At 73.0% G+C, this 55,751-nt stretch carries 52 protein-coding genes (1 of these 52 cut by a window edge); 29 read left to right on the forward strand and 23 right to left on the reverse strand.

The genetic code is table 11. The features are described 5' to 3' along the window. Positions 1 to 612 precede the first annotated feature (612 nt). Positions 613 to 2,313 carry a threonine/serine exporter ThrE family protein gene (locus ACFWEG_RS04360; RefSeq protein WP_387209031.1) on the reverse strand — a complete coding sequence of 567 codons (1,701 nt, stop codon included), beginning with the start codon at positions 2,311 to 2,313 and terminating at the stop codon, positions 613 to 615. Between the two features lie 139 nt (positions 2,314 to 2,452). Beyond that, entirely contained in the window at positions 2,453 to 2,947 is a 495-nt protein-coding gene (locus tag ACFWEG_RS04365; RefSeq protein WP_387209140.1) for an inorganic diphosphatase, read from the reverse strand. Between the two features lie 86 nt (positions 2,948 to 3,033). Between ACFWEG_RS04365 and dacB the strand changes: the two genes are divergently transcribed. The 6 genes from dacB to folE all read left to right on the forward strand — a co-directional run bounded on the left by dacB (position 3,034) and on the right by folE (position 10,668). After that, positions 3,034 to 4,428, forward strand: coding sequence for a D-alanyl-D-alanine carboxypeptidase/D-alanyl-D-alanine-endopeptidase (gene dacB / locus ACFWEG_RS04370; RefSeq protein ID WP_387209033.1), 1,395 nt, complete (start codon positions 3,034 to 3,036; stop codon positions 4,426 to 4,428). A 264-nt stretch (positions 4,429 to 4,692) separates the two neighbouring features. Next, the gene (locus ACFWEG_RS04375) at positions 4,693 to 5,844 is read left to right on the forward strand and encodes a zinc-dependent metalloprotease (RefSeq protein ID WP_387209035.1); all 1,152 of its coding nucleotides are present in this window, start codon (positions 4,693 to 4,695) and stop codon (positions 5,842 to 5,844) included. A gap of 235 nt (positions 5,845 to 6,079) precedes the next feature. Next, positions 6,080 to 7,105, forward strand: coding sequence for a tRNA lysidine(34) synthetase TilS (gene tilS, locus ACFWEG_RS04380; protein ID WP_387209037.1), 1,026 nt, complete (start codon positions 6,080 to 6,082; stop codon positions 7,103 to 7,105). 53 nt (positions 7,106 to 7,158) lie between these two features. Then, on the forward strand, positions 7,159 to 7,698 hold the full coding sequence (hpt, locus tag ACFWEG_RS04385) for a hypoxanthine phosphoribosyltransferase (RefSeq protein ID WP_387209142.1): 540 nt from the start codon (positions 7,159 to 7,161) through the stop codon (positions 7,696 to 7,698). Positions 7,699 to 7,898: 200 nt separating this feature from the next. Then, entirely contained in the window at positions 7,899 to 9,938 is a 2,040-nt protein-coding gene (gene ftsH / locus ACFWEG_RS04390; RefSeq protein WP_387209039.1) for an ATP-dependent zinc metalloprotease FtsH, read from the forward strand. Between the two features lie 121 nt (positions 9,939 to 10,059). Further along, entirely contained in the window at positions 10,060 to 10,668 is a 609-nt protein-coding gene (folE, locus tag ACFWEG_RS04395; RefSeq protein WP_387209041.1) for a GTP cyclohydrolase I FolE, read from the forward strand. Between the two features lie 162 nt (positions 10,669 to 10,830). Here the strand turns inward: folE and ACFWEG_RS04400 are convergent, their stop codons facing one another. The 8 genes from ACFWEG_RS04400 to ACFWEG_RS04435 form a co-directional block, all read right to left on the reverse strand. After that, on the reverse strand, positions 10,831 to 11,316 hold the full coding sequence (locus ACFWEG_RS04400; protein WP_387209043.1) for a DUF3180 domain-containing protein: 486 nt from the start codon (positions 11,314 to 11,316) through the stop codon (positions 10,831 to 10,833). Between the two features lie 30 nt (positions 11,317 to 11,346). Beyond that, positions 11,347 to 11,949 carry a 2-amino-4-hydroxy-6-hydroxymethyldihydropteridine diphosphokinase gene (gene folK, locus ACFWEG_RS04405; RefSeq protein WP_387209045.1) on the reverse strand — a complete coding sequence of 201 codons (603 nt, stop codon included), beginning with the start codon at positions 11,947 to 11,949 and terminating at the stop codon, positions 11,347 to 11,349. Further along, the gene (gene folB / locus ACFWEG_RS04410) at positions 11,946 to 12,305 is read right to left on the reverse strand and encodes a dihydroneopterin aldolase (protein WP_387209047.1); all 360 of its coding nucleotides are present in this window, start codon (positions 12,303 to 12,305) and stop codon (positions 11,946 to 11,948) included. The genes folK and folB overlap by 4 nt, the downstream gene beginning before the upstream one ends. Positions 12,306 to 12,466: 161 nt before the next feature. Next, positions 12,467 to 12,958, reverse strand: a complete 492-nt coding sequence (locus ACFWEG_RS04415) for a nuclear transport factor 2 family protein (RefSeq protein ID WP_387209049.1) — start codon at positions 12,956 to 12,958, stop codon at positions 12,467 to 12,469. Next, positions 12,955 to 13,824: a dihydropteroate synthase gene (gene folP / locus ACFWEG_RS04420; protein ID WP_387209051.1), complete on the reverse strand. Its 870-nt coding sequence runs from the start codon at positions 13,822 to 13,824 to the stop codon at positions 12,955 to 12,957. The genes ACFWEG_RS04415 and folP overlap by 4 nt, the downstream gene beginning before the upstream one ends. 56 nt (positions 13,825 to 13,880) lie before the next feature. Next, positions 13,881 to 15,026, reverse strand: a complete 1,146-nt coding sequence (locus ACFWEG_RS04425) for an RNA polymerase sigma factor (RefSeq protein ID WP_387209144.1) — start codon at positions 15,024 to 15,026, stop codon at positions 13,881 to 13,883. An 8-nt stretch (positions 15,027 to 15,034) separates the two neighbouring features. Next, positions 15,035 to 15,442, reverse strand: a complete 408-nt coding sequence (locus ACFWEG_RS04430; protein WP_387209053.1) for a YciI family protein — start codon at positions 15,440 to 15,442, stop codon at positions 15,035 to 15,037. Positions 15,443 to 15,594: 152 nt separating this feature from the next. Then, a complete protein-coding gene (locus ACFWEG_RS04435; RefSeq protein WP_387209055.1) occupies positions 15,595 to 16,752 on the reverse strand; it encodes an ABC transporter ATP-binding protein in 1,158 nt (385 codons plus the stop codon). A 168-nt stretch (positions 16,753 to 16,920) separates the two neighbouring features. On the opposite strand from ACFWEG_RS04435, the gene ACFWEG_RS04440 reads away from it, so the two are divergent. From ACFWEG_RS04440 to ACFWEG_RS04455, 4 genes are all read left to right on the forward strand, one after another. After that, positions 16,921 to 17,658, forward strand: a complete 738-nt coding sequence (locus tag ACFWEG_RS04440; RefSeq protein WP_387209057.1) for an ABC transporter permease — start codon at positions 16,921 to 16,923, stop codon at positions 17,656 to 17,658. Further along, complete coding sequence (locus ACFWEG_RS04445; protein WP_387209059.1) at positions 17,655 to 18,344, forward strand: ABC transporter permease; 690 nt, start codon at positions 17,655 to 17,657, stop codon at positions 18,342 to 18,344. Before ACFWEG_RS04440 ends, ACFWEG_RS04445 begins: the two co-directional genes overlap by 4 nt. Before the next feature lie 51 nt (positions 18,345 to 18,395). After that, positions 18,396 to 19,373: an ABC transporter substrate-binding protein gene (locus ACFWEG_RS04450; protein WP_387209061.1), complete on the forward strand. Its 978-nt coding sequence runs from the start codon at positions 18,396 to 18,398 to the stop codon at positions 19,371 to 19,373. A gap of 155 nt (positions 19,374 to 19,528) precedes the next feature. Continuing rightward, entirely contained in the window at positions 19,529 to 20,629 is a 1,101-nt protein-coding gene (locus ACFWEG_RS04455; RefSeq protein ID WP_387209063.1) for a hypothetical protein, read from the forward strand. Positions 20,630 to 20,642: 13 nt separating this feature from the next. Here the strand turns inward: ACFWEG_RS04455 and ACFWEG_RS04460 are convergent, their stop codons facing one another. Together ACFWEG_RS04460 and ACFWEG_RS04465 are read right to left on the reverse strand one after the other, a co-directional pair. Further along, positions 20,643 to 21,974 carry a PH domain-containing protein gene (locus tag ACFWEG_RS04460; protein WP_387209146.1) on the reverse strand — a complete coding sequence of 444 codons (1,332 nt, stop codon included), beginning with the start codon at positions 21,972 to 21,974 and terminating at the stop codon, positions 20,643 to 20,645. Positions 21,975 to 22,114: 140 nt separating this feature from the next. Next, a complete protein-coding gene (locus ACFWEG_RS04465) occupies positions 22,115 to 22,687 on the reverse strand; it encodes a PH domain-containing protein (RefSeq protein WP_387209065.1) in 573 nt (190 codons plus the stop codon). A 44-nt stretch (positions 22,688 to 22,731) separates the two neighbouring features. Here ACFWEG_RS04465 and ACFWEG_RS04470 point away from each other — a divergent pair, with 44 nt between their 5' ends. Then, a complete protein-coding gene (locus ACFWEG_RS04470) occupies positions 22,732 to 23,874 on the forward strand; it encodes an NADH-quinone oxidoreductase subunit D (protein ID WP_387209067.1) in 1,143 nt (380 codons plus the stop codon). A gap of 79 nt (positions 23,875 to 23,953) precedes the next feature. On the opposite strand, the gene ACFWEG_RS04475 is transcribed toward ACFWEG_RS04470, so the two are convergent. Further along, a complete protein-coding gene (locus tag ACFWEG_RS04475; RefSeq protein WP_387209069.1) occupies positions 23,954 to 24,931 on the reverse strand; it encodes an SAM-dependent methyltransferase in 978 nt (325 codons plus the stop codon). Positions 24,932 to 25,026: 95 nt separating this feature from the next. Between ACFWEG_RS04475 and ACFWEG_RS04480 the strand changes: the two genes are divergently transcribed. Beyond that, positions 25,027 to 26,229 (forward strand): sensor histidine kinase, encoded by a 1,203-nt coding sequence (locus tag ACFWEG_RS04480; protein WP_387209071.1) that lies wholly within the window; start codon positions 25,027 to 25,029, stop codon positions 26,227 to 26,229. 43 nt (positions 26,230 to 26,272) lie between these two features. After that, positions 26,273 to 26,944 (forward strand): response regulator, encoded by a 672-nt coding sequence (locus ACFWEG_RS04485; protein WP_387209073.1) that lies wholly within the window; start codon positions 26,273 to 26,275, stop codon positions 26,942 to 26,944. A 40-nt stretch (positions 26,945 to 26,984) separates the two neighbouring features. On the opposite strand, the gene ACFWEG_RS04490 is transcribed toward ACFWEG_RS04485, so the two are convergent. Beyond that, positions 26,985 to 28,094 (reverse strand): DUF5937 family protein, encoded by a 1,110-nt coding sequence (locus ACFWEG_RS04490; RefSeq protein ID WP_387209075.1) that lies wholly within the window; start codon positions 28,092 to 28,094, stop codon positions 26,985 to 26,987. A 141-nt stretch (positions 28,095 to 28,235) separates the two neighbouring features. Between ACFWEG_RS04490 and ACFWEG_RS04495 the strand changes: the two genes are divergently transcribed. After that, complete coding sequence (locus ACFWEG_RS04495) at positions 28,236 to 28,487, forward strand: hypothetical protein (protein ID WP_387209077.1); 252 nt, start codon at positions 28,236 to 28,238, stop codon at positions 28,485 to 28,487. Between the two features lie 9 nt (positions 28,488 to 28,496). Here the strand turns inward: ACFWEG_RS04495 and ACFWEG_RS04500 are convergent, their stop codons facing one another. Further along, positions 28,497 to 29,645 carry a threonine aldolase family protein gene (locus ACFWEG_RS04500; protein ID WP_387209079.1) on the reverse strand — a complete coding sequence of 383 codons (1,149 nt, stop codon included), beginning with the start codon at positions 29,643 to 29,645 and terminating at the stop codon, positions 28,497 to 28,499. Between the two features lie 156 nt (positions 29,646 to 29,801). On the opposite strand from ACFWEG_RS04500, the gene ACFWEG_RS04505 reads away from it, so the two are divergent. From ACFWEG_RS04505 to ACFWEG_RS04550, 10 genes are all read left to right on the forward strand, one after another. Further along, on the forward strand, positions 29,802 to 30,722 hold the full coding sequence (locus ACFWEG_RS04505) for a Rossmann-like and DUF2520 domain-containing protein (protein ID WP_387209081.1): 921 nt from the start codon (positions 29,802 to 29,804) through the stop codon (positions 30,720 to 30,722). Further along, positions 30,719 to 31,834 (forward strand): pantoate--beta-alanine ligase, encoded by a 1,116-nt coding sequence (gene panC, locus ACFWEG_RS04510; RefSeq protein ID WP_387209083.1) that lies wholly within the window; start codon positions 30,719 to 30,721, stop codon positions 31,832 to 31,834. Before ACFWEG_RS04505 ends, panC begins: the two co-directional genes overlap by 4 nt. Beyond that, positions 31,831 to 33,531: an L-aspartate oxidase gene (locus ACFWEG_RS04515; protein WP_387209085.1), complete on the forward strand. Its 1,701-nt coding sequence runs from the start codon at positions 31,831 to 31,833 to the stop codon at positions 33,529 to 33,531. Before panC ends, ACFWEG_RS04515 begins: the two co-directional genes overlap by 4 nt. Then, a complete protein-coding gene (gene nadC / locus ACFWEG_RS04520) occupies positions 33,528 to 34,517 on the forward strand; it encodes a carboxylating nicotinate-nucleotide diphosphorylase (protein ID WP_387209087.1) in 990 nt (329 codons plus the stop codon). Before ACFWEG_RS04515 ends, nadC begins: the two co-directional genes overlap by 4 nt. Positions 34,518 to 34,522: 5 nt before the next feature. After that, entirely contained in the window at positions 34,523 to 35,320 is a 798-nt protein-coding gene (locus ACFWEG_RS04525; protein WP_387209089.1) for a type III pantothenate kinase, read from the forward strand. Between the two features lie 152 nt (positions 35,321 to 35,472). Next, positions 35,473 to 36,153, forward strand: a complete 681-nt coding sequence (locus tag ACFWEG_RS04530; protein WP_387209091.1) for a hypothetical protein — start codon at positions 35,473 to 35,475, stop codon at positions 36,151 to 36,153. Between the two features lie 10 nt (positions 36,154 to 36,163). Then, positions 36,164 to 36,346: a hypothetical protein gene (locus tag ACFWEG_RS04535; protein ID WP_387209093.1), complete on the forward strand. Its 183-nt coding sequence runs from the start codon at positions 36,164 to 36,166 to the stop codon at positions 36,344 to 36,346. A gap of 130 nt (positions 36,347 to 36,476) precedes the next feature. Continuing rightward, a complete protein-coding gene (locus ACFWEG_RS04540; protein ID WP_387209095.1) occupies positions 36,477 to 36,881 on the forward strand; it encodes a BlaI/MecI/CopY family transcriptional regulator in 405 nt (134 codons plus the stop codon). A 15-nt stretch (positions 36,882 to 36,896) separates the two neighbouring features. Then, complete coding sequence (locus ACFWEG_RS04545; protein ID WP_387209097.1) at positions 36,897 to 37,481, forward strand: amino-acid N-acetyltransferase; 585 nt, start codon at positions 36,897 to 36,899, stop codon at positions 37,479 to 37,481. A gap of 189 nt (positions 37,482 to 37,670) precedes the next feature. After that, complete coding sequence (locus tag ACFWEG_RS04550) at positions 37,671 to 38,012, forward strand: Lsr2 family protein (RefSeq protein ID WP_387209099.1); 342 nt, start codon at positions 37,671 to 37,673, stop codon at positions 38,010 to 38,012. Here the strand turns inward: ACFWEG_RS04550 and ACFWEG_RS04555 are convergent. Continuing rightward, positions 37,991 to 38,575 (reverse strand): SCO3374 family protein, encoded by a 585-nt coding sequence (locus ACFWEG_RS04555; protein WP_387209101.1) that lies wholly within the window; start codon positions 38,573 to 38,575, stop codon positions 37,991 to 37,993. The genes ACFWEG_RS04550 and ACFWEG_RS04555 overlap by 22 nt on opposite strands. Positions 38,576 to 39,044: 469 nt before the next feature. On the opposite strand from ACFWEG_RS04555, the gene ACFWEG_RS04560 reads away from it, so the two are divergent. Further along, a complete protein-coding gene (locus ACFWEG_RS04560; RefSeq protein ID WP_387209103.1) occupies positions 39,045 to 41,573 on the forward strand; it encodes an ATP-dependent Clp protease ATP-binding subunit in 2,529 nt (842 codons plus the stop codon). 103 nt (positions 41,574 to 41,676) lie between these two features. Here ACFWEG_RS04560 and ACFWEG_RS04565 read toward each other — a convergent pair whose 3' ends face one another. Then, a complete protein-coding gene (locus tag ACFWEG_RS04565) occupies positions 41,677 to 44,493 on the reverse strand; it encodes an NACHT domain-containing protein (protein WP_387209105.1) in 2,817 nt (938 codons plus the stop codon). 491 nt (positions 44,494 to 44,984) lie between these two features. Here ACFWEG_RS04565 and ACFWEG_RS04570 point away from each other — a divergent pair, with 491 nt between their 5' ends. Beyond that, the gene (locus tag ACFWEG_RS04570) at positions 44,985 to 45,704 is read left to right on the forward strand and encodes a M23 family metallopeptidase (protein ID WP_387209107.1); all 720 of its coding nucleotides are present in this window, start codon (positions 44,985 to 44,987) and stop codon (positions 45,702 to 45,704) included. A gap of 1 nt (position 45,705) precedes the next feature. Here ACFWEG_RS04570 and ACFWEG_RS04575 read toward each other — a convergent pair whose 3' ends face one another. Further along, complete coding sequence (locus ACFWEG_RS04575; RefSeq protein ID WP_387209109.1) at positions 45,706 to 46,266, reverse strand: TetR/AcrR family transcriptional regulator; 561 nt, start codon at positions 46,264 to 46,266, stop codon at positions 45,706 to 45,708. A gap of 125 nt (positions 46,267 to 46,391) precedes the next feature. Here ACFWEG_RS04575 and ACFWEG_RS04580 point away from each other — a divergent pair, with 125 nt between their 5' ends. Then, on the forward strand, positions 46,392 to 47,987 hold the full coding sequence (locus tag ACFWEG_RS04580) for an MDR family MFS transporter (RefSeq protein WP_387209111.1): 1,596 nt from the start codon (positions 46,392 to 46,394) through the stop codon (positions 47,985 to 47,987). A 96-nt stretch (positions 47,988 to 48,083) separates the two neighbouring features. Here ACFWEG_RS04580 and ACFWEG_RS04585 read toward each other — a convergent pair whose 3' ends face one another. Both ACFWEG_RS04585 and ACFWEG_RS04590 read right to left on the reverse strand, forming a co-directional pair. Beyond that, positions 48,084 to 49,070, reverse strand: a complete 987-nt coding sequence (locus ACFWEG_RS04585) for an A/G-specific adenine glycosylase (protein ID WP_387209113.1) — start codon at positions 49,068 to 49,070, stop codon at positions 48,084 to 48,086. A 40-nt stretch (positions 49,071 to 49,110) separates the two neighbouring features. Then, positions 49,111 to 49,749: a phosphatase PAP2 family protein gene (locus tag ACFWEG_RS04590; RefSeq protein WP_387209115.1), complete on the reverse strand. Its 639-nt coding sequence runs from the start codon at positions 49,747 to 49,749 to the stop codon at positions 49,111 to 49,113. A gap of 205 nt (positions 49,750 to 49,954) precedes the next feature. On the opposite strand from ACFWEG_RS04590, the gene ACFWEG_RS04595 reads away from it, so the two are divergent. Beyond that, on the forward strand, positions 49,955 to 50,824 hold the full coding sequence (locus ACFWEG_RS04595; RefSeq protein WP_387209117.1) for a hypothetical protein: 870 nt from the start codon (positions 49,955 to 49,957) through the stop codon (positions 50,822 to 50,824). Positions 50,825 to 50,843: 19 nt separating this feature from the next. Here ACFWEG_RS04595 and disA read toward each other — a convergent pair whose 3' ends face one another. After that, complete coding sequence (gene disA, locus ACFWEG_RS04600; protein WP_387209148.1) at positions 50,844 to 51,902, reverse strand: DNA integrity scanning diadenylate cyclase DisA; 1,059 nt, start codon at positions 51,900 to 51,902, stop codon at positions 50,844 to 50,846. A 183-nt stretch (positions 51,903 to 52,085) separates the two neighbouring features. Next, the gene (radA, locus tag ACFWEG_RS04605) at positions 52,086 to 53,495 is read right to left on the reverse strand and encodes a DNA repair protein RadA (protein ID WP_387209119.1); all 1,410 of its coding nucleotides are present in this window, start codon (positions 53,493 to 53,495) and stop codon (positions 52,086 to 52,088) included. 222 nt (positions 53,496 to 53,717) lie between these two features. On the opposite strand from radA, the gene ACFWEG_RS04610 reads away from it, so the two are divergent. Next, positions 53,718 to 55,436 carry a hypothetical protein gene (locus tag ACFWEG_RS04610; protein ID WP_387209121.1) on the forward strand — a complete coding sequence of 573 codons (1,719 nt, stop codon included), beginning with the start codon at positions 53,718 to 53,720 and terminating at the stop codon, positions 55,434 to 55,436. A 10-nt stretch (positions 55,437 to 55,446) separates the two neighbouring features. On the opposite strand, the gene ACFWEG_RS04615 is transcribed toward ACFWEG_RS04610, so the two are convergent. Next, on the reverse strand, positions 55,447 to 55,751 hold the end of the coding sequence (locus ACFWEG_RS04615) for a hypothetical protein (protein ID WP_387209123.1). The gene runs 529 nt beyond the window's last position; the window shows 305 of its 834 coding nt (coding positions 530-834); its start codon lies off the right edge, out of view; its stop codon occupies positions 55,447 to 55,449.

Raw genomic sequence — 55,751 nt, forward strand, 5'->3', positions numbered from 1 at the left:
CAGGCCCCGTACTCCGGTCAGGCAGCGCATTCCGGTCAGGCCGCGTACCCGGGGCAGACCCGGGATCAGGGCCAGGCTCCGTACCCGGGACAGACCGCGCAGTCCGGTCAGGCCCCGTACTCCGGTCAGGCAGCGCATTCCGGTCAGGCCGCGTACCCGGGGCAGACCCGGGATCAGGGCCAGGCTCCGTACCCGGGACAGACTGCGCAGTCCGGTCGGCCGTCGTACCCGGGGCAGAACCCGTACCCCGGTCAGGGCGGGTACCCGGGTCAGGCGCCGCAGGCCGGCCAGGGCGGTTACCCGGGTCAGGCCCCGTACCCCGGTCAGGGTGGGTACCCGGGTCGGGGTCCGCAGTCCGGTCAGGCCGGGTATCCGAGCCAGGCTCCGGATGCCGGGCAGGCCCCGTACCCAGGGCAGGGCCAGTACTCCGGTCAGGCCCAGAACGCGGGCCAGGCCCCGCACCCGGGCCAGGCCCCGTACCCCGGCCACGCTCCCCACGCCGGGCAGCCCCAGCAGCCCGGGCAGGACGACTACCCGGGCCAGGATCCCCACTCCGACCAGCCGCCGAACCGCGGCCGTCACGCCAAGCGCTGACGTCGTACGCCGTCCGGCCTAGAAGCCTCGCGTCCGCTTCGCCGCCCGCCGTGCCGGGCCGCCGCCCGCGCCGTGCAGGAACATCCGGGACAGCTCGCTCCCGAGGTTGACCCCGATCGCGATGGCCAGCGCCAGCGCCGCCGCGTTGGCGAGGGACTGCAACCCCGCGTTGAGGTTCCCCTGCGCGACCGACAGCAGACCGAAGTACGTCGCACTACCCGGCAGCAGCGGCCCGATCGCCGCCGTCAGGTACGGCAGCGCGGAGGCGAACCGGTACCGGGACATCAGCTGCCCGAACAGCCCCACGAGCCCCGCCGCGATCGCCGTCGCGGCCACCGGCGGCAGGCCCCCCTCCACCACGAGCACCCCGTACACCGCCCACGCGACCCCGCCGTTGAGCGTCACGAGCAGCACCGTGTTCCGCTCCTGCTGCAGCAGCACGGCGAAGGCGAACGACAGCGCCATCGCCGCGAGCAGCTGGATCAGCGGCCGGTTCACGCTGTGGATCGACGTCTGCGGCTGCAGCCCGGCGTCGAACGTGACGCCGATGGCCAGCACCGCGAGCACGCCGATGACGATGCCGACGATCAGGTAGCAGACCTCGAGCAGGCGCGCCGCGGCGGTGATGTAGAAGCCGGTCAGTCCGTCCTGCACGCCCGCGACCAGCGCCCGCCCCGGGATCAGCGCGAAGAGCCCACCGGTGATCACCGCGGACGCGGGCGCGTTGAGCGGGGTGAGGCTCAGCAGCACCCCCATCGAGGCCGGTGGCGTCGCCGCGGCCACGAACTGGTAGAACTCCGGCATCCCGCGGCCCGCGAACAGCCAGGCCAGCCGGTCGCCGAGCATCGCGCTGACCGCCGCGGCCAGGAACACCACCCAGTCACCGCCGACGAGCACGGAGGCCGCGCCCGCGAGCAGCCCGCCGGCCGCCGTCAGCGCCCATCCGGGGTACGGGTGCCGGTTCCGTCGGATCTCGGCCAGCCCGCGGTAGGCGTCCTCCAGGGTGATCTCGGTGTCCGGCGTGCAGATGTCGTCGACCAGCCGGTAGACCGCCGCGAGCCGCGTGTAGTCCGTGCCCCGCCGCCGCACCGTCCGCGACGCGGTGACCGGGTCGTCCACCAGCGAGGGCTGGTACGACATCGACAGCAGCGTGAAGGTGACGTTCGGTTCGCAGCGGTCGAGGCCGTAGGAGCGGGAGACGGCGAACATCGCGGCCTCGACGTCCTCGGCGCCCTCGCCGCCCGCGAGCAACAGCTCGCCGATACGCAGGGTCAGGTCGAGGACGCGCGGGACGGCGGGCCCGGTGTCGTCCTGCTTCTGCACCCGGTCGGGAGCGGGGCGCTCGGCGACGGGCATCCGGAGCATCGTCCGCATCCGGTCCTGCCACGGCGACTCCTTGGTCAGCGTGACCTTCGGGATACCGTGCGCGGGAGTGAACGCGGGAAGGCCGTGCTGGCCCGTCCAGGTGTTCGGCGAACCCGGCGGATGCGCCGATCCGGCGTCGGCCTGATCCGCGGGAGTGGTGAAGGCGGAGCCCTCCGGCTCCTCCGGGGCGGGGACGGCGAAGCCCTTGGGAAGGGTGAACTCGGAGGTCGGGTGCTCCTCCTCGACCAGGTGGGCGGCGGGTTGCGGCACTCCGAGCGGCGGGGAGAACGCGCTGTGCGCCTCGTCGGACTGCGGCTTGCGGTCCTCCGGCTCGGCGTGGTTGTCCGCCGCCACTTCCTCACCTCTTCCCGTCGGCCGCGCCCGGCGGCGCCATGATCCACATGTTCGTTCCCAGTATGCGTCCGCACATGCGAACGGGCCGCCCGCCCCCGATGGGGGAGAGACGGCCCGTCACTGGTCGAGCGGGACTACCTCAGTGGGCGTCGCCCTGCGCCTGCAGGCGCTTGTAGGACGCCTCGACCTCGGCCTCGGCCTCGGTGCGGCCGACCCAGTCCGCACCCTCGACGGACTTGCCGGGCTCCAGGTCCTTGTAGACCTCGAAGAAGTGCTGGATCTCCAGGCGGTCGAACTCCGACACGTGGTGGATGTCGCGCAGGTGCTCCACGCGCGGGTCCGAGGCGGGAACGCACAGCAGCTTGTCGTCGCCGCCGGCCTCGTCCGTCATGCGGAACATGCCGATCGCGCGGCACTTGATGACGCAGCCCGGGAACGTCGGCTCGTCGAGCAGGACGAGCGCGTCCAGCGGGTCGCCGTCCTCGCCGAGGGTGTTCTCGACGAATCCGTAGTCCGCGGGGTAGCTGGTGGACGTGAAGAGCCGACGGTCGAGACGAATCCGACCGGTCTCGTGGTCCACCTCGTACTTGTTCCGCGAACCCTTCGGAATCTCGATGGTGACGTCGAACTCCACGGGTGGCTCCTCCATGATCAACACATACGAACGGTGCTTTAGTGTCCCCTACGCAGCGTGGTGATCGCGAAAGGGGCTGGTGACACGTGCCAGAGACCGGGACCTTGCGACTCGTGGCGGGCTCGGCCGCCCTCGGCCTGGCCCTTTCGGCCGGGTCGCTGGCCGCGGCCGGCCCCTGGGACAACGGTCAGCGTAAGGCCGAGCGGGAGTGGGCGGCCGTCCGGGAGGCCACGGGTGGCGCACATCACGGCGACGGACGGGCCGAAGCCGGTCCGCGCGCCCCCGCGGCGGCCCCGAGCGCCCCCGGCGTCCTCGTCGCCGCGGGCACCACCGCGTCCGCGCCCGACGCCCGCGCCCTCGCCGCCGCGCTCGACCCGCTGGTGAAGTCCCCCGCCCTCGGCACCGCCCACTCAGCGGCCGTCGTCGACGCCGCCACCGGCAGGCTCCTCTACGGCTCCGACGAGGACGAGCAGCTCGCCCCCGCCTCCGTCACCAAGATCGCCACCGCCGTCGCGGCCCTCACCGCGCTCGGACCCGAGCACCGGATCTCCACCCCGGTCGTGCGGGACGGCTCCGACCGCCTCTTCCTGGTCGGCGCCGGCGACGCCAGTCTCGACGACGCCCGCCTGAAGCGGCTCGCCTCCGACACCGCCCGCGTCCTTGGCCGGGGCGCGCGGGTCGCGCTGGCCTACGACACCTCCCGGTTCACCGGACCCGTCCGGCACCCGCTCGGCGTCAACCCGAACATCGCGCCCGTCACCGCGCTCACCGTCGACGAGGGACGGCTCGACGGCTCGGACCACGGTCCCGCCGAGCGGTCCGCGGACCCGGCGAAGGCGGCCGGCGAGCGGTTCGCCGAGCTGCTGCGCGACGAGGGCGTCCGGGTGGACGGGGTGAAGCCCGGCAAGGCGCCCGGCGGAGCCGACCCGGTCGCCGCTACCGCGTCGCCCACCGTCGCGGAGCTGGTCGAGCGGATGCTGACCCACAGCGACAACGACCTCGCGGAGTCGCTCGCCCGGCAGACCGCCCTCGCCACCGACGAGAAGCCCGACTTCGACGGTTCGGCCCGGGCCGTCCAGGCCCAACTGGACCGGCTCGACCTCCCCGGCAGCAGCCGGATCGCTGACGGCAGCGGCCTCGACCGCTCCGGCCGGCTCTCCGCCTCCCGGCTCGCCGCGCTGCTCGCCCGGGCCGCGGGCCCGGACCACGCCGCCCTGCGCCCCGCACTCACCGGCCTCCCCGTCGCCGGCTTCACCGGAACCCTGCAGAAGCGCTACGGCAAGGGCTCGGCCGGCACCGGGCTCGTCCGGGCCAAGACCGGCACCCTGACCGGTGTCAACACCCTCGCCGGCACCGTCCTCGACACCGAGGGCCGCCTCCTCTCCTTCGCCTTCCTCACCTCCGGTACCACCGACCCCCAGGCCGCCCAGCACGCCCTGGACACGCTTGCCACCAAGGTCGCCGCGTGCGGCTGCCGCTGACCACACCCCCTCTCCCACGGATCCCGCAGACCGGACCGGACCGGGCCCGACTCCCCGCGACCCACGCTCGCGGGTTCAGCGGGCCGGTCCGAAACACCCGCTGCCTCTGATACACCGCTCGGCCCGCCCGGGTTCCCCTCCCGCCCACGCCATTTCCGACGGCTTCCCCCTCCCCGCCGTGCCCCCGCCCCGCCCCGGCCGGATCGCCCGCCCCACCCGTCCCAACCCTCTCCACCCCCGGCGGCGACCACGTACGGTTGACGCATGACGCGTATCGGTGGTGCCGAGATGGTCGACTGGAACCTCGCCGTGGCGACGGCCAAGCGGTTCGTGCGCCCGGGGCCCGAGGTCAGCCGGGAGGAGGCGCGGGCGGTCGTCGCCGAGCTGCGGCGGCACGCGAAGGCCGCCGAGGAGCACGTCCGGGAGTTCACCCGGATGTTCCCCGAGGGCGCCGAGGTGCACGACACCCCCGTGCTCGTCGTCGACCGGGCCGGCTGGGTCAAGGCGAACGTGGCCGGCTTCCGGCACCTGCTGAAGCCGCTCCTGACGAAGCTGCAGGAGCGCAGGACCGCGCCCGCCGGCGCCGTGATGAGCGCGGTGGGCGGCAAGGTCACCGGCGTCGAGCTCGGCATGATGCTCAGCTTCCTGGCCTCCCGCGTCCTCGGTCAGTACGAGACCTTCGCCCCCGCCACCCGAGACCTGCCCGCCGGCGAGCCGACCGGCGGCCGGCTGCTGCTCGTCGCGCCGAACATCGTCCACGTGGAGCGCGAACTGGAGGTCGACCCGCACGACTTCCGCCTCTGGGTCTGCCTCCACGAGGAGACGCACCGCACGCAGTTCACCGCGGTGCCCTGGCTCCGCGACCACCTGGAGGGGGAGATCCAGGCCTTCCTCGCCGAGACCGACATGGACCCGATGACCGTCCTGGAGCGGCTGCGCGAGGCCGCCCAGGCGCTCGCCGGGAACCGGGTCGCCGGCGAACGCGTGCCCGCGGACGACGACTCCGGGACCGACACCGACGGCCGCTCCTTCGTCGAGCTGGTGCAGACCCCCGCCCAGCGCGAGATCCTCGGCCGGCTCACCGCCGTGATGTCCCTCCTGGAGGGCCACGCCGACTACGTGATGGACGGCGTCGGCCCCCAGGTGGTGCCCTCGGTCGCCGAGATCCGCGAGAAGTTCCAGCAGCGCCGGGCCAAGGGCGCCTCCCGGCTCGACCTCGCCCTGCGCAAGCTGCTCGGTCTGGACGCCAAGCTCCGGCAGTACCGCGACGGCGAGAGGTTCGTCCGCGCGGTCGTCGAGGAGGTCGGCATGGACGGCTTCAACCGGGTGTGGACCTCGCCCAACACCCTGCCGACGAAGGCGGAGATCGCCAGGCCCGCGGAGTGGGTCGCGCGGGTGCACCGTAAGGGGGAGTGACCCGGCAGGCGGTACCTTCGGCGGGGATGCGGCACCCAGGGACCTCGACATTCACCCGTCCGAGGGACCTCGGCGCCGTCGTGGGCGTGCCATCCTCGGACAGAACACCCGGTTCTGTAACCGTTGACGCACTCTGTGTGACCAAATCGGCGCACGGCAGTTACTCAGATCGGGCCCGCTCCCGGGCCCGCGGTACAGCCGAGTTCCACACCGTTCCCACGAAGGGATACCGGACATGGGTCCCCACCCCGCGGTCGCAGCGATACGCCTGGCGGTTCGCCGCGTAATCCAGGACGTCCTCACCGAGTTCCACGCCTCCGCCCCCGCCGAGCTCCGCGCCGACGCCCCGCCGCCGCTCGTGCTCGTCGCCTGCTCCGGCGGCGCCGACTCCATGGCGCTCGCCTCCGCCCTCGCCTTCGAGGCCCGCCGCACCGGGATCCGGGCCGGCGGGATCACCGTCGACCACGGTCTCCAGGACGGTTCCGACACCCGAGCCGCCGATGTCGTCTCCCGGATGTCCGACCTGGGCCTGGATCCCGTCGAGTCGGTCGCCGTCACGGTCGGCCGCCAGGGCGGCCCCGAGGCCGCCGCCCGCGACGCCCGCTACGCCGCCCTCGACGCCGCCGCCGAACGCCACGGCGCCGCCGCCGTCCTCCTCGGACACACCCGCGACGACCAGGCCGAAACCGTTCTGCTCGGCCTCGCCCGCGGCTCCGGCATCCGCTCGCTGTCCGGCATGGCGGCCGTCTCCGGCGCCCGCGACCGCTACCGCCGCCCGTTCCTCACCCTCGACCGGCAGACCGCGCGCCGCGCCTGCATGGTCCAGTCGCTCCCCGTCTGGGACGACCCGCACAACGCGGACCCGGCCTACACCCGCTCCCGGCTCCGCCAGGACGGACTGCCGGCCCTGGAGAAGGCGCTCGGCAAGGGGGTCGTCGAGGCCCTCGCCCGCACCGCGCAGCTCTCCCGGGACGACGCCGACGCCCTCGACACCTGGGCCGCCCAGGCCGCCGCCACCGTCCTCGACGACGACGGCCGGCTGCTCTGCGCGAAGCTGCACGCCCTGCCGCCCGCCGTACGCCGCCGGGTGCTGCGCCGGGCGGCCATCGACGCCGGCGCCCCCGCCGGCTCGCTCTTCGCCCGGCACATCGAGGAGATCGACCGCCTGATCACGGGCTGGCGCGGCCAGCGGGCCATCAACCTGCCCGGCCGGGTCGAGGCCCAGCGGCAGGGTGGCAGACTGGTCATCCGGCAGAGCTGAAGCAGAAGCTGAGGCAAGCGCTAGTGAAAGTGGCCCGGGTGAACGAGAACGACATGGGCACTGACCTCAAGTCAGTGCTCATCACCAAGGAAGAGATCGACGCGAAGCTGGCCGAGCTGGCCGCGAAGATCGACGCGGAGTACGCCGGCAAGGACCTGCTCATCGTGGGCGTCCTCAAGGGCGCGGTCATGGTCATGGCCGACCTCGCGCGCGCCCTGTCGACCCCCGTCACCATGGACTGGATGGCGGTGTCCTCGTACGGCGCGGGCACCCAGTCCTCCGGCGTCGTGCGCATCCTCAAGGACCTCGACACCGACATCAAGGGCAAGCACGTCCTGATCGTCGAGGACATCATCGACTCCGGCCTGACGCTCTCCTGGCTGCTGTCGAACCTCGGCTCGCGCGAGCCCGCCTCCCTCGAGGTGTGCACCCTGCTGCGCAAGCCGGACGCGGCGAAGGTCGCCATCGACGTGAAGTGGGTCGGCTTCGACATCCCCAACGAGTTCGTGATCGGCTACGGCCTCGACTTCGCCGAGAAGTACCGCAACCTGCCCTTCGTCGGCACCCTCGCCCCCCACGTCTACGGCGGCTGAGCTCCTCCGCTTCCCCGGGACGGCGCCTCGCCCATTGCGGGAACTGTCACCCGTCTTCCGCCGTTGGTACGGAGGAAGACGGGTTTTCCTCGTGGTCCACTGCGGCGTCGGGTGGTTCCGCTGGGGTACCGTCCGAAGAACAGTCTTTGTCGAACTCAACTCATGGCAGGAGGAGCGGGGCGGATTCTCGTCCCGTGTGGATGGACGTGAAGCGATACTTCCGTGGGCCGGTCATGTGGATCGTGCTGGGCGTCCTTGCCGTGGTCGTGTTGATGCAGGTCGTCAGTTCGTCCGGTGGCTACAAGACGGTGGACACCAGCGCGGTCGTCAAGGCGATCAACACCAACCAGATCAAGTCGGCCAAGCTGACCACCGGTGACGACCAGATCATCCGGATCACGCTCAAGGACGACCAGAAGATCAAGGACAGCAGCAAGGTCCAGGCGAGCTACATCGGTACCCAGGGTGCCGCCCTCGCCGACACGCTGCAGGAGAAGTTCGACGCGGGTGACATCGAGGACGGGTACACCGTCAGCCCGACGAAGCAGAACGCCTTCGTGTCGATCCTCTTCACCCTGCTCCCCTTCGTGCTCATCGTCCTGGTCTTCCTCTTCCTGATGAACCAGATGCAGGGCGGCGGCTCGCGCGTCATGCAGTTCGGGAAGTCCAAGGCCAAGCTGATCACCAAGGACACCCCCAAGACGACGTTCGCCGACGTGGCCGGCTCGGACGAGGCCGTCGAGGAGCTCCACGAGATCAAGGAGTTCCTCCAGGAGCCCGCGAAGTTCCAGGCCGTCGGCGCCAAGATCCCCAAGGGCGTGCTGCTGTACGGCCCGCCCGGCACCGGCAAGACCCTGCTCGCCCGCGCGGTGGCCGGCGAGGCGGGCGTCCCCTTCTACTCGATCTCGGGTTCCGACTTCGTCGAGATGTTCGTCGGCGTCGGCGCCTCGCGTGTCCGCGACCTCTTCGAGCAGGCCAAGACGAACGCCCCGGCGATCGTCTTCGTCGACGAGATCGACGCCGTCGGCCGGCACCGCGGTGCGGGCCTCGGCGGCGGCCACGACGAGCGCGAGCAGACCCTCAACCAGCTCCTCGTCGAGATGGACGGCTTCGACGTGAAGGGCGGCGTCATCCTGATCGCCGCCACGAACCGCCCGGACATCCTCGACCCGGCGCTGCTGCGCCCCGGCCGCTTCGACCGGCAGATCGCCGTCGACCGCCCGGACATGCAGGGCCGGCTCGAGATCCTCGAGGTGCACAAGAAGGGCAAGCCCGTCGCCAAGGACGTCGACCTCGGGGCGGTCGCCCGCCGCACCCCCGGCTTCACCGGCGCCGACCTGTCGAACGTGCTGAACGAGGCCGCGCTCCTGACGGCGCGCAGCGACAAGACGCTGATCGACAACGCGTCCCTGGACGAGGCGATCGACCGCGTGGTCGCGGGCCCGCAGAAGCGGACCCGGATCATGTCGGACAAGGAGAAGAAGATCACCGCGTACCACGAGGGCGGACACGCCCTGGTCGCGGCGGCCTCGCCCAACTCCGACCCGGTCCACAAGATCACGATCCTGTCCCGCGGCCGGGCCCTCGGCTACACCATGGTCCTGCCCGACGAGGACAAGTACTCCACCACCCGCAACGAGATGCTGGACCAGCTCGCGTACATGCTGGGCGGCCGCGCCGCGGAGGAGCTCGTCTTCCACGACCCGACCACCGGTGCGGCGAACGACATCGAGAAGGCCACCGCCACGGCCCGTGCGATGGTCACGCAGTACGGCATGACGGAGCGGCTCGGCGCGATCAAGTTCGGCGGCGACAACAGCGAGCCCTTCCTGGGCCGCGAGATGTCGCACTCCCGCGACTACTCGGAAGAGGTCGCGGCGCTGGTCGACGAAGAGGTCAAGAAGCTCATCGAGACCGCGCACAACGAGGCCTGGGAGATCCTCGTCGAGAACCGCGACGTCCTCGACAACCTGGTCCTCGCCCTCCTGGAGAAGGAGACGCTGAACAAGGAGCAGATCGCCGAGATCTTCGCCGGCATCGTGAAGCGCCCGGCCCGCCCGGCGTGGACCGGTTCCTCCCGGCGGACGCCCTCGACCCGGCCCCCGGTCCTCTCCCCGAAGGAGCTCGCGCTGACCAACGGAGCGACGCCCGCCCTCACGGAGAAGGCCTCCCCGGTCGCCGGACCGTCCTCCTCGTCGACGTCCACCGACGCCGTACCGGAGGAGCGCCCGGAGAGCTGACGGCCGGTCCTTCTCACCGACCGGTCCCGGAATGCGGCCCGCGGCCCCCAGGTTCTAGCCTGGGGGCCGCGGCCTTTTCCCTCTTCATCCCGGCCGGCCGCATCTCAGGAACGAGGAACAGATGACCGACCCGGTAACGCTGGAGGCCTTCCAGGCTCCCTCCGGCGACTTCGACGCGAAGCGGGCCGAGAACGCCGTCCGTGAGCTCCTCATCGCCGTCGGCGAGGACCCCGACCGCGAGGGCCTGCGGGACACCCCCGCCCGGGTCGCGCGCGCCTACAAGGAGATATTCGCCGGCCTGCGCCAGCGGCCCGAGGACGTCCTCACCACCACGTTCGACCTCGGCCACGACGAGATGGTCCTCGTCAAGGACATCGAGGTGCAGAGCCACTGCGAGCACCACCTGGTCCCCTTCACCGGGGTGGCCCACGTCGGCTACATCCCCTCGGCCGAGGGGAAGATCACCGGGCTGTCCAAGCTGGCCCGCCTCGTCGATGTCTACGCCCGCCGCCCCCAGGTGCAGGAGCGCCTCACGACGCAGGTCGCCGAGTCCCTCATGGAGATCCTCGAACCGCGGGGCGTCATCGTGGTGATCGAGTGCGAGCACATGTGCATGACGATGCGCGGGGTCCGGAAGCCGGGAGCGAAGACGATCACCTCGGCGGTGCGGGGCCAGCTGCGGGACTCCGCGACGCGGGCCGAGGCGATGAGCCTGATCATGGCGCGCTGAGGCGCGGCGGCGGGCTCTGGCGCGGGGCGGACCGGGGTGCGGGGCTGACTCCCGCACCCCGTGGGACCCGCAAGGTGCGGGAGGGCCCTCGCACGCAGCGAGCACCCGCCCGACGCGGGCCCCGGAACCCGCGGGCCCCGTGCCCGCGGGATACGGCCGAGCTCACACAGCCGCAGGCGGCTGCGCTCCCTCCTCGTCCTCCGGCGGCAGCTTGCACACCCGCTCCAGGAACAGCGCCGCGGCGACCACCCCGACCCCGGCCAGGACCGACAGCCCGGCGTATACGGCCTGGTCGCGCCGTACCGGAACGTCCCACTGCGAGAGCAGGTACACGGCGACCCCGCCGTAGACGCCGGCCACCACCGACACGACCAGCGCGCTGGCCTGGCCGAAGACGAGCGCCCGCGCCGCCATCATCGGCTCGACGCCCTTCGCCCCCGGCACGCGCTGTCGCTGCGCCCGCAGGCGCGACCGCAGCGACAGCGCCGTCGCCAGCAGCACCACGGCGATCACCGCGAGCACCACCGGCGCGGCGACCGGCACCCCGGGCAGGGTGCCCACCGAGTTCCAGAGCTGCGCGCCGGCCCAGGACAGCACCCCGGCCACCACGAACAGCCCCACGAGCGTCCTGATCCGCAACTGGTTCACGCCGTTACCGCCCTCACGTAGATCAGAACGCTACTCGGGCAGCTGGAGTTCCAGGTCGGTCCGCGGGGCGACACCGTCCCGGGAGACCGCGGAGAGCAGTTCGGCGACCGACCCCTGACCCGGCACCCGCGCCTCGGGGTCCACGTCGTACCAGGGGGCCAGCACGAACGCCCGCTGGTGGGCGCGCGGGTGCGGCAGGGTGAGCGCCGGGTCGTCGGAGACGACGTCGGCGTACGCCACGATGTCGACGTCCAGGGTGCGCGGCCCCCACCGCTCGTCGCGGACCCGCTGGAAGGCCTCCTCGACGGCCTGGGCGCGCTCCAGGAGGGACGACGGCGGAAGCGTGGTCTTGATGACGACGACCGCGTTGAAGTACGAGGGCTGCGAGCCGGGATCGACGCCCCAGGGCTCGGTCTCGTAGACCGGCGAGACGGCCTTGACCCGCAGGCCGGGGGTGTCGCCCAGCGCGTCCACGGCCCCCTGGAGGGTCTCCAGCCGGTTGCCGAGGTTGCTGCCGAGCGCGACGACGGCGCGGCGCGGGTTGGACAGCGTCGTGTCCGCGGCGTCGACCTGCTCGACCACGGAGGCCGGCACCGGCTGCACCGTCGGGTCGCTCTGGGGCTGAGGAATCATGCGCGGCTCCGGGTGATGGTGATGGTCACGTCGTCGAACGGGACGGTGATCGGGGCGTCCGGCTTGTGCACGGTCACCTCGACCTCCTGGACGCCGCCGTGCTTCAGGCACTGCTGGGCGATCCGCTCGGCGAGCGTCTCGATCAGGTTGACCGGCTCGCCCTGGACGATGTCGACGACCTCCTCGGCCACGACACCGTAGTGGGCCGTCTTGCCGAGGTCGTCGTCGGCCGCGGCCGGGCGGGTGTCGAGGCCGAGGACCAGGTCGACGATGAACGTCTGGCCCTCTTCGCGCTCCCGGGGGAAGACGCCATGGTTCCCGCGGGCCTTGAGGCCGCGCAGCGCGACACGATCCACGCGAATCACTCCTGCTTCAGTCGTAACGGAGGGCCCCGGGCGAATGCGGTCGCCGTCGACCCCACCGACGAATCTACCTGCGCACACCGACAGCCCCCGCCCACGGGGGCCGGGCGGCCCGTACAGGGCCCCTACCCACCCCGGGCGGCCGCGCCACCCGATCAGCCGGCCGGTTCGGCCCCCGCCGCGCCGCCGGGGCCGCCCTCGCCGCCCGGGCCGCCGTCCTCGTCCTCGTCGGCGAGGACCGGGGAGCCGTGGTGGGACCAGACCTTCCAGCCCTCCGGTGTGCGCCGGAACACGTTGGTGGCGACGACGAGCTGCCCGATGAGCGGGCCCAGCTCGTCGCCGTCCTCGGCGGGACCGCCGCTGAGGATGTTCTCCGAGCAGGTGACCAGCGCGGTGTCCCCCAGGAGGCGCACCTTGACGTCGGTCAGGAAGAACTGGATGTACTCGGTGTTGGCCATGATCAGCGCGTACGAGCGGAGCACCTCGCCGCGGCCGGAGAGGACCGGCCACCCGGGGTGCACGCAGGAGACGTCGTCGCCGTCCAGCCAGAGCTCCGACAGGGTGTCGAAGTCGCCGCGCTCCACGCACTCGTAGAAGACGGTGTTGGCGGCCTCCACGGCCTCGACGTCGGTGCCGGGGGCGGTCACCGGGCACCGGCCACCGCGCGGGCGACGCGCACGGCGTCGGCGGTGGCCCGCACCTCGTGCACGCGGACGGCCCAGGCGCCGGCGTGGGCGGCGAGCGCGGAGACGGCGGCGGTCGCCGCGTCGCGCTCCCGGGCGGGCGGCGGTGCGCCGTCCCGATCGGCGAGGACCCGGCCGAGGAAGCGCTTGCGGGAGGCGGCGACCAGCAGGGGGTGGCCGAGGGCGGCGAGGTCGTCGAGGTGCGCCAGGAGGGCCAGGTCGTGCTCGGCGTGCTTGGCGAAACCGAGTCCCGGGTCGACGATCAGCCGCTCGGGCGCGATGCCCCCCTCGAGGAGGGCGGTGAGCCGCTCGCGCAGCTCCGCGACCACCTCGGACACCACGTCCGCGTAGACGGCCCGGCTGTTCATGTCCTCGCTGAAGCCGCGCCAGTGCATCACCACGAACGGCACGTCCAGGCCGGCGACGACGTCGGGCATCGCCGGATCGGCCAGTCCGCCGCTGACGTCGTTGACCAGCCGCGCCCCCGCGCGGACCGCCTGCTCGGCGACCGAGGCGCGCATGGTGTCCACGGAGACGGTCACGCCCTCGGACGCGAGTCCGCGCACGACCGGGACCACCCGGCGCAGCTCCTCGTCCTCGTCGACCCGGGTCGCGCCCGGGCGGGTCGACTCGCCGCCCACGTCGACCAGGTCGGCGCCCTCGGAGACGAGCTCCATGCCGTGCTTGACGGCGGCCGCGGTGTCGAAGAAGCGGCCGCCGTCGGAGAACGAGTCGGGGGTGACGTTGACGACGCCCATCACCGCGCAGCGGTCCCACCGGGGCAGTCCGCCGGGGCCCTTCGGAGCGCCGTCCGCGCGCAACACAGTCATGCCGCCCAGCCTAGGCCGCTCGGGCGGCCCCGCGCGGCCCGGGGCGCGGGCGCGGGTCAGGGGCGCCGCGCGGTGTTGAGCCGGGCGGCCTGCCGGGTGAGGTGGTCGCGCTCGGCGCGGTCGGCGGCCCGGTCGGCCGCCTCGGCGTACAGCCGGGCCGCGGTGGCCAGGTCGCCGTCGCGCTCGTGGAGGTAGGCGGCGGCGGCCGTGTGGCGGGGCAGGGTGTCGTCGAGGGCGGAAAGGGCTTTCAGGCCGGCGCGGGGGCCGTCGGCCTCCCCGACGGCGACGGCCCGGTTGAGCCGGACGACGGGGCTGTCGGTCAGCCGGGCCAGCTCGTCGTACCACTCGACGATCTGCGGCCAGTCCGTCTCCTGCGCGCGCGGCGCGTCCGCGTGCAGCGCCGCGATCGCCGCCTGCGCCTGGTACTCGCCCAGCCGGTCGCGGGAGAGGGCCGCCTGGAGGATCACGACGCCCTCGGCGATCAGCGACGTGTCCCACCGGTCGCGGTCCTGCTCCGCGAGCGGCACGAGGCTGCCGTCGGACGCCCTCCGCGCCGCACGGCGGGCGTGGTGGAGCAGCATGAGGGCGAGCAGCCCGGCCGCCTCCGGATGGTCGACGGCCGCGGCGAGCTGCCGGGTGAGCCGGATCGCCTCCGCGGACAGGTCGACGTCCCCCGAGTAGCCCTCGTTGAAGACCAGGTAGAGGACCCGGAGCACGGTGGCGACGTCGCCCGGCCGGTCGAACCGCACGTCGGCCACCGTGCGCTTGGCGCGGCTGATGCGCTGCGCCATGGTCGCCTCGGGCACCAGGTAGGCGCGGGCGATCTGGCGGGTGGTGAGCCCGCCCACGGCGCGCAGGGTGAGCGCGACCGCGGACGACGGCGTCAGGGAGGGGTGCGCGCACAGGAAGTACAGCTGGAGCGTGTCGTCCGAGCCCGGCGCGGGTCCTTGGGGCGGCTCCTCCTCGACGCGGTCCTCCCGGCGGCGGCGGGCGGCGTCCGCGCGGCTCGCGTCCAGGAACTTCCGCCAGGCGACCGTGACGAGCCAGCCCCTCGGGTCCCGCGGGGTCTCCTCCGTCCACGCCCGCAGCGCCTCGACCAGCGCCTCCTGGACGGCGTCCTCGGCCGCCGCGAAGTCGGCTCCGCGGCGGACGAGGACGGTGATCACGCCGGGCGTGAGGCTCCTGAGCAGGGCCTCGTCCATGGGTGGGGTCACTCCGAGATGGTGGGGGGCTCGGTGAGGAAGGGGCGCAGCTCCAGCCACTCGTGGATCGGCTTCCCGCCGTACCCGGGTGCCGCCGACAGCTCACCGGCCAGTTCGACGGCCCGCTCGTAGCTGTCGACGTCGATGATCATCCAGCCGGCGATGAGGTCCTTGGTCTCGGCGAACGGGCCGTCGGTGACCGGCGGCCGCCCCTCGCCGTCGTAGCGGACCCAGGTGCCCTCCGGGGCGAGCGCCTGGCCGTCGACGTACTCGCCGCGCTTCTCCAGGCGGGCCGCGAAGTCGTTCATGTACTGGATGTGGTCGGAGATCTCCTGCGGCGTCCACTGGTCCATGGGGACGTCGTTCTGACCCTTCGGGTTGCCGCGGTAGTGCTTCAGCAGCAGGTACTTCGCCATGACGGTTCTCCTCGGTACCGGTGCGGCTCCCTTGCGGCCGCTCTCACCCCTGGGACGGAGCCGGTCCCAGGATCTCGACATCGCCGGGAAGAAATCTTCGGAGATTTTCCGCGCGGCCCGCCGGTGCAGGTCCTGGGGTCCGTCCTCCGGCCTCAGCCGGGCGTGTTGACCGTGTGCAGGGTGACCTCCGCGCGGTCGACGTCGGCGGCGTCCGCGGCCGTCGAGCGGCGCAGCGCCTCGTGCAGGCGGGCGGGGGTGAGCACGCCGAGGAACCGGCCCGCGCTCTTCTCGTCGATGACGGCGATCCAGCCGGCGTCGTGCTGGAGCATCGTGGCGAACGCCTGCCGCAACGGGGCGCCGAGCGGCAGCCACGCCTCCATGCGGTGGGTGCGGTCCCGGACGGTGCCGCTGCCACGGGCCGCGTCCGAGGCGGAGATCCAGCCGCGCAGTTCGTCGTCGGCGTCGAGGACGACGGCCCAGCGGGCGTCGTCGGGCAGCCGCGCGGGCAGCGGGTCGTCGACGTGGACCACGGGCGGCTGGTCCAGGTCGGACAGTTCGATGGGGGTGACGGAGAGCCGCTTGAGGCCGCGGTCGGCGCCCACGAAGTCCGCGACGTACGGCGTGGCGGGCGCGCCGAGGACGGTGGCCGGCGGGTCGAACTGCTCGATGCGGCCGGCCCCGTAGACGGCGATGCGGTCGCCGAGCCGGACCGCCTCCTCGATGTCGTGCGTCACGAACAGGACGGTCTTGCGCAGCGTCTGGTGGAGCTTGCGGAACTCGTTCTGCAGGTGCTCGCGCACGACGGGGTCGACCGCGCCGAACGGCTCGTCCATGAGCAGCACCGGCGGGTCGGCGGCGAGCGCCCGGGCGACGCCGACGCGCTGCCGCTGACCGCCGGAGAGCTGCTCGGGGTAGCGGTCGCCGTACACGGACGGGTCGAGGCCGACCAGGTCGAGCAGTTCGGCCGCCCGGTCCTTGGCCTTGGCGCCCTTCCAGCCGAGCAGGTGGGGGACGGTGGCGGTGTTCTCCAGGACCGTCTTGTGCGGGAAGAGGCCCACCTGCTGGATGACGTATCCGATCCGGCGGCGGAGCTTGACCGGGTCGATGCCGGAGATGTCCTCGCCGTCCAGCAGGATGCGGCCCTCGGTGGGCTCGATCAGGCGGTTGACCATCTTCATGGTGGTGGTCTTGCCGCAGCCCGAGGGGCCGACGAGGGTGACCAGTTCTCCCTCGGCGACCTCGAAGGACAGGTCGTCCACCGCGGTGGTGCCGTCGGGGTAGCGCTTGGTGACGTGCTCGAATCGGATCATGGCTCCCCAGTCTGACGGCTCGTGACGGTCCGATTGTGAACAGAGTGTTATCGCATCATGGCGGGTCTCGGTGATTGTCAGTGCCGGGGTTTAGGGTCGCCAACACATGTTCGACGATGCGCGGGCAAGGAGTCCGGAGGGCCGGGGACCGGGGGAGGTGGGGGCGGCATGAGCGAGGCGAACTGCCTGGTGGCCAACGACTGGATCTGCGGCGAGTACCTGCGCTCCCGCAGCCAGGAGCTGACCGACGCCACCCTCCAGCACATCGGCATCACCTTCGCCTCGGTCGCGATCGGCCTGGCCGTCGCGCTCCCGCTGGCGCTGCTCGCCCGCTCCCGGCGCGGCTTCGCGGGGCCCGTCCTCGGCGTGACCACGGTCCTCTACAGCGTGCCGTCGCTCGCGATGTTCTCGCTGCTGCTGCCGCTCTTCGGGCTCTCGGCGTCCCTGGTGATCACCGGCCTGGTGCTCTACTCGCTGACGATCCTGGTGCGCAACATCCTCGCCGGCCTGGAGTCCGTCCCCGACGAGGCCCGCGAGGCGGCCCGCGGGATGGGCTACGGCCCGCTGCGGCAGCTCTGGGAGGTCGAACTGCCGCTCGCCCTGCCCGCGCTGCTCGCAGGCGTCCGCATCGCCACCGTCTCGACGGTCGCGCTGACCACCGTCGGGGCGATCGTCGGGTACGGGGGCCTCGGCACGCTCATCGTCGACGGCCTGGACAGCACGTTCAAGGCGCAGGTGCTCTCCGCCTCCGTGCTGTGCGTGCTGCTGGCGATCGTCGCCGACCTGCTGCTGCTCGGGCTCCAGCGGCTCCTGACGCCGTGGACGCGCGTGAGCGGCGGACCGTCGTCCCGCGCGGCGGGCCGCCGGCGGCGGGCGAGTGCGGGCAGGGCGGTGGAGAGCATATGAACGGGCTGACCGGTGCCTTCGAGTGGCTGGCGGACGGGTCCAACTGGGACGGCGAGAGCGGGGTGTGGCACCGCCTCGTCGAGCACCTCTACTTCAGCGGCGTCTGCCTCGCCGTCGCCTGCCTGATCGCGCTGCCGGTCGCCCTGGCCCTCGGCCACCTCGGCAAGGGAGGCACCCTCGCCGTCAACCTCGCCAACATCGGCCGGGCGGTGCCGACGCTCGCCGTCCTCATCCTGCTGACCCTCACCCCGCTCGGCCGGATCGGGGACCTGCCGACGCTGATCGCGCTCGTGCTGTTCTCGGTGCCGCCGCTGCTGACCAACGCCTACGTGGGGATGCGCGAGGTGGACCGGGCGGTCGTCGAGGCGGCGCGCGGCATGGGGATGAGCGGCGGGCAGGTCTTCCGCCGCGTCGAGCTGCCCCTCGCCTACCCGATGATCATGACCGGACTGCGCTCGGCGGCCGTCCAGGTGGTCGCCACGGCGACGCTGGCGGCGATGGCGGGGGAGGGGGGACTCGGGCGGATCATCACCGCCGGGTTCAACCTCCAGAACACCCCGCAGGTGGTGGCCGGCGCGCTGCTCGTCGCGGCGCTCGCTCTCGTCGTCGAGGGCGTCCTCGTCCTCGCCGGGCGGGCGTTCAGCCCGCTGCGGCGCAAGCCCCGCCCCGCCGCGGCGGGCACCTGATCCGACTGGCCGACCGAACCGACGCACAGTGAAATCTGGACGGAGAACGACATGAGCAGGTCCTCGCGTATCGCGGGTGTGGCACTGGTGGTGGCGGCGCTGACCGGTGGGCTCGCGGCCTGCGGAGGCGAGAGCCTGGAGGGCGACAAGGGCTCGGACAAGGCGTCCACCGGCTCCGACGCCTCGGGCGCCGAGAAGAAGGGCGCCCTCGTGGTCGGCTCGGCCGGCTTCACCGAGGCCAAGGTGATGGCCTCGCTCTACGAGCAGCTGCTCGACGACGCGGGGTACGACGCCTCCGTCAAGAGCGTCGAGAACCGCGAGCTGTACGAGCCGGCCCTGGAGAAGGGCGAGATCGACGTCGTCCCCGAGTACGCGGCGACCCTCGCCGAGTTCCTCAACCTGAAGAAGGACGCCAAGGCCGAGCCGGTCGCCTCCAGCGACGTGGACGCGACCGTCGCCGCGCTGACGAAGCTGGCGGAGCCGCTCGGTCTCAAGGTGCTGCCCGCCGGCGAGGCCGTCGACCAGAACGCGTTCGCGGTGTCGAAGGGCTACGCGGAGAAGAACAAGCTGAAGACGCTCTCCGACCTGGGCGCGTCCGACCTCAGGGTGAAGATCGCCGCGGGCGACGAGTGCGAGGTGCGGCCGTTCTGCGCGCCGGGCCTGAAGTCGAAGTACGGCATCGACGTCACCGGCATCGATCCCAAGGGCGTCGGCACCCCGCAGGCGAAGCAGTCCGTCAAGGACGGCGCCAACCAGCTGGTGCTGACCACGACCACGGACGCCACCCTGGACTCCTTCGACCTCGTGCTCCTGGAGGACGACAAGAAGCTCCAGAACGCCGACAACCTGCTGCCCGTGGTGAACGCGAAGGACGCCGGCGACCAGGAGATCGCCGACGCCCTGGCCAAGCTCACCGAGGTCCTCACCACCGACGACCTCACCGAGCTGAACCGCAAGGTCGACGCCGAGCGCGCCAAGCCGGAGGACGTCGCCGGGGAGTACCTGAAGTCCAAGGGCCTGCTGAAGTAGCGGGCGCATCCGCCGGGGGCGGCGGGGTAGGTGCAGGCCGACGGCACAGCGGTCATGAGTGACCCGGGAGAGCGGCGAGGACGATGGCGATCCGTGAGGAAATAATTACCGGGGCGGCCCCCGCGGCCACCCCTACGCACGGTAAGTTTCAGGCCATGCCACGTGGACGCCACCGCCATTCTCCGCCGCTGCACCGGCTCCTCCCGCCCTCGGCACTCGCCGGGGCGGCGATCGCGTGCGCGGCCGCCGCGTGGCTGTTCGCGGACCCGCTGGTCCTGCGCGTCCTCGTCGCCCTCACGGCTGTCACGGCGGTCGCCTGCGCGGTCGTCACGCGGCAGTGGGACCGGGTCGCGGGCAAGCGGGTCGCCGACCTCGTCCGGGCCCGGCAGAGCGACGAGTGGCGGTACGAGGAGCGGCTCGCCGAGCTGGAGTCCGACCTCGAGGAGGCCCGGGCCCTGCGCGGCAGGCTGGAGCTCAAGCTCCGGGCGAAGCGCGCCGAGCTCGCGGGCCTCCGCAACGAGCACGCCGCGCTGCTCCGCCGGTACGCGACGGCGGAGACCGAGCGGGCGACCGCGCTGGAGAAGCGGCGGCTGCTCGCCATCGAGTCCACCGCGCCCGCCGAGCAGAAGGCGCTGCCGGCCCGCACCCCCTCCACCGAGGTCGCCCTCGTCCACCGCGGCCCCACCCCGGCCGCGTACCTGCGGGCGGCGGAGGCCCTGCGGAACCTCGGCCGCGCGGCGGCGCGGCAGGCTGCCGCGAGCGGAAAGGCGTCCCCGGACGCCGGCAAGGACGCGGCTCCCGCGGACGCCCCGGAGGGCGAGACGCGGGGGAAGCCCGCGGCGGCCGGCGGCCACGCGCCCGCGGCCGCCGCCTCCTCGGCCGTTCCGCGCGGCCACTACGTCGTCCCGGCCGCCGTGGCGGTCGTCCCGCAGCAGCCCGCCCAGCGCCCGGCCTCCCGCCTGGAGGGCGGCTTCGACTTCTTCGGCGCCCAGAAGCAGGGCGACCGCCGCGCGGCCCTCGATGCCGTGGAGCACGAGGACCTGGCGGACGTCACCGGGGCCGAGGCCCTCGCCGCGCACCAGGCCCGTACGGCGCCCACGCCGGCCGGGTCCGCTCCGGCCGACGCCGGGCAGGCCGGAGCGGCCGAGGCGCCCGAGGGGGCCGGCGCGCCCGAGGGGTCGGAGGTCATCGACCTCACCGAGCACGACGAGACCGAGCAGCTCGACGTGACGGGCCTGCGCAGCGCGATCTCCTAGCCCGCCGGCGCGCTCAGGTCATCCAGCGATCGGGTCGCGCCTCCCGGCGTCCCGTCCGCGAGCGGTCGGCCTGGGCGAAGAGCAGCGCCGTCGCCTCGGCGGCGTCCCGCTGGTGGGCGCGGACCGAGCCGTTCGCGCCCGTCTCGACGTACACGTGCGCCACGCCGTGCCGACGCTGCCAGGGGCCCTGCTCGGTCCGCACGCTCTGCACCTTCGCGTGCGGCACCAGCGACAGCGTGCGGTGCAGCAGGCCGTGCCGGGAGGCGAACACGGCGTCGGTGACGGCGAGCCCGTAGCCCCGCCACCACAGCGGCGTGCACCACCGGGCCCGGCGCGGCGGCGGGTCGAGCAGCGCCGGCACCTCCACCCCGGGCAGGATCCGCGCGATCACGGCGTACGCCAGCTCGCGCGGCGCGACGGGCAGCAGGAGGTTGTCGGAGGAGCCGGCGACGTCGAGCTCGACCCGTACCCAGTCGCGCCGGCGCCAGAGCAGCGGCTCCACGATCCGCACGGTCTGCACCCGGCCCGGCGGCACGGTCTCGTGCGAGCGGTCCAGCAGGCCGTGGTCGACGCGCAGGCCGTCGGGCGACTCCGCGACGGTCCAGTCGTACTCCTTGATCACGCGCCCGGCGCCCGCTGCCCAGGCCCAGCCGAGCAGCGGGATGCCCACCGAGATCGGCAGCCAGACGTCCCCCGTGGCCAGGTACAACCCGGCCGGGACGACCAGGAACGCGCCCACGGCCACCCAGACGGCCGCGCTGAGCAGCGAGGCGACCACCAGCGTCCCGGGCGCGACCCGCACCAGCTCCTGCGAGGGAGCCTCGCCGACGGTGTCGGCGGTCTCCGGGGCGAGCCCGGCCGCCCGGGCGAGCAACTCGGCCCGCAGGTCCCGCGCCTCGCGCTCGCCGAGATAGGCGAGCTCGTCCTTCTTCTGCGACCCGATCACGTCCAGCTTCAGCTTCGAGACGCCGATCACACGGGCGAGCAGCGGCTGGTTGACGTCCACGGCCTGGATGCGGTCCAGGCGGATGTGCACCGTGCGGCGGAAGACCAGCCCGGTGCGGATCCGCAGTTCGGTGTCGGTGATCGCGAAGTGGGTGAACCACCAGCTCAGGAAGCCGTACAGGGCGGACGCGACGAGCAGTCCGGCGATCAGCAGCGCGCCGGTGCTCAGCGTGAGCCTGCCCGCCCAGCGCTGGGCCTGGTCCACGTCGTGGACCAGCCAGCCGGTCAGGACGGCGATCGGGGCCCAGGTGCGGCGCAGGGGGGTGACGAAGTGCAGGCGCTGCTCGACGAGCGGCCGGGCGGGCGGCTCGTCGGGGCCTTCCCCCTCGGGCGCCGGCAGTCCGGTGGGCGGCTCGTCGGAGCGTACGGCCCCGGTGCGCGGCTCGGCGGGGTGCCCGGTGTCGCGCGATCCGGCGGGGTGCCCGGCTTCGGTCCGCGGTCCGGCTGGGCCGACGGCCTCGTCGGATCCCGTCGCCTCGCTCACAGTCCCGCCGCCCGCGTCTGACCGAGCTCGGTGAGCCGGTCCCGCAGCCGCTCGGCCTCCTCGGGGAGCAGACCGGGGATCCGGGCGTCGGTGGCGGCCGCGGCGGTGTGCAGCTGGAGGCTCGCCAGTCCGAAGTGCCGCTCCAGGGGGCCCGAGGAGACCTCGACGAGCTGCATCCGCCCGTAGGGCACGACCGTCTGCTCGAACCAGAGCACCCCGCGCCGGATCAGCAGGTCGTCCTCGCGCTCCGCATAGCCCCAGGACCGCCAGTTGCGGGCGATCAGCGGCCAGCCCCAGGCGATGCCGGCCAGCGGGAGAAGCGCGAACGCGGCCCAGGCGGGGCCGGCGAACAGCCCGAGCAGGAGGCCGGCGACCACGGCGAGCGGCGCCAGCCACAGGACCAGCACGACCCGCCGCAGCGTCAGGAGTCCGCCGGGGAGCGCGGTCCACCGCGGCGTCGCGTCCGTACGCACCGCTCCCTCCGCCCCGCGGACGGCGGCGCCGTCGTCCCGGACGGCGCTGTGCTCCGCCGACGCGTCGCCCGACCCCGTGCCGCTCCCCGTTTCCATGACCCCAGCCTACGGAAGGGGTCCCCTTACGACAGACTGTCCGCATGACGGAGACGACGGTCGGCATCGGAGGCGCGGCCGAGAGCACGGACATGGTGCTGAACATCGGCCCGCAGCACCCCTCCACCCACGGCGTGCTGCGGTTGCGGATCGTCCTGGACGGCGAGCGGATCGTGAGCGCCGAACCGGTGATCGGCTACATGCACCGCGGCGCGGAGAAGCTCTTCGAGGCCCGGGACTACCGGCAGATCGTCATGCTCGCCAACCGGCACGACTGGCTGAGCGCCTTCTCCAACGAGCTGGGCGTCGTCATGGCCGTCGAGCGGATGCTCGGCATGGAGGTCCCCGAGCGCGCGGTCTGGACGCGCACCCTGCTCGCCGAGCTCAACCGGGTCCTCAACCACCTGATGTTCCTCGGCTCGTACCCGCTGGAACTCGGCGGCATCACCCCCGTCTTCCACGCCTTCCGGGAGCGCGAGGAGCTCCAGAACGTCATGGAGGAGGTCTCCGGCGGGCGCATGCACTACATGTTCAACCGGGTCGGCGGCCTCAAGGAGGACCTGCCGCACGGCTGGCTCGGCCGGGTGCGCGAGACGATCGCCTCCGTGCGCTCGCGGATGGGCGTCTACGACGATCTGGTCCTCGGCAACGAGATCTTCCGCGGCCGCACCCGCGGCATCGGCGTGCTCTCCCGGGAGGCGGTGCACGCCTACGGGGTGAGCGGGCCGATCGCCCGCGCCTCGGGCGTCGACTTCGACCTCCGCCGCGACGAGCCCTACCTCGCCTACGGCGAGCTCGGCGACGTCCTGAAGGTCGTCACGCGGACCGACGGCGACTGCCTGGCCCGCTTCGAGGTGCTGCTGGAGCAGACCCACAACGCGCTCGCCCTCGCCGACGCCTGCCTCGACCGCATCGCCGACCTGCCCCCCGGGCCGATCAACCAGCGGCTGCCGAAGGTGCTGAAGGCCCCCGAGGGCGAGACCTACGCCTGGACCGAGAACCCGCTCGGCATCAACGGCTACTACCTGGTGAGCAAGGGCGAGAAGACTCCCTACCGGCTGAAACTGAGGTCGGCGTCGTACAACAACATCCAGGCGCTCGGCGTGCTGCTGCCGGGCACGCTGGTGGCGGACATGGTGTCGATCCTGGGTTCGCTGTTCTTCGTGGTCGGCGACATCGACAAGTAAGGGGTGGGTGCCCAACTCGCCCGCCATCGCGCATGTTTCACGTGAAACATCGCCGATGGGATGTTTCACGTGAAACATGTCAGCCGCGGTCGGCGTCGGCGGGCTGCATCAGCCAGCCGAAGTCCCCGAGGCCACCGGTCGCCGTGAGCTCGGCCGCCTCTCCCGCGCCGGCCAGGGCCCGCACATAAGCCGCAGGGTCGCTCGACGCGAGGGCGAGCGGAGGCCGGCCGGCGTCGACGCCGAGCTCCTGGAGCGCCTCCCGCTGGGTGACCAGCTGGGCGCCGGGCGCCGCGCAGGAGTCCAGGGCGACGTGTGCGGTGATGTCGCACGAGCTGTCCGGGACCGGGGCCGTCTGGCGGCCGTCCCGGAACCCGGTCAGCGTGCCGTACGGCGGGCGCGCCTCCCGCCGGTGGGCGTAGTCGACGGCGACGGCGAGCCCCGCGTCCAGTCCGGCGACGGCCGCGGCCCAGGCCCGGTCGCGGGGGAGGCCGATCTCGGCGCGCCGGCCGGGCTCGTCGGCGGGCAGCGGCCACCACCGCTCCAGCCACTCGGCGTCGGCCCCCGCGACGGGGTCGCCGAGCCGCTCGGTCCCGTCCCGCCGCACCAGCACCCGCCGGGGCACCCCGTCCTCGTCGGTCTCCACGAGGTCGCAGGGGACGTTGTCCAGCCACTCGTTGGCGAACAGCAGCCCGCGCACCCCGCGCGGAGCGGTCGCCGTCCAGACGATCCGCGGGTCGAGACCGTCGGGCCGTCCGGCGCGCTCCACCGCGTACGGCGTGACCCGCGCGGCGAGCTCCGGGGGAAGACCGGCGAGGACCGCCGACGTGAGCTCGCCGCGCCCCGCGCCGATGTCCACGAAGGCCAGCTCCGCGGGTTCCCCCAGCTCGGCGTCGACCCGCGCGAGGAGCCGGCCGACGGCGGCGGCGAACAGGGGCGAGGCGTGGACGGACGTCCGGAAGTGCGCGGCGGGCCCCGCGCCGGGCCGCACGTAGAAGCCGTCCGGCCCGTACAGCGCGCGTTCCGTCGCGGCCCGCCAGCCGCACCACTCACCGCTCATGGGCACAGTCTCCACCTTGGGGAGTACGCCCGGCCGATGCGGATCGCCCCTCCGGTTGACCCCGCCGGCCCGCGCGCGTCCCTACCCTGGGTGACGTGCAGCGCCTCTACGACTTCCTCCGCAGGCACCCCACGGGTGTCGACGTCTTCTGGGCGCTCGTGCTGCTCGCGCTCGGGGCGCTGTTCATGAGTTCGGTCGACGTCGAGGGCAACAGGCCGCCCCTCACGGCGATCCCGATCATCCTCGCGATGAGCGTGGTGGTCGCACTGCGTCGCAAGCTGCCGACGCAGATGCTGTTCGTCGCGATCGCCGCGGGCCTCGCCCAGGTCGCCCTGGACACCGACGTCATGCCGGCCGACTTCGCGATGCTGGTGATCCTCTACACGGTCGCCGCGCGCGACGGTGCCGTCTGGGTCTCCCGTACCGCCCTGGTTGCCGGGCTTGTCGCCTCACCGATCGCCCAGCTGCGCTGGCCCGAGCAGCACGCGAGCTTCCTGGCCCAGCTGGCGATCACCGCGGTCCTGGCCGTGCCGTTCGCCCTCGCCTGGGTGCTCGGCGACTCGATGCGGACCCGCCGCGCCTACTTCGCCCAGCTCGAGGAGCGCGCCGACCGGCTGGAGAAGGAGCGCGAGGCCCAGTCGAAGCTGGCCGTCCAAGCGGAGCGTGCCCGGATCGCCCGCGAGCTGCACGACGTCGTCGCGCACAACGTCTCGGTGATGGTCGTCCAAGCCGACGGGGCCGCCTACGTCCTCGACGCGGCACCCGACCAGGCCCGCAAGGCGCTGGAGACGATCTCCGGCACCGGCCGCCAGGCCCTCGCGGAGATGCGCCGGCTGCTCGGCGTGCTGCGCACCGGGGAGCACCAGGAGAGCGGCGAGTACGTGCCCCAGCCGGACGTCGAGCAGATCGAGGACCTGGTCGTCCAGGTGCGCGAATCCGGGCTGCCCGTCGACTTCAAGGTCGAGGGCACCGCCCGCGCCCTGCCGAGCGGCGTCGAGCTCACCGCCTACCGCATCGTGCAGGAGGCGCTGACCAACACCCGCAAGCACGGCGGCCCCGAGGCCGGCGCCAGCGTGCGGCTGGTCTACTTCGACGACGGGCTCGGCCTGCTCATCGAGGACGACGGCCGCGGCGCCGCCCACGAGCTCTACGAGGACGGGGGCGCGGACGGCCGCGGCCACGGGCTGATCGGGATGCGGGAACGGGTCGGAATGGTGGGCGGCACACTGGACGCCGGCCCCCGCCCCGGCGGCGGGTTCCGGATCAGCGCCCTGCTCCCCCTGAAACCCGCCGCGTGAGCAACCGCCCCGCCCGCACCCCACCGACCGGAGGACCCGCCCCATGTCGATCCGCGTGATGCTCGTCGATGACCAGGCCCTGCTGCGCACCGGCTTCCGCATGGTCCTCGCCGCCCAGCCGGACATGGAGGTCGTCGCCGAGGCCGGCGACGGGGTGGAGGCCCTGGAGGTGCTGCGGTCGACGGAGGTGGACGTGGTCCTCATGGACGTCCGGATGCCGAAGCTGGACGGGGTGGAGACCACCCACCGCATCTGCTCGCATCCCGATGCGCCGAAGGTGCTGATCCTGACGACGTTCGACCTCGACGAGTACGCTTTCTCCGGCCTCAAGGCGGGCGCCTCCGGCTTCATGCTGAAGGACGTCCCGCCGGGCGAACTGCTCGGAGCGATCCGCTCCGTGCACAGCGGTGACGCGGTCGTGGCCCCCTCGACCACCCGCCGCCTCCTCGACCGCTTCTCCCCGATGCTGCCCAGCGGCACTCCGGATCCGGCGCACAAGGAGATCGGCCGCCTCACCGACCGGGAACGCGAGGTGATGCTGCTGGTCGCGCAGGGCCTCTCCAACGGCGAGATCGCCGCCCGCCTCGTGCTCTCCGAGGCGACCGTCAAGACACACGTCGGCCGCATCCTCACCAAACTCGACCTGCGCGACCGCGTCCAGGTCGTCGTCCTCGCCTACGAGACGGGGCTGGTCCGCGCGGGCGGCCAGCACTGAGGGACCGTCCGCCGCGTGCCCTGCGGCCGCCCCACGGCTCTCAGCGCAGCACCCCCTCGATGAAGTCGCCGCCCAACCGGGCCACCACCGACAGGTCCAACTGGTGCAGCACGTACCGCCCCCGGCGCCGGGTGGTCACGAGCCCGGCCTTCTTCAGGACGGTGAGGTGCCGGGAGATCTCGGGCGCGGTCATGCCGTGCGCGTCCGACAGCTCGCTGGTCGTGTACGGCCCCCGCGCGAGATGCCGGCACAGCCGCATCCGGACCGGGTGCGCCAGCGCCTCCATCCGGCGGGTCAGCTGCTCCACCGAGGAACGGTTCGCCGGCCCCGGCGCGGCCGTCGGGTAGTGCAGCACCGGCTGCCACCCGTACCGGTGGAGCACCATCAGGTGCGGCCACCCCATGCTCGTCGGCACCAGCGTCAACCCCGCGTCCCCGGTCGCGGTGCGCCCCTCCGCCAGCTTGTCGACGCTGATCCGCCGCTCCTCCTCGTCGACGGACAGCGCCCCCGACGTCGCCGCGAGCGTCTCGGCGAGCCCCTTGCGCCGCAGCAGCTCGCCCCGGTGCCGCGCGTCGGCGGCCAGGGTGTGAACCATCCCGGCCCAGGTGTCGGCGAAGAAGGCCTCGTCGCAGTCCTCCATCAGCCGCCGGAACCACGCCCGCACGCTCGGCGGATCCCTCAGCAACCGCTCGGTGAACCGCACCTGCTGCGGCCCCCTGGTGGCCGCGAGATCCAGCGCCCTGCGGTGCGCCGCCGGATCGCCGAGCACCTGCAGCGCCCTGCGCTCCCCGTACGACGCCTCACAGGTGAACTCCAGCGCCGCGTCCACGAACTGGTCGTCCGACAGCTTGTCCAGCTGGTCGAGCTCCCCGGCCAGCGTCCCCGCCGGGACCTCCGAGCGCCCCGGGAGGCCGGCGAACGGCATGAAGACGTCCGAGAACGTCGTCCGCCACAGGAAGTCCGCCTCGAGCAACCGGTCGGCGAGGCAGGGGTCGAGCGCCGCCGACGTGGCCGTCGCCCACCCCTGCAGCCCCGGATGATGCCCCGGCTCCGCGAGCGCGTGCAGCGCCATCCCCAGCTCGGCCAGAGGCGAGGAGGCCACCCGTATCCGGTCGGGCGTCAGTCCCGTGATGTCGATGGTCACGCTCATGAGCCCATGGTGCACCCGTGTTCCCGTGCCCCGACCGCCGATTGACGGCGTACGTCAATCCGCGCGACGCCCCGGTCCCCGGCGGCGCAGGCTGAGGTCACCGCAACGCACCGCCGACCCTCTGCCAGGAGGTACTTCGTCATGAGCACCACCGCCTACTACATGCTCGATGTGTACCGCGCCGCGCAGCACGGCGACCCCGCCCCGCCCATGCCCGGACGCCACGACTGGCAGACGCTCCGCGCCCTGCGCGACGACCGCCGCTTCGCGGCCGTCGTCGCCGGGCGCCCCGCCCGCGGCCGCCTCCGGGCCGCCCTGGCCGGCGCCCTGCTCGCCGTGCGCCCCGAGCGGCGGCGCCGGGTCCGCCTCCAGCAGGCGGGCTGCCACCGCTGACGCCGGCCCCTACGCCGGCAGCCGCCCCACGAAGTCGGCCACCGCCGCCCGGACGTCCTCCGGCGTCCACTCGAGACCAGGAGCCGTCACCGACACCTCGGTGTACGCGACTCCGGGTGGCCCCGACGCGGGCGCCCCGGAGAACCAGTGGAAGAGCACCGTCCCCGTCTCCTCGGCCTGCGTCACCGCGGCCTCGGCCAGCACGTCCTCGTCGTAGGGGAGCCACACCTGGAACTGGTGGGTGTGCGGCTGTTCCGGGTGCACCCGGAACCAGGGCAGGCCGGAGTCCGCCAGCGCCTCCCGCAGCGCCGCCGCCACGACCTGCGCGTGGGCGACGTAGGAGGGGAGCCGGGGAAGCTCTTCCTCCAGGCCGATCAGCGCCGACAGCGCGGCCGGGAACTGCTGGAAGACCTGCCCGCCGTAGCGGTGCCGCCACACCCGTGCCTCGTCGACCAGCCAGCGCGGCCCCGCGAGCGCCGCGCCGCTCAGACCGCCGAGCGACTTGTAGAAGGACACGTAGACGCTGTCCGCCAGGTCCGCGATCACCGCGAGGTCGCGGCCGAGGTGCGGTGCGCACTCCCACAGCCGGGCTCCGTCGAAGTGCACCACCGCGTCGCGTTCGCGGGCCGCCGCCACCACGGCCGTCAGCTCGTCCCACGTGGGAAGGACGAAGCCGGCGTCCCGGAGCGGCAGCTCCAGCATCAGCGTGCCGAACGGCTCGGCCAGATCGTCGACCTCGTCGGCGGTCGGCAGCCGCGGCTCACTCGTGGCATGAACGGTCCTGAGCCCGCTCACCGCCCCGAGCGCGCCCCCCTCGTGCACCTCAGGATGCGCGAGGGGGTGCAGCGCCACCACCGGGTTGCCGGTCCGCCCGGCCCAGCACCGCAGCGCGACCTGCTGCGCCATGGTGCCGGTCGGGAAGAAGGCCGCGGCCTCCTTGCCGAGCAGTCCGGCCACCCGTTCCTCCAACGTGGCCACGATCCCGTTGCCGTAGACGTCGGCCGCTTCGTTCAGGTCATAGACCCCTTCCGCCCTTGGTGTCAGCCGGGCCAGCCGCTCTCCGACGGTGGACTCGGCGGAATGCCGGGACAAGGCCCGGCCGGCTTTCCGCCATGCCCGGATCTTCCTCTGCCGCGCCGCCTGATCGCTTTCGGTCATCCACAGATCATCGCCGCAGTACGACTATCGGATCGCTTTGTACGACTAACGGCTCGTGCCTGTGGACAACGCGAAGAGCGCTTCGTCACCCTCGCGTAGCATGGCGAACGAATCGTCCGGTACCCGCCGAGGACTGGAACGGAAGGCGCCAGCAGCGTGAACCCACCGCATCAGACACCGTCCCCCGACCCCGCCGATCGCCCCGCCCGACTCACCGTCGGAGTCGTCGGCGCCGGTCGCGTCGGCCCGGCGCTCGCCGCCGCGCTGGCCTTGGCCGGCCACCGACCCGTCGCGGTCTCCGGCATCTCCGACGCCTCCCGCCGCCGGGCCGCCGCGCTGCTCCCGGACGTCCCTCTGATGCCGCCCGCCCAGGTCATGGCCCACGCCGACCTCGTCCTGCTCACGGTCCCTGACGACGCCCTGCCCGGTCTCGTCGAGGGCCTGGTCGAGACGGGGGCCGTCCGGCCCGGACAGCTGCTCGTCCACACCTCGGGCCGCTACGGCGCCCAGGTCCTCGACCCCGCACTCCGGGCCGGCGCCCTGCCCCTCGCCCTCCACCCGGCGATGACCTTCACCGGCACACCCGTCGACGTCCAGCGCCTGGCCGGCTGCTCCTTCGGGGTCACCGCCCCGGAGGAACTGCGGCTGGCCGCGGAGGCCCTGGTCATCGAGATGGGCGGCGAGCCCGAGTGGATCGCGGAGGAGGCCCGGCCGCTCTACCACGCGGCGCTCGCCCTCGGAGCGAACCACCTGGTCACCCTGGTCGCCCAGTCGATGGAGCTGCTGAGCACCGCCGGCGTCGAGGCCCCCGACCGGATGCTGGGCCCGCTCCTCGGCGCGGCGCTCGACAACAGCCTCCGCTCCGGCGACGCCGCCCTCACCGGGCCCGTGGCCCGGGGCGACGCCGGCACCGTCGCCGCGCACATCGAGCAGCTGCGCGCCCACGCCCCCGCGACCGTCGCCGGCTACCTCGCGATGGCCCGCGCCACCGCCGACCGGGCCTTGGCCCACGGGCTCCTCAAGCCGGAGCTCGCGGAGGACCTCCTGGACGTGCTCGCCGAAGGAGGACGCAGATGAGCACCACGCGCAGCACCCCCGCCGTGTCCCCCGCAACTCACGGCGCCGACCGTCGGGACCACCCCCTCGTCCTCGCCTCCACCCTCGCCGATCTCACCGACGCCCTCGACGGGCGCACCGGGCACGCCGAGAAGACCGGGCACGCCGAGAGCCCCGAGCACGTCCGGCGCACCGCCCGCACCGCCGTCGTCATGACCATGGGGGCCCTCCACGACGGCCACGCCACGCTGGTCCGCGCCGCCCGGGAGCACGTCGGCCCCGACGGCTCCGTCACCGTCACCGTCTTCGTCAACCCCCTCCAGTTCGGCGCGGGAGAGGACCTCGACCGCTACCCGCGTACCCTCCCCGCCGACCTCGAGATCGCAAAGGCGGCCGGCGCGGACCTGGTCTTCGCCCCCGCAGTCGATGAGGTCTACCCCGGCGGCACCCCCCAGGTGCGGATCAGCGCCGGACCGATGGGCGAGCGGCTCGAAGGCGCCACCCGCCCCGGCCACTTCGACGGCATGCTCACCGTCGTCAACAAGCTGCTCCACCTCACCCGCCCCGACGTCGCCCTCTTCGGCCAGAAGGACGCGCAGCAGCTCGCCCTGATCCGACGCATGGTGCTCGACCTCAACATGCCGGTGACGATCGTCGGCGTCCCCACCGTCCGGGAGGACGACGGCCTCGCGCTGTCCTCCCGCAACCGCTACCTGAGCCCCGCCGACCGGCGCACCGCCCTCGCCCTGTCCCGGGCCCTCTTCGCCGGCCGCGACCGCCTCGCCGCCCAGAGCGCGCTGCGCGCCCGGGCCGACGCCGGCGCAGCCTCGCACGCCCGCGCGCAGGCGCTCTCCGACCTCGGCGAGGCACGGGCCGCCGCGGACACCCACGCCGTCGCCCAGTCCCGCGCCGGCGGCCCCGACGCCGTCCGCACGGCGGCCCGCGCGGTGCTCGACCAGGCCGCGCTCGCCTCCCCGCCGCTCGTCCTGGACTACCTGGCCCTCGTCGACCCCGCGGACTTCACCGAGATCGGCGACGACCACGAGGGCCCCGCGGTCCTCGCCGTCGCCGCGAAGGTCGGCTCCACCCGGCTGATCGACAACATCCCGCTCACCTTCGGAGTCACCCCATGACCACCGGAATACGGCTGCACGCCCCCGCCCCCGGCTGGGCCGTCTCCGCCGACGTCGTCGTCATCGGGTCGGGCGTCGCCGGCCTCACCGCCGCCCTGCGCTGCGCCGCCTCCGGACTGCGCACCACCGTCGTCACCAAGGCGCGCCTGGACGACGGCTCGACCCGCTGGGCCCAGGGCGGCATCGCCGCCGCACTCGGCGAGGGCGACACCCCCGAGCAGCACGAGAGCGACACCCTGGTCGCCGGGGCCGGCCTGTGCGACGAGACGGCCGTGCGCCTCCTGGTCACCGAGGGCCCCGACGCGGTCCGCCGGCTGATCGCCACCGGCGCCCGTTTCGACACCGCCGCCGACGGCACCATCCAGCTCACCCGCGAGGGCGGCCACCACCGCCGCCGCATCGCCCACGCCGGGGGCGACGCGACCGGTGCGGAGATCTCCCGCGCCCTCGTCGACGCGGTCCGCGCCGCCGGCATCGAGACCGTCGAGAACGCCCTGGTACTCGACCTGCTCACGGACGCCGAGGGCCGCACCGCCGGCGTCACCCTGCACGTCATGGGCGAGGGCGCGCACGACGGAGTCGGCGCCGTCCACGCCCCCGCCGTGGTGCTGGCCACCGGCGGCATGGGCCAGGTCTTCTCCGCGACGACCAACCCGTCCGTCTCGACCGGGGACGGCGTCGCGCTGGCCCTGCGCGCCGGCGCCGAGGTCTCCGACCTGGAGTTCGTGCAGTTCCACCCCACCGTGCTCTTCCTGGGCGCCGACGCCGAGGGCCAGCAGCCGCTGGTCTCCGAGGCGGTGCGCGGCGAGGGCGCCCACCTCGTCGACGCCGACGGGGTCCGCTTCATGCTCGGGCAGCACGAGCTCGGAGAACTGGCCCCGCGCGACATCGTCGCCAAGGGCATCATGCGCCGCATGCGCGAGCAGGGCACCGAGCACATGTTCCTCGACGCCCGGCACTTCGGCGCCCGCATGTGGGCGGAGCGGTTCCCGACCATCCTCGCCGCCTGCCGCAGCCACGGCATCGACCCGGTCACCGAGCCGATCCCGGTCGCCCCCGCCGCCCACTACGCCTCGGGCGGCGTCCGCGCGGACCTCCACGGCCGCACCACCGTCCCCGGCCTCTACGCGTGCGGCGAGGTCGCCTGCACCGGAGTCCACGGCGCCAACCGCCTCGCGTCGAACAGCCTCCTGGAGGGGCTGGTCTTCGCCGAGCGCATCGCCGCCGACATCGCCCGCGCCCGCCCCACCGCGGGCCCGCCGGTCGACCCCGGCACCCACCCGGACCACCGCGTGCTGCCGCTGCTCGCCCCCGAGGACCGGAGCGTGATCCAGCGCGCCATGACCCTCGGCGCCGGGGTGCTGCGCTCGGCCGACAGCCTCGCGGAGACCGCCGCGGCCCTGGAGGCCGTCCGGGCCGCCGCCGACGCGCCGGACGCCTCCAGCCGCAAGCCCGCCGTGCCCGGCGTCGACGCCTGGGAGACCACCAACCTGCTCTGCGTCGCCCGGGTGCTCGTCGCCGCGGCGCAGGAGCGCGAGGAGACCCGCGGTTGCCACTGGCGCGAGGACCACGCCGACCGGGACGATGCCGCATGGCGCCGGCACCTCGTCGTCGACCTCACCCCGGACCGTACCCCCGCCCTGCGCGCCACGCGGACCGCCGACTTCCCACCGACCCGCCCCCAGGAGAACCAGTGACCAGCAGCACGCCCGACCTCCCCCTCGTCCCGCAGAGCGCCGGCGGCTGCGGCGACGGCTGCGGTTGCGCAGACGGCGGTGAGGACGCGCTCCAGGAGTGCGGTCTCGACCCGGCACTCGCCCAGCTGCTGCTCGACTCCGGCCTCGACCCGCTGATGGTCGAGGACATCGCGCACCTCGCGATCGACGAGGACCTCGACGGCGGCGTCGACGTCACCACCGTGGCGACCGTCCCCGAGGACGCCGTCGCCACCGGCGACTTCACCGCGCGGGAGCCCGGAGTGGTGGCCGGGCTGCGGATCGCCGAGGCGATCCTGTCCGTCGTCTGCACCGACGAGTACGAGGTCGAGCGGCATGTCGAGGACGGCGACCGGGTCGAGGCCGGCCAGAAGCTGATCTCCGTCACCTCCCGCACCCGCGACCTGCTCACCGGCGAGCGCAGCGCCCTCAACCTGCTCTGCCGGCTGTCCGGCATCGCCACCGCCACCCGCGCCTGGGCCGACGCCCTCGACGGCACCAAGGCGTCCGTCCGCGACACCCGCAAGACCACGGTGGGCCTGCGCGCGCTGGAGAAGTACGCCGTGCGGTGCGGCGGCGGCGTCAACCACCGCATGTCGCTCTCGGACGCGGCGCTGGTCAAGGACAACCACGTCGTGGCCGCCGGGGGCGTCGCCCAGGCCTTCGAGGCGGTGCGCAAGAGCTTCCCGGACCTGGCCATCGAGGTCGAGGTCGACACCCTGGAGCAGGTCACCGAGGTCTTGGAGGCGGGTGCCGACCTGATCCTCCTCGACAACTTCACCCCCGAGGAGACCGCCCGGGCCGTCGCCCTGGTCAACGGCCGCGCCTTCCTGGAGTCCTCCGGCCGCCTCACCCTCGACACCGCGCGCGCCTACGCGGAGACGGGCGTCGACTACCTGGCCGTCGGCGGCCTGACCCACTCCTCGCCGATCCTCGACATCGGACTCGACCTCCGCGCGGAGGCCTGATCCCGATGCTGCTCACCATCGACGTCGGCAACACGCACACGGTCCTCGGCCTGTTCGACGACGAGGAGATCGTCGAGCACTGGCGGATCTCCACCGACCCGCGCCGCACCGCCGACGAGCTGGCCGTCCTCCTCCAGGGCCTGATGGGCATGCACCCCCTGCTCGGCGAGGAGCTGGGCGACGGCATCGACGGCATCGCGATCTGCTCGACGGTCCCCTCGGTCCTGCACGAGCTGCGCGAGGTGACCCGCCGCTACTACGGGGACGTCCCCGCCGTCCTCGTCGAGCCCGGCGTCAAGACCGGCGTCCCGATCCTGATGGACCACCCCAAGGAGGTGGGCGCGGACCGCATCATCAATGCGGTCGCCGCCGTCGACCTCTACGGCGGCCCGGCGATCGTGGTCGACTTCGGCACGGCGACGACCTTCGACGCGATCTCCGCGCGCGGCGAGTACGTCGGCGGGGTGATCGCACCGGGCATCGAGATCTCGGTCGAGGCGCTCGGCGTCCGCGGAGCCCAGCTCCGCAAGATCGAACTGGCCCGCCCGCGGAGCGTCATCGGCAAGAACACCGTCGAGGCGATGCAGTCCGGCATCCTCTACGGCTTCGCCGGACAGGTCGACGGCGTGGTCGCCCGGATGGCCCGCGAGCTCAGCTCCGACCCCGAGGACGTCACCGTCATAGCGACCGGAGGGCTCGCCCCCATGGTGCTCGGCGAGTCGGCCGTCATCGACGAGCACGAGCCCTGGCTGACGCTCATCGGACTACGGCTGGTCTACGAGCGCAACGTGTCCCGCAGCTGACCCGGCCGGGGCGGGCGGGGTGGGGCACTCGGTGCCGCCGCGCGTCCGTCCCGCCGCGCCGCCGCAACGAGCGCACCCCGCCCCGTCGCCTCAGGGCGCGCCCGAAATTGACCTTAAAGAGTTTTTGTCCTATGAGCGCGTAGTCTCGCCGCATGCCCACGCCCTACGGTTCCCAAGGGGGCATGGCGTTCAGCGCGGACGAACTGCGTGTGCTCCGCCGCGCCCTCGCTCTCGCCCTCCACCCCAGCCCCGTGCCCGCGCAGGACGTCCAGCAGTGCGTCCGCCTCGCCTCGTCCGTCGACGAGGCGGTGCGCGAGAGCGGCCGGCTGCGCGCCTTCCTGCACGCCGACCTCGCCCGCTACCGCCGGTGCCTCCCCGGCAGTGCGAGCGGCTACCTGGAGCTCCTGCAGTCGGTCCTGGCGTCCGGCCACCGCCTGCGCCCCGAGGACCTGGCCGCGCTGCGGACCCTCCGCGGCCACCCCGTGGCCACGGCGCTGCTCGCGCACTGCGAGTCCCGGACCGCCGGCCAGAAGCACGCCGACCACCGGGCCGAACCCCGCCGCAGCTCCACCCCCGCATCCGAGCGGCCCGCCCCCGCCGCGCCCACCGGTCCCGCCGCGCCGGCCGCCCCCGCCGAACCCGTCCGGGCCCACGCCCCCGCCCGCCTGCGGGCCCTCCCCGGCGGGCGCGCAGCCGGCGACCGCCCCCAGCCGCCCTCCCGCCCGAACACCCCGGCGGACCGGCCCACCGGACCCCGCCCCGTGCCGACCCCCGCGGAGGCCTTCCCGCCCAAGCGGCGGCCCGCGGCACCCGCGGAGAAGCAGGCGGGCTAGCCTGGTGGCCATGGACTACGTCTCCGCTTTGCTGCCCCCGTTCGTGATGGCGGTGTTCTTCATCTTCGTCATCAGGACGATCGTGAAGAGCCAGGGCGGCGCCAACAAGGCCAAGGAGGACGCCGCCGTCGACGCGGCGCTCGCCCGCGCCGAGGGCGCCCGCCAGCCGGGATCGAGCGCCGACGGCGCCTGACGCCGGACCGACCCGGACCGCCGCGACGGCCCGGCGCACCAGGGCGTACCACCGGGATCCACCCGGCGGTACGCCCTTTTCGCGTGTGAAATGCACCGGAAATAGCGGCTTGTACGCCTATTGTTCTCCTGTGCCTCGCCCATTGGGAGAACTAGAAGACGCCGTCATGACGCGGGTGTGGGAGTGGAACCGCCCGGTCACCGTTCGCGAAGTCCTCGAAGACCTTCAGCAGGAACGGTCCATCGCCTACACGACGGTCATGACCGTATTGGACAATCTCCATCAGAAGGGCTGGGTACGGCGGGAGGCCGAGGGCCGCGCCTATCGATATGAGGCCGTCTCCACCCGCGCCGCCTACTCCGCCGCGCTGATGAACGAGGCCTGGTCGCTGAGCGACAACCCCGCGGCCGCCCTCGTCGCCTTCTTCGGCATGATGTCCGCGGAACAGCGCGCGGCACTCGGTGACGCGGTGCGCATCATCCAGGTGCCCGACTCCCCGCCCCGCCCCCCGGCGGCCGACGACTCGGCCGGGTAGCGATAGCGTCCGTCCATGCCCGCACAGCAGCCCGCCGAGTCGTCAACGGTCCCCGCGGAAAAAACCCCGTCCGGGGAAACCGCCGCACCCCCCGCCACCGCCGTAACCGTTCGGCGGGCGAGGACCAGCGATGTGCCGGAGGTACGCCGACTTCTCGACTCCTACGTCCGGCACTCCATCCTGCTCGACAAACCGACGGTGACTCTTTACGAGGACATCCAGGAGTTCTGGGTCGCGGAACGCGACGACAACGCGCAGGTGATCGGATGCGGTGCTCTCCACGTCATGTGGGAGGACCTTGCCGAAGTGCGCACACTCGCGGTGGATCCGCAGGTCAGGGGTGCGGGAGTGGGCCACAGTCTCCTCGGCAAACTGCTGCAGACCGCCCGCTGGCTCGGAGTGCGGCGGGTATTCTGCCTCACCTTCGAAGTCGAGTTCTTCGCCCGGCACGGGTTCGTCGAGATCGGTGAGACGCCGGTCGACGGCGATGTGTACACCGAGCTGCTGCGTTCCTATGACGAGGGCGTGGCGGAGTTCCTCGGTCTCGAACGGGTGAAGCCGAACACCCTCGGCAACAGCCGGATGCTTCTGCACCTGTGAAGCGGGGAACCCTATGTCCGAAACGCGCATGTTTCCCGGACGGGTCGGGGCATCGGTCTCCGCCAGGGGTTTGTGTTTTTCCCGGAAAAGCGGTTTGCTTTCCGGCGTACTGCTTATAACCGGGGGCGGCGGGATTGCGGCGCGAGCCGCGGGACCGGAGCCGCGAAGTTCTCGATGAAAGGAAATCCGGTGGCACAGAAGGTTCAGGTCCTTCTTGTCGACGACCTCGACGGTGTCGAGGCGGACGAGACCGTGACGTTCGCTCTGGACGGCAAGACCTACGAGATCGACCTCACCACCGCCAATGCGGACAAGCTCCGCGGCCTTCTCGAGCCCTACACGGAGAACGGCCGCCGTACCGGTGGCCGCGCGTCCACGGGCCGCGGCAAGAGCCGGGCCGCGGCGGCGACGGGCGGAAACCCGGACACCGCGAAGATTCGCGCGTGGGCCAAGGAGAACGGCTACGAGGTGAACGACCGCGGCCGCGTCAGGGCCGACATCCGCGAGGCCTACGAGAAGGCGAACGGCTGATCCGCCGTCCGCGCGGTACGGGTCCGCGCGCCGTGGAGCCGCAGGCGGTGGCATTCGGTCGCCGCGACGCTCAGCAGGCGTACGAGATCCGGCCGCGCACGGCAGCCGGACCCGGCGGCGGGCTCCCCGCCGCCGATCCCCGGCCCGGCCGGCCATGCCGGCAGTGCCACCCCTCCCGGCTCGGGGGGCCGTAGCCACACCGCGGACCCCCCGGAGCCCGGCGCGGCGACCGACCCGCCCGGTCCCAGCGCCCGCAGCCCCAGGTCGACGCCCCGCCACTCCAGCCAGTCGAGCAGCGCCGGCACCTCCTCCGCGCACCCGGCCGCGATCAGCAGCAGTACGCGGTCGCCGTCGAGCAGCGCCGGACCGGTGGCGGCGGGGGCGAGCCGGCCGAGGACCGCCCGGCCCGCGTCGGCCGGCACGTCGAGCGCGTCGAACGCCGCCCCGGTCGGCAGCCTGCGCGGCGAGCCCGGACCGCCCACCTCCTGCGGGACCCACCCGAGCTCACGCTCGTACCACCGCTGGTGCGGAATGCGGGGCGGTGGGGATGCGGTGGCGGCCATGTCCGGAGCAACGGGAACGGTCGGACGCGGGTTACGCGCCGTTCCGTGCCCTTCCAACGGTCGCGTCGTCACCGAGAGTTCCCGTCCGTCCGTCGAGCGTCGTCGACCTGGTGGTGTGCAGGGTCGCCCAAAGGCGCAAGAGTGTTCGCTCGTAGCTGAGGGAACCGGCCCGGGCCGCATGGAGTGGGAGGAATAGCGGGTAGGACATCCCTAGTGGGAGAGGCGACACGCGGGGTTCGGCGAGGTCCCCGTTCGCCATCGGCGTACTGATGGTGCGGGTATCTCCCTGGCCTGCGGGAACATCGTCTCGCAGGATCAGGTTGGAGCAGTTGTCGGCTGTTCGGGCCGGGAGGCACGGACGGGTGTCGGCAGTTGGAATGAGCTGTCCCGCCCCGCGGGACTAGCATGCGGTAGGACAGGGAGGGGACCGACCCCTTGACTGCCCGACCGCTCTGAGGAGCGAATAACGATGTTCGAGAGGTTCACCGACCGCGCGCGGCGGGTTGTCGTCCTGGCTCAGGAAGAAGCCCGGATGCTCAACCACAACTACATCGGCACCGAGCACATCCTCCTGGGTCTCATCCACGAGGGTGAGGGTGTCGCCGCTAAGGCCCTGGAGAGCCTCGGGATTTCGCTCGAGGCGGTCCGCCAGCAGGTGGAGGAGATCATCGGGCAGGGCCAGCAGGCCCCGTCCGGCCACATCCCCTTCACTCCTCGTGCGAAGAAGGTCCTGGAGCTGTCGCTCCGGGAGGCTCTTCAGCTCGGCCACAACTACATCGGCACCGAGCACATCCTGCTCGGCCTGATCCGCGAGGGCGAGGGCGTCGCCGCCCAGGTCCTCGTGAAGCTGGGCGCCGATCTCAACCGGGTGCGGCAGCAGGTCATCCAGCTGCTCTCCGGCTACCAGGGCAAGGAGACCGCCGCCGCCGGCGGTCCTGCCGAGGGCACGCCCTCCACGTCCCTGGTGCTCGACCAGTTCGGCCGGAACCTCACCCAGGCCGCTCGTGAGTCCAAGCTCGACCCGGTCATCGGGCGCGAGAAGGAGATCGAGCGGGTCATGCAGGTGCTGTCCCGCCGGACCAAGAACAACCCGGTCCTCATCGGCGAGCCCGGCGTCGGCAAGACGGCCGTCGTCGAGGGCCTGGCCCAGGCGATCGTCAAGGGCGAGGTGCCCGAGACCCTCAAGGACAAGCACCTCTACACCCTCGACCTCGGTGCGCTCGTCGCCGGTTCCCGCTACCGCGGTGACTTCGAGGAGCGGCTGAAGAAGGTCCTCAAGGAGATCCGCACCCGCGGCGACATCATCCTGTTCATCGACGAGCTGCACACGCTCGTCGGTGCGGGCGCCGCAGAGGGCGCGATCGACGCGGCGAGCATCCTCAAGCCGATGCTGGCCCGCGGCGAGCTCCAGACCATCGGCGCCACGACGCTCGACGAGTACCGCAAGCACCTCGAGAAGGACGCGGCCCTCGAGCGCCGCTTCCAGCCGATCCAGGTGGCGGAGCCCTCGCTCCCGCACACCATCGAGATCCTCAAGGGCCTGCGCGACCGGTACGAGGCCCACCACCGCGTGTCCATCACGGACGAGGCGCTGGTGCAGGCCGCGACCCTGGCCGACCGGTACATCTCGGACCGCTTCCTGCCGGACAAGGCGATCGACCTGATCGACGAGGCCGGCTCCCGGATGCGCATCCGCCGGATGACCGCGCCGCCGGACCTCCGCGAGTTCGACGAGAAGATCGCCGGCGTCCGCCGCGACAAGGAGTCCGCGATCGACTCGCAGGACTTCGAGAAGGCCGCCTCCCTGCGCGACAAGGAGAAGCAGCTCCTCGCGGCGAAGGCCAAGCGCGAGAAGGAGTGGAAGGCCGGCGACATGGACGTCGTCGCCGAGGTCGACGGCGAGCTCATCGCCGAGGTCCTGGCGACCGCCACCGGCATCCCGGTCTTCAAGCTGACCGAGGAGGAGTCCTCGCGCCTGCTGCGCATGGAGGACGAGCTCCACAAGCGCGTCATCGGCCAGAAGGACGCCGTCAAGGCGCTCTCCAAGGCCATCCGCCGTACCCGCGCCGGTCTGAAGGACCCCAAGCGCCCCGGTGGCTCGTTCATCTTCGCCGGCCCGTCCGGTGTCGGTAAGACCGAGCTGTCCAAGGCGCTCGCGGAGTTCCTCTTCGGCGACGAGGACGCGCTGATCTCCCTCGACATGTCGGAGTTCAGCGAGAAGCACACGGTCTCGCGCCTCTTCGGTTCGCCCCCCGGCTACGTGGGCTACGAGGAGGGCGGCCAGCTGACGGAGAAGGTGCGGCGCAAGCCGTTCTCGGTGGTCCTCTTCGACGAGGTCGAGAAGGCCCACCCGGACATCTTCAACTCGCTGCTGCAGATCCTGGAGGACGGTCGCCTGACCGACTCCCAGGGCCGGGTCGTGGACTTCAAGAACACGGTCATCATCATGACGACCAACCTCGGCACGCGGGACATCTCCAAGGGCTTCAACCTGGGCTTCGCCGCCCAGGGCGACACGAAGACCAACTACGAGCGGATGAAGAACAAGGTCTCGGACGAGCTCAAGCAGCACTTCCGTCCCGAGTTCCTCAACCGTGTGGACGACGTCGTCGTCTTCCCGCAGCTGTCGCAGGCCGACATCCTCCAGATCGTCGACCTGATGATCGGCAAGGTCGACGAGCGGCTCCGCGACCGGGACATGGGCATCGAGCTCAGCCAGTCCGCCAAGGACCTGCTCTCCAAGCGGGGCTACGACCCGGTGCTCGGCGCGCGTCCGCTGCGGCGCACGATCCAGCGCGAGGTCGAGGACACCCTCTCGGAGAAGATCCTCTTCGGCGAGCTGCGCCCGGGCCACATCGTGGTCGTGGACGTCGAGGGCGAGGGTGACGACGCGAAGTTCACCTTCCGCGGCGAGGAGAAGTCGGCGCTGCCCGACGTCCCGCCGATCGAGTCGGCCGCCGGCGGCGGTGCGGGCCCGAACCTGAGCAAGGACGCGTAAGCGGTCCTGATCGCCTGAGAAGGGGCGTTTCCCGGAATCCGGTTCCGGGAGGCGCCCCTTTTCGTCGTCTTCGGACGGAGTAACGACGACGCCTCCGCGCGCCTCAGTCGTGCTTCCGGTCGGTGCTGCGCTGGGTGCTGACGTGGACGGTCACCGCGGGAAAGGTCCGGGAGACGAACCCGGGGTCGACGTGCGGCTCGTGTCCGTCCGCCACGAAGACGTGCAGCGTCTCCAGGGCCGGGAACACCCGTGGCAGGAGCTCGAGGTCGTCGTCGGAGAGCAGCTCGTAGAGGTACAGGGTGGTGACCTGGCCGAGGACGCCCAGGGAGGCCGGGTCGAGGAGCAGCGCGAGCAGGGTGTGCGGGCCCGCCAGCCGCAGGACCCGGAGCCGCGGCAGCGCGGCGAGGGGCGCGAGGGAGGGGCCGCCGACCCGCCAGCCGCTGAAGTGGAGCGTCTCCAGGAGCGGGAAGTCGCCCAGCACCTCGACGTCGGACAACGAGCCGCGGACGTCCAGCCGCGTCAGCTGCCCCGGATCCAGGTAGGCGCGCAGGTCCTCCGCCTCGAAGTCGCCCTCCAACTGCACCCACGGCCGCCCGCCCATCCCCCTGAGCGCCGCCAGCTCCGCCGGGGAGTGCGCGACCAGGTACAGGTCGTCGTACGGCAGGTGCGCGATCACCTCGCGCCCGTAGAACTCCGTGTCGAACCGGTGCCACACCCAGGCGAGCTGCCCCCGGACCTGCCACGAAGCGTGCTCGCGGAAGCGGGCCAGCACCGGGATCGCGAGGTCGGTGCCGATCCGGGACGCGGTGACGACGACCGCGCGGGCCTCGTCGTCCGTCAGCCCCTCCGGGCCGGGCAGGTAAGCGAGCACCAGGGGACCCGCCTCCGCGAGTACCCGCGCCGCCTCCACGTCCCGCGGCGGGATCAGCTCCGCCGCCCGCGACTCGACCTCCGCGCGGACCTCCGGCGCCAGCTCCGTCGCGTGCTCCAGGCACGACAGCGCGAGCAGCCGGACCCGTACGGAGTGGTGCGCCGTGAGCAGCGAGAGCAGCTCCGCGCGCTCCCGCGGCCGGGCGTGGGCGACGGCCATGCGGATGACGTCCTCCCACGCCGTGTCGTCCGCGTGGGACAGGAGCACGCCGACGTCCCAGGCCTCGACCGCCGCCCGTGCGGCCAGGTACTCCTGGAAGGTGCGGTGCACGAAGACCACCGCGCCGGGGGACGGCTCCAGGAGCAGCCCGCTGCGGAGCAGCAGGTGGCGGAAGACGGCGGGACCGTCGCCCTGCGCGGCCGCCGACGGCACCGCGGGCAGCGCGCGGGCGACGACGTCCTCGGCCCGGGCGCGTTCCATCTCGCTGCGGCCGTTGCGCACCAGCCAGTACGCCAGCCGCTGCAGCAGCTGGATCTGCGGCTCCTCGGCGAGCTCGATGCCGTCGGGGGCGCCCATGGCCCGCTCGCGGTCGCGGCGGGACAGGAGCATGGTCAGGGCGGCGTCGTAGAGGCTCTTGCGGCCGAGCGGCAGGAAACCCTTCCGGTCGCGGTGCAGGGCGCAGATCAGGCCGCACATCAGCGGGTTGGTGGCCAGCCGGGCGAGGTCGGGCTCGGTCCGCAGCGCGTGCAGCAGGGGCTCCTCGTATCCGGCGGCCTCCGCGGCGCGGTGCCAGCGGTGGACGAAGGAGCGCACTTCCGGTTCGCGCATGGGGGAGAGGGTGAGCTCCCGGAACCGCTCGTCGCCGAGCCAGTCGTCGCGGACCGCGGAGGGGCGGGTGGTGACCAGCCACTGGTTGCCGGCGGGGTAGCCCGCCACCAGGTCGCGCAGCCACTCGCGGGTGCGGCCGCGGTCGGATTCGGGGATCTCGTCGATCCCGTCCACGAGGACCACCGCTCGGCCGGCGGCGAGGACGCGCTCCGCCCAGCCCTCGGGGGCGGCGTGCGGGCAGTTGACGGCCTCCAGGAACCTCCCCGGGGCGGGGAGCCCGGGCCCGCGCACCAGGGTGCGCAGCGGAAGGACGTAGGGGATGCGGTCGCCGTCGCGGGCGGCGGTGAGGGCGAGCCACTGGACCAGGGTGGTCTTGCCGGAGCCGGCGACCCCGCGCAGCAGCACCCGGTCGTGGTCGGTGAGGGCGTTCTCGGCGGGCATCTGGTACCCGCCTGCGACGGGCGGCGGCTCGGCCGTGTCGCCGGCCGGGCCGACGGCGGTGTCCTCGCGGTGCTCGCCGGTCGCCTCCAGGCTCAGATAGGCGGCGTCGAGCGGCCAACGGTCCGGTGAGTGGTGCAGATCGATGCCGTAGATGGTGATCCGGCCGTGCTTGTGGACGATGTACTCGCGGTAGCGGGCCTCGAAGACGACGTCGCGGGAGCCCGGCAGCGGGGTGCGGGCGATCAGCTCGTCGACGCGCGCGATCAGCGCGGCCTGGGCGCGGCTCTGGGCGACCAGGGTCGCGGCGATGAAGGCCGACCGCTGGGTGAAGAAGTTCAGGACGTGCAGGCAGGCGGTCGTGACCAGCCGCTCGTGGAAGTAGGCCGCGTCCGCGGACAGGTGGCGCTCGGGACGGCCGCTCGCGGCGCTCAGACGGGCGGCGAGCGCCTCGTGGCCGAGCTGGACGGCCTCCACGTCGGTGAGGTCCAGATCGCCGAGCGCGTGCAGGGTGCGGGTCACCGCGTCGACGACGGCCTGCTCCTCGTCGGCGGGCGCGGGCCGCTCGTCGCACTGCTGCGCCCGGTGCACCAGGACCCCGGCGAGCTTGCGCAGGTCCCGTTCGGACAGCGTGCGCTTCTCGCCGGTGAACGAGACGTACCCCGACAGCCGCACCGGGGCGTCCACCAGGTCCGCGCCCGGCCCCTCCGTGACGAAGAGCCGCTTGACGAGCGGGGCCACCGCGCTCGACGCGAGGCGGGTGCCGATGAGTACGGGCTCCATGTGCCTTCCCCCCGGGGGCAGTGATCCAGTCCGGCCAGGCTAGGGCGTGCGGTGTCCCCAGGGGGCCGAACGTGCGCGAGCGGAGCGCGATTTCGTGTGACCCAGGCCGCTTTCGGAGCCTCCGCCCGGTGAGGTGCCGCACAGGCCCTTGGTCCTCTCCTACCGGCGGTAGTCGTACGCGCCGACCGTCACCGCGGGACCTCCGCTGGGGCCGGCGGGACCTTCGGCCCCCCATGGCGGGCAGAGGCGGGTTCTCAAGGGCCACCGAGGCTTCGACCCTCGATGAAGTGGGCCTAAACCCTACCGAAACCATTCATTTCACTTGAAAGTGCAACCAGGGGCGGTACGGCACTCAGGGTTGCGCAAAAGGCCCGATATACGGACTTGAGTAGTAGAAGAGCTGTTTGAGCCGGTACGGGGGTGGCGGTTACCAAGGAATGGCAACGCCGGACGAACGACCACCCGGCCCCCTTTCACCGGAGGTTTTCCGCATGACGAAGCGCGCCACCAAGTCCCGCATCTCCTCGACCACGACCCGTACCCGCGGCGCCGTGCTGGCCGCTGGCCTCGGCGTGTCGATGCTCCTGGGAACCGGTGTCGCCAGCGCTGCGAACGACTCCGTGGCCGTGGCGGTGCCGAACGCGAGCGGCGTCGCGATCGGCGCCCAGGCCGACGCCCAGGCCAAGGCCGCCAAGCAGGCCGTCCACGAGGCGAAGGTGAAGGCCGAGAAGAAGGCCGCCGCCAAGGTGAAGGCCGCGAAGAAGGCCAAGGCGGACGCGGCCAAGAAGAAGAAGTCCTGGGTCGACCCGGTCAGCGACTACACGCTGACCGCCACCTTCGGCAACAGCGGCGACCGCTGGTCGCACGGCCACTCCGGCCAGGACTTCGCCGTCCCGGTCGGCAAGAAGGTCGTCGCCGCCCACGGCGGCACCGTCGTCAAGGCCGGCGGAAACGGCGCCGGGGACGGCCCCGCGTACGGCAACGCCGTGGTCATCAGGCACGACAACGGCACGTACTCGCAGTACGCGCACCTGTCGCGCGTCGACGTCAATGTCGGCGACCGCGTCGAGACCGGCGAGCACATAGCCCTCTCCGGCAACACCGGTAACTCCAGCGGCCCCCACCTGCACTTCGAGATCCGCACCACCCCGAACTACGGCTCCGCGGTCGACCCGGTCGCCTTCCTGCACGCGCAGGGCACCAAGGTGTGACCTACGGCGTGACCCCGTGCGCCTGACGCACCAGATCGACGGCGACCTCCAGGACGGCCTTGCGCTTGTCCTCGGGGTCGCCGTCGACGTTCCACAGGTGGAACGAGCCCGCGTGCAGGGTGACCAGGGCGCTGACGCAGCGCACCTGGTCCTTGAGCGAGGCGTCCGGCACCTGCATCAGCTCGATGAGCGCGTGGACCCGCTCCTTGAAGGAGTCCCCGATGCTCAGCTCGCGCACCGTGGCCTGGTTCTCCTGCATGAAGCGGAACAGCGGCGCGGCGTCGGCCAGCGCCTGGCTGTACCGGCTCAGGACCTCCTGCTTCGTCTCGAGGCCGGGCTGCTGCCCCTGGCCCCAGGCGATCAGCTCGTCCATGGGACGCGTCAGGTCCTGGAAGAGGCTGATGAGGATGTCCTCCTTGGTCTTGAAGTGGTAGTACAGCGCGGCCTTGGTGACCTCGAGCCGCTCGGCGATCTCGCGCAGCGAGGTCTTCTCGTACCCCTGCTCGGCGAAGAGTTCCAGGGCCACGTCCTGAATGCGCTGGCGGGTGTTGCCTCGTGCCACGTTGCTCTCCCAGGAACTCGCAAACTTACTTGACGCCCGGCTAGTACAGGGGCTAACTTCCCTGAAGTCAATACTAGCCGGGCGGCAAGTAAGTCGCGCAGGACACCGCAGGGAGCTGGGGGATCATGGCCCAGATGGAGAAGAGCACGGGCGCGGAGAAGGAGGTGCGGCCGCGCAGCGTCCGGGTCGTGCTGATGGCCCTGATGATCGCGATGCTGCTCGCGATGCTCGACAACATGATCATCGGCACCGCGATGCCGACGATCGTCGGCGAGCTCGGCGGCCTCGCGCACCTGTCGTGGGTGGTCACCGCCTACACGCTCGCCACCGCCGCCTCCACCCCCATCTGGGGGAAGCTCGGCGACATGTACGGCCGCAAGGGCGTCTTCCTGACCTCGATCGTGATCTTCCTGATCGGCTCGGCGCTGAGCGGGATGGCCCAGGACATGAGCCAGCTGATCGGCTTCCGCGCGGTCCAGGGGCTCGGCGCGGGCGGCCTGATGGTCGGCGTCATGGCGATCATCGGCGACCTCATCCCGCCCCGCGAGCGCGGCAAGTACCAGGGCATGATGGCCGGCGTCATGGCCGTCGCCATGATCGGCGGACCGCTGGTCGGCGGCTCCATCACCGACCACTGGGGCTGGCGCTGGAGCTTCTACATCAACCTCCCGCTGGGCGCGGTCGCGCTCGCGATGGTCACCGCGGTGCTGCACCTGCCGAAGAAGGAGCGCCGCCGGGACGCGAGGATCGACTACCTGGGCGCCGCGCTGCTCACCGTCGGCATCACGTCCATCGTCCTCGTGACCACCTGGGGCGGCACGGAGTACGACTGGGACTCGGCCGTCATCATGGAGCTGATCGCCCTCGGCGTCGCCGCCCTGGTCGGGTTCGTCTTCGTGGAGCGGCGGGCCGCGGAGCCGATCATGCCGCTGCACATCTTCCGCAGCCGCAACTTCACCCTGATGTCCGTGATCGGCTTCCTGACCGGATTCGTGATGTTCGGCGCGGTCCTCTTCCTGCCGCTCTACCAGCAGTCCGTCCAGGGCGCGTCCGCGACCAACTCCGGTCTGCTGCTCCTGCCGATGCTGCTGTCGATGATGGTGGTCTCGCTGGTCGCCGGCCGCATCACCACCGACACCGGCCGCTACCGCATCTTCCCGATCATCGGCGGCGCGCTGATGGTCATCGGGCTCTTCCTGCTCGCCCAGATGGACACCGACACCACCCGGCTGACCTCGGGGCTCTACATGGCGGTGCTCGGCGCCGGCATGGGCTTCCTGATGCAGATCACGATGCTCGTCGCGCAGAACAGCGTCGAGATGAAGGACATGGGCGTCGCTTCGTCGTCCACCACCCTCTTCCGCACGCTCGGCAGCTCGTTCGGCGTCGCGATCATGGGCGCGGTCTTCAACAACCGGGTGCTGGACACCATGGCCGAGCGCGGCGCGGCCGGCACCGGAGCCGGGGGCGCGGCTCCCGACCAGCCCGCGCAGCTCGACGCGGCCAGCCTGGCCGAGCTGCCCGCGGCGGTCCGCGAGGCCTACCAGTACGCCGTGTCGTCCGGGACGCACTCGGCCTTCCTGCTCGGATCGGCCATCGCCGTCCTGGGCCTGGTCGCCGCGTTCTTCGTCAAGGAGGTGCCGCTGCGTGGTGCGGGTGCGCCGGCCGCCCCGGCCGCGCCGCCGGTCCCGGAGGCGGCGGGCGCGGGCAAGACGGCCTGAACGGACGCCGAAGGGCCGCTGCCGGGAGGCGACACGCTTCCCGGTAGCGGCCCTTCGGCGTACTCTCCGGGCCGCCCACCCGCCGCGGCCCGGCGCTCAGCTGTGCGGAAGCCGGTACGTCCCGCCCTCCAGCGGCTCGACGAGACCGTCCGCGACCAGCCCGTCCAACGCGCGGGCCCGCTGCACCGGTTCGTCCCAGACCGCGTCCAGCACCCGCTGCGGCACCGGCTCGAGCGCTTCCCGCAGCACCGCGAGCAGCTTGCCGCGCACCTGCCGGTCGGTCCCGGCGTACGTCTGACCGCGCCGCGGCGGCCCGTCGTGCGCGGGCTTGCCCGCCAGCCGCCAGGCGCAGTGGCCCGCGATCGGGCAGCTGCCGCAGTCGGGGCTCTTCGCCGTGCACACCAGCGCGCCCAGCTCCATCGAGCCCGCCGCCCAGCGGGCCGCCGTCGCCTCGTCGTCGGGCAGCAGGGCCCGGGCCAGCCTCCGCTCGGCGGCCGTGGTGGCGTTCGGCGGGTACTGGACGCCGGTCACCGCGCGGGCGAACACCCGCCGCACGTTGGTGTCCATCACCGCGTGTCGCTGCCCAAAGGCGAACGAGGCGACGGCGGCCGCCGTGTACTCGCCGACGCCCGGCAGGGCGAGCAGGGCGGCGTGGTCGGACGGCACCTCGCCGCCGTGCCGCTCGGCGATGGCCCGGGCGGCGCCGTGCAGCCGCAGCGCCCGCCGCGGGTAGCCGAGCCGCCCCCAGGCGCGTACGGCCTCTCCCGAGGGCTCCGCGGCCAGGTCGGCGGGGCGCGGCCAGCGCCGCAGCCACTGCTCGTACACCGGCAGCACCCGCACCACGGGCGTCTGCTGGAGCATGAACTCGCTGACCATCACCCCCCAGGCGCCCGCCTCCTCCTTGCGCCACGGCAGATCGCGGGCGTGCCGGTCGAACCAGCCGAGGACGGGGGTGTGCAGCGCCTCGGGAGCGACGCCCGCGGCGTCGGGGACGACGGCCGCCACGGCGCTCGCGGTGGCGCCCTCAGCGGCGAGGGAGCGGGCGTCGGACACGGCTTCGAGGGGACTTCGGGGTTCGGTCATGGCGGGACGATCCTCCCACGGCCGCCCGCGCGGCCCGCCGTCAGCGGCGGTGCCGCCCGACGCCCGCCCCGGTGACCAGATCGTCCGCCCCCGTGCCCGACAGCCACCGGGGCAGGCCGGCCTCCGCCCCGCGCAGCGCGTCCACCAGCCGTGTCATCGGCCGCCGGCCGAGCCGGACGAACACCAGCGAGACCAGCGCGCCCAGGAGCAGCCCGGCCGCCACGTCGTGCGGGTAGTGCACGCCGACGAACACCCGCGACAGGGCCATGAGAAGCGCCATCGGGACGGTGAACCAGGCCAGCCGCGGCCACGCCAGGGCCAGCCCGACCGCCGCGGCCCCCGCGATCGTCGAGTGGTTCGACGGGAACGACCAGTCCCCGACCGGCGGGCAGCTGACGAGCGGCGCCGCGGCCCGCGCCACGGCGCGGCACGGCCGGTCCTCGTCGACCAGCGACTTCAGGGCCTCACTGCAGACGTAGGCGACCCCGGTGCCGAGCGGCGCCAGGACGGCCGCCGCCATCGCCCCCGACGGCAGCGTCCGCGCCCGCCACCAGCCGGCTATGAAGAGTGCCGCGAACACCAGCAGCCCCAGCTCGGTCCAGACCTCGGCCAGGAACTGGAACCATTCGGGCGTGTCGTGTGCGAATCCGAGGATGTCGCGGTAGAGATCGCTGTCCATGCCATGGACAGTACGGAGGCCGCCCCGGCCCCCGCACCGCCGGGTACGGCCCGACCCGGCGCACCGCGGTGCCCGGCGACCTGACGGTCACTCAGCAAGCCCTGCCCGTCACCCAGAGAGTCGATCCGGATGATGAACGGAAAAGTTACGGTCCCGGGCGGCGGGTGGGGCCTGAGTGGGCGGTGATCTCTCGTAAGGTTGCGCCGTGGGATCTCTGCGCAATCCGATCGGGCCGCTTCCCTCCTCCATCTACTGGCGACGGAGGGCGGTTCTGCTGTCCGTGATCGCGGTCGTCGCCCTGCTCGTCGTCTGGCTCGTCACCTCCGGTGACGACGGCAAGGACGACGGCGCCGACGGGCCCGGCGGCCGGGGACCCACCTCGTCGATCACCCCCGGACCCACCGACTCCCAGCCGCCCATCAGCGAGGCCCCGGGCGGCCGCGAGGAGTCCGACGGCGGTGCCTCCGACGGCGGCTCCGGCGGCGGCGGTGCGGGTGCGGACGGCGGCACGGGCAACGGCGGTGCGTCCGGCGGCGGTTCGGGCTCCGGCGGCGCCGACGACTCGGGCGGGGCCGGCGGAGGGGACGCGTCCGGCGGGTCGGCCGGCGGGGTCGGCGGCGCGGGCGGGAGCGGCGGCTCCGGCTCCGAGGTCCCGGTCGGCTCCACGCTCCCGGACTGCACCTCCGGCACGGTCAAGCTCTCGCTGCGCAGCGTGAGGAACACCTACGAGCCCGATGAGAAGCCGAAGCTCGAACTGGTGGCGTCCAACGCCTCGGACCAGAGCTGCAAGATGGACTTCGGCCCGAAGGAGGCCGTCGTCGAGATCACCCGCGCCGACACCGACGACCTCCTGTGGTCGTCCGCCGACTGCCCGAAGAACCCCGCCGCGCGGCTGCTGCGGGTCTCCGCGAAGACGTCCGTGACGCACACCGTCACCTGGGACCGCACCACCAGCGAGCCCAACTGCGCGACCCCGCGCCCCGGTTCGGTCGCGCAGGGCGAGACCTACCTGGTGGAGGTGAAGGCGCCCGGCCTGCCCGGGGCCAAGACGTCCTTCGTCCTCGAGAAGGACTGACCGGACGCCTCCGCGGTCCTCAGACGTACCGCTCCAGGATCGAGGACTCCGCGAGCCGCGACAGCCCCTCCCGGACGCTGCGCGCCCGCGCCTCGCCGACGCCGTCGACGGTCTGCAGGTCGTCGACGCTCGCCGCGAGCAGCTTCTGCAGGCCGCCGAAGTGCTCCACCAGGCGGTCGATGATGGCGCCGGGCAGCCGCGGCACCTTCGCCAGCAGCCGGAAGCCGCGCGGGGACACCGCGGAGTCGAGGGTCTCGGGGGAGCCGGTGTAGCCCAGCGCGCGGGCGACGATGGGGAGTTCGAGCAGTTCCGCGTGGGACAGCGCGTCCAGTTCGGTGAGCGCCTCGGCGACCGTCCGCGAGCGCTTGGCGGTCGGCTCGGGCACGTAGTCCCGCACGACCAGCTCGCGTTCGGGCTCGACGCCCTGGATCAGCTCGTCGAGCTGCAGCGACAGGAGCCGGCCGTCGGTGCCGAGCTCGACCACGTACTCCGCGATCTCGGTGGCGATCCGGCGGACCATCTCCAGGCGCTGCGCCACCGCGGTCACGTCCCGGACGGTGACCAGGTCCTCGATCTCCAGCGCGGAGAGCGTGCCGGCCACCTCGTCCAGGCGGAGCTTGTACCGCTCCAGGGTGGCGAGCGCCTGGTTCGCGCGGGACAGGATCGCGGCGGAGTCCTCCAGGACCCTGCGCTGACCGCCCACGTAGAGCGCGATCAGCCGCATCGACTGGGACACCGACACCACGGGGAAGCTGACCTGCTTGGACACCCGGTCGGCCGTACGGTGCCGGGTGCCGGTCTCCTCGGTCGGGATCGTCGGATCGGGGACGAACTGCACGCCCGCCCGCAGGATCTTGGTGATGTCCTTGTCGATGACGATGCCGCCGTCGAGCTTGCACAGCTCACGCAGCCGCGTCGCGGTGAACTCCACGTCGAGCACGAAGCCGCCGGTGCACATCGACTCCACCGTCTTGTCCCAGCCGAGCAGGATCAGTCCGCCGGTGTTGCCGCGGAGGATGCGCTCCAGGCCGTCGCGGAGCGGCTGTCCGGGCGCGACGGCGCTCAGGGAGGCACGCATCAGCGCGTCCGTTCCGGCGCTCGACTTGCCGGGAGCTCCCGCCCGGTCGTTGGCTGCCACTGCGCTCCTCCAGTTGCGGGTCTGCTCGGTAGCCCGTGCCGGGTCCCGCCCTCGTCGAACCCCTGCTCCAGGGCCGTGAACGGCGCTCCGGGACCGCGGGGACGGGCGAGACCTGGGCAAAGTCTACCGGCGCTCCTCCGCCTCCCGTGGGGCCTCCGCCCGACGGGACCTCGGGAGGACCCTCAGCGCGTCCCCCATGTCGGCGACCTCGATCACCTTCATGCCCGGCGGGATCCGTCCCGGATCGGTCGGCACGAGGGCGTGGGTGAAGCCGAGCCGGTGGGCCTCCGCGAGCCGCCGCTGGACCCCGGTGACCCGTCTGACCTCGCCCGCGAGCCCGACCTCGCCGATCGCGACGAGGTTCTTCGGCAGCGGTGTGTCGCTCGCCGCGGACGCCAGGGCGAGCGCGACCGCGAGGTCGGCGGCCGGCTCCGAGAGCTTCACCCCGCCCACCGTCGCCGTGTAGATGTCCCGCTTGCCCAGCGCCTGGATCCGGCCGCGCTGCTCCAGGACGGCCAGCATCATCGACACCCGGGACGTCTCGAGCCCCGAGGTGGTCCGCCGGGGGGAGGGGATCTGCGAGTCCACCGTCAGCGCCTGCACCTCGGCGACCAGCGGGCGCCGGCCCTCCAGGGTGACGGTCAGGCAGGTGCCTGGCACGGGTTCGTCACGGCGGGTCAGGAAGAGCCCCGAGGGGTCGGCGAGACCCGTGATCCCCTCGTCGTGCAGCTCGAAGCAGCCGACCTCGTCCGTCGTGCCGTACCGGTTCTTCACCCCGCGGACCAGCCGCAGCCGGGCGTGCCGGTCGCCCTCGAAGTTCAGCACCACGTCGACCAGGTGCTCCAGGAGCCGCGGTCCGGCGATCGCCCCGTCCTTCGTCACGTGGCCGACGAGGAGGGTCGCCATCCCGCGCTCCTTGGAGGCCCGGATGAGCGCCCCCGCGACCTCCCTGACCTGCGCCATCCCGCCGGGCGCCCCGTCGATCTCCGGGGACGCCACCGTCTGCACCGAGTCCATGATCAGCAGGGACGGCTTGACCGCGTCCAGGTGGCCGAGGACGGCCGAGAGGTCCGTCTCCGCCGCGAGGTACAGGTGGTCGTTGATCGCGTGGATCCGGTCGGCGCGCATCCGGACCTGGCTCGCCGACTCCTCGCCCGTGACGTAGAGCGTGCGGTGCTCGTCGCTCGCCGACTTCGCGGCCACGTCGAGCAGCAGCGTCGACTTGCCGACGCCCGGCTCGCCCGCCAGGAGCACCACCGCGCCGGGCACCAGGCCGCCGCCGAGCACCCGGTCCAGCTCGTCGACCCCCGTTGACCGCGCGGTGGCCTGCCGGGCGTCGACCTGGGCGATCGGCACGGCCGCCGTCGTCACCCGGCCGGCCGCCGTCGTGCGCACGGCGGGCGTGCCGTGCTCCTCGACCGTGCCCCAGGCCTGGCACTCGGGGCAGCGGCCGAGCCATTTGGCCGTCGTCCAGCCGCACTCGGTGCAGCGGTAGGACGGGCGGTCCTTGGCGGATTTCGTACGAGCAGCCATGTCCGCCACCGTAGCCGCCGCCACTGACAACGCCGTTCCCGAGCGGTCGGCCGGCCCGCGCCGGCTGTTCCCACGGGGGCGCACGCGCTTGCGGTACGAACCGGGCGCAAATGCCCGCGGAAAGCCCCGTCCTGTCCCCTTTCGAGGAGAACGTTCACCCGTACGGATTAAATCCGTTCAAGTGGCCCCAGGCGGTCGTCACCGCCCTTCTACGGTCGCCGGATGACGAGCCGTCATCAGGATCCCCCGCCCTCCGACCCGTCCCCCGCACGGCGCGGTGAGCCGCGGCGCTCCCCGCGGCAGTCGGCGCCCGCGCGGGACGAGCCCCACCTCGACGGCCTGTTCACGTACTGCCTGTCGGTCCTCTGCGACCACGACAGCGCGATCGCCACCCTGGGCGAGGTCCTCGCGCTGGCGGAGCGGCAGCGCGCCCGATGCCCCGAGGACCCCGACCGCCACGCGGCCTGGCTCTACGCCCTGGCCCGGTGGGCGTGCCTGCGCGCCCTGGCCGCGCAGCGCGGACGCGTACCGCGCGGACGCCGGGCGGAGGAGGCCGAGGAGAGCCGCCTCCCCGAGGACGTCTCCGCCCACCGGCAGCGCGAACTGGCCCTCCTGGCGTGGCCCGAGGCGGCGGGTACGAGCCCCGAGCAGCGCGAGGCCCTGGAGCTCGCGGTCCGCCACCGGCTCACCCCCGAGGACGTCGCCGCCGTCCTCGGCGTCACCCCGCAGGCGGCCCGCGAGACCCTCGCCACCGCGGCCTGCGAGGTCGAGCGGACCCGGACCGCGCTCGCGATCGTGGAGACCGGCAGCTGCGCCGTCGTGACCGGCCTGACCGGTGACGAAAGGGTTCTGCTGGGAGCCGCGCTGCGCCTGGAGATCGTCCGCCACGTCGACTCCTGCCCCCGCTGCCGCCGCGCCGCCGAGGGCGTCGTCGGCGCCGGGGCCTGGCCCGGTACCAGCGTGACCCCCGCCCGGCTGCCCGTGCTCAGCGCGCCGCGCGGCGCCGCCCGCGCCGCCATGCGGGGCGTCCCGCGCGGACGCGCGACGGCGCCCCGCTTCAACCGCGCGGGCTTCCCGATGAGCCCCAGGGATCAGGCCGCCCGCCGCGACCGCCTGCGCTCCCGCGCGGTGACCACCACGGTCGTCGCCACCGTCGTCGCCGCCCCGGTGCTGGCCCTGTGGGCCGCCTACCGCGGCGCTCCGCCCACCGGCGAGGGCAGCGACCGGGCGACCGTCACCGCCGACGAGGAGAACACCTCCAGGACCCTCGCCGGCGACCACCCGGCGCACGACTCCTACGACAACGCCGGCAACGCCCGCCCCGACACCACCGACCGCTTCACCTCCGCCCGCCGCCCGCCCGACGTCTCGGTCGAGGTCCTGGGCGGCGATCCCGCAAAACCGTCGGTGTCGGGCGGGACCGCTCATAGCCGGTTCTCGGTCGACGCCCGTCGGTACGGCGACACGACCGTCGTCACTCTGCGCGCCGGTTCCGCACCGCTCGTCTGGTCGCTCCACAGCGACGCCTTCTGGCTGCGGGCGAGCCGGAGTTCGGGAACCCTGGCCCCGGGCGAGACGTTCACCGTGCACATCACCGTCGACCGCACCCACGAGCCGGGCGGCCACTGGACGGCGCACCTCTCCGTCGCCCCCGGCGACGCGGTGGTCGTCGTCCGGGGATACGGCCCAGGCACTCCCACGGGCCCGCCCGCGACCTCCGGCCCGCCGCCCTCGTCCGCCGCGCCCTCACCGCCCCCGCCGTTTCCGTCGCCCTCGGAACCGGAGCCCGGCACCCCGCCACCGGACCCCGGGCCCACCCCCTCCCCGACGACCCCCGACCCGACGCCCGAACCCACCCCCACGACGCCCGGGCCGACCGACCCGGCCCCGACGGACGACCCCCCGCCGCCCACCGACACGCCCGCCCCGGCCGCCAACTGACGCGACCGCGCTACCGCGCCGGGTCCGCCGGATGCGGGGCCACCAGCGGCAGCTGCGAGGCCAGCCGCGCCTCGCACAGCCCGACCAGGACGTCGTAGGCCTGCTTGCCCATCAGCTCCGTCAGCTCCGGCCGGTACGACACGTACACCGGGTCGCCCGCCCCGTGGGCCGACGTCGCGGAGGTGCACCACCAGTGCAGGTCGTGGCCGCCGGAGCCCCACCCCCTGCGGTCGTACTCGCCGATCGAGATCTGCAGCACCTGGGTGTCGTCCGGCCGGTCGATCCAGTCGTACGTCCGCCGCACCGGCAGCTGCC

Source organism: Streptomyces sp. NPDC060194 (genome assembly GCF_042728285.1).
Lineage (GTDB): Bacteria > Actinomycetota > Actinomycetes > Streptomycetales > Streptomycetaceae > Streptomyces.

Bases quoted from the DNA above. Each gene is read 5' to 3' on its own strand.
- ACFWEG_RS04430 (WP_387209053.1), bottom strand. From the start codon at position 15,442: ATGGCGAAGTACCTGCTGCTGAAGCACTACCGCGGCAACCCGAAGGGT.
- ACFWEG_RS04375 (WP_387209035.1), top strand. From the start codon at position 4,693: ATGACGCGTATCGGTGGTGCCGAGATGGTCGACTGGAACCTCGCCGTG.
- ACFWEG_RS04425 (WP_387209144.1), bottom strand. From the start codon at position 15,026: ATGGACGAGGCCCTGCTCAGGAGCCTCACGCCCGGCGTGATCACCGTC.
- folP (WP_387209051.1), bottom strand. From the start codon at position 13,824: ATGACTGTGTTGCGCGCGGACGGCGCTCCGAAGGGCCCCGGCGGACTG.
- folK (WP_387209045.1), bottom strand. From the start codon at position 11,949: ATGATTCCTCAGCCCCAGAGCGACCCGACGGTGCAGCCGGTGCCGGCC.
- ACFWEG_RS04525 (WP_387209089.1), top strand. From the start codon at position 34,523: ATGCTGCTCACCATCGACGTCGGCAACACGCACACGGTCCTCGGCCTG.
- ACFWEG_RS04585 (WP_387209113.1), bottom strand. From the start codon at position 49,070: ATGACCGAACCCCGAAGTCCCCTCGAAGCCGTGTCCGACGCCCGCTCC.
- ACFWEG_RS04435 (WP_387209055.1), bottom strand. From the start codon at position 16,752: ATGATCCGATTCGAGCACGTCACCAAGCGCTACCCCGACGGCACCACC.
- ACFWEG_RS04545 (WP_387209097.1), top strand. From the start codon at position 36,897: ATGCCCGCACAGCAGCCCGCCGAGTCGTCAACGGTCCCCGCGGAAAAA.
- ACFWEG_RS04555 (WP_387209101.1), bottom strand. From the start codon at position 38,575: ATGGCCGCCACCGCATCCCCACCGCCCCGCATTCCGCACCAGCGGTGG.
- ACFWEG_RS04490 (WP_387209075.1), bottom strand. From the start codon at position 28,094: ATGAGCGTGACCATCGACATCACGGGACTGACGCCCGACCGGATACGG.
- ACFWEG_RS04515 (WP_387209085.1), top strand. From the start codon at position 31,831: ATGACCACCGGAATACGGCTGCACGCCCCCGCCCCCGGCTGGGCCGTC.
- ACFWEG_RS04570 (WP_387209107.1), top strand. From the start codon at position 44,985: ATGACGAAGCGCGCCACCAAGTCCCGCATCTCCTCGACCACGACCCGT.
- ACFWEG_RS04610 (WP_387209121.1), top strand. From the start codon at position 53,718: ATGACGAGCCGTCATCAGGATCCCCCGCCCTCCGACCCGTCCCCCGCA.
- ACFWEG_RS04470 (WP_387209067.1), top strand. From the start codon at position 22,732: ATGACGGAGACGACGGTCGGCATCGGAGGCGCGGCCGAGAGCACGGAC.
- ACFWEG_RS04560 (WP_387209103.1), top strand. From the start codon at position 39,045: ATGTTCGAGAGGTTCACCGACCGCGCGCGGCGGGTTGTCGTCCTGGCT.
- hpt (WP_387209142.1), top strand. From the start codon at position 7,159: ATGGGCACTGACCTCAAGTCAGTGCTCATCACCAAGGAAGAGATCGAC.
- ACFWEG_RS04495 (WP_387209077.1), top strand. From the start codon at position 28,236: ATGAGCACCACCGCCTACTACATGCTCGATGTGTACCGCGCCGCGCAG.
- disA (WP_387209148.1), bottom strand. From the start codon at position 51,902: ATGCGTGCCTCCCTGAGCGCCGTCGCGCCCGGACAGCCGCTCCGCGAC.
- ACFWEG_RS04440 (WP_387209057.1), top strand. From the start codon at position 16,921: ATGAGCGAGGCGAACTGCCTGGTGGCCAACGACTGGATCTGCGGCGAG.
- ACFWEG_RS04535 (WP_387209093.1), top strand. From the start codon at position 36,164: ATGGACTACGTCTCCGCTTTGCTGCCCCCGTTCGTGATGGCGGTGTTC.
- ACFWEG_RS04500 (WP_387209079.1), bottom strand. From the start codon at position 29,645: ATGACCGAAAGCGATCAGGCGGCGCGGCAGAGGAAGATCCGGGCATGG.
- panC (WP_387209083.1), top strand. From the start codon at position 30,719: ATGAGCACCACGCGCAGCACCCCCGCCGTGTCCCCCGCAACTCACGGC.
- ACFWEG_RS04590 (WP_387209115.1), bottom strand. From the start codon at position 49,749: ATGGACAGCGATCTCTACCGCGACATCCTCGGATTCGCACACGACACG.
- radA (WP_387209119.1), bottom strand. From the start codon at position 53,495: ATGGCTGCTCGTACGAAATCCGCCAAGGACCGCCCGTCCTACCGCTGC.
- ACFWEG_RS04455 (WP_387209063.1), top strand. From the start codon at position 19,529: ATGCCACGTGGACGCCACCGCCATTCTCCGCCGCTGCACCGGCTCCTC.
- ACFWEG_RS04565 (WP_387209105.1), bottom strand. From the start codon at position 44,493: ATGGAGCCCGTACTCATCGGCACCCGCCTCGCGTCGAGCGCGGTGGCC.
- ACFWEG_RS04530 (WP_387209091.1), top strand. From the start codon at position 35,473: ATGCCCACGCCCTACGGTTCCCAAGGGGGCATGGCGTTCAGCGCGGAC.
- ftsH (WP_387209039.1), top strand. From the start codon at position 7,899: ATGGACGTGAAGCGATACTTCCGTGGGCCGGTCATGTGGATCGTGCTG.
- ACFWEG_RS04450 (WP_387209061.1), top strand. From the start codon at position 18,396: ATGAGCAGGTCCTCGCGTATCGCGGGTGTGGCACTGGTGGTGGCGGCG.
- ACFWEG_RS04465 (WP_387209065.1), bottom strand. From the start codon at position 22,687: ATGGAAACGGGGAGCGGCACGGGGTCGGGCGACGCGTCGGCGGAGCAC.
- ACFWEG_RS04445 (WP_387209059.1), top strand. From the start codon at position 17,655: ATGAACGGGCTGACCGGTGCCTTCGAGTGGCTGGCGGACGGGTCCAAC.
- ACFWEG_RS04475 (WP_387209069.1), bottom strand. From the start codon at position 24,931: ATGAGCGGTGAGTGGTGCGGCTGGCGGGCCGCGACGGAACGCGCGCTG.
- folE (WP_387209041.1), top strand. From the start codon at position 10,060: ATGACCGACCCGGTAACGCTGGAGGCCTTCCAGGCTCCCTCCGGCGAC.
- tilS (WP_387209037.1), top strand. From the start codon at position 6,080: ATGGGTCCCCACCCCGCGGTCGCAGCGATACGCCTGGCGGTTCGCCGC.
- ACFWEG_RS04485 (WP_387209073.1), top strand. From the start codon at position 26,273: ATGTCGATCCGCGTGATGCTCGTCGATGACCAGGCCCTGCTGCGCACC.
- ACFWEG_RS04580 (WP_387209111.1), top strand. From the start codon at position 46,392: ATGGCCCAGATGGAGAAGAGCACGGGCGCGGAGAAGGAGGTGCGGCCG.